Source organism: Spirosoma sp. (genome assembly GCF_048594605.1).
Taxonomy (GTDB): Bacteria; Bacteroidota; Bacteroidia; order Cytophagales; family Spirosomataceae; genus Spirosoma.
In genome coordinates this window covers 1-53,453 of sequence record NZ_JBMDWV010000297.1, presented here as the reverse complement: position 1 = coordinate 53,453, position 53,453 = coordinate 1, and the positions used below count along the sequence as shown (strand labels likewise).

The window sequence follows — 53,453 nt, the reverse complement described above, 5'->3', positions numbered from 1 at the left end:
AAACTCGTACGATTTAGAAAAAGACATTTCCAAGCAGCTTCTCTTAAATTACTTGGTTTTAAGCCCTTTTGATAACGCCATTCCTCTAACGAGATATCAACTGACTCAATCTGTTGAATGAGCCACTCTAAATCGTCTCTTGATCTACGTCCCCTGCCAAAAACTATTTTCCAAAAGCTGGATACGAGTGGGTCTATATCATTAATAGCTATCCGTTGAACTTTCTTCGCTTCTAACAAGGCAATTGAAACACCAGCTCCACCACAGAATGGTTCAGCAAAAACCTCAACAGGAGCTTCCAAAAGAGATAATGCAGATAGAATAAATTTAGTAAAACGAGTCTTACCCCCTGGGTATCGTAGTGGCGATGTGGAAGTCATTAAGAAACAGAAATCTTAGGGTGTAAACTTACTGCCTGAAGAACGTAATCTTTTTATGTTAATCTTTATTTCACTACCAAATTACTTGCAAACCTCTGTCGGCGTAATGAGGGAAGAACGTATCGGGAGAAACGACGGGAAGATTCATAACCAATCCATGAGCAATAATCATTCTATCGAATGGGTCTTTGTGCAATTCCTGCTTAATACCCGTTGTAGGTTTTCCATTAATAATTCGCTGCCAAGGTTTGCTTATAATCTGGTAGTCGAATGTAGTGAGGTAACTGATTGCTGACCATTGTGAATCAAGCAACGTAATACCTAACGTCTGTAATGCTCTTTGGTAGAAGCTGTCAAAATCAGTATCCAGAACAATAAGCCCTTCCCGAATGTGATTAGCTAATTCCCATAGATTTGCCACACAAACATACACTGTATCTGCCTGTTCAATTCGTGTCCGGGCGGTCGGTGATAAAGCTTTTTGGTTACGGGTCAGATAGTCCAGAACAATGGTGTCGATAATAATCTCGTCCATCAGAAACTGAAATTACCCTCACCCGTATAAATATCCTTATCCCAGATTTTTTCGGGGCCTTTACCAAAGAATGGCTTCAGCGTTGAATTATCCAGGTTGCGTTTCTTTTTACGTTTGGCGACTTTGTCGGATTCGCGTACGTTAACGGGTTTGTCTGGCTTCATAACTTCTACAAAATAATCCTTGTCAAATCTACAAAATATACGTTAACAAAGCTTCTTGTTACTTCACAATCCAGGCTTCCTGACTAACACTTCACCCACCCACTCCTCCCCAAACCGTTCCTGCTCAATATGCCAGCCGTTGCGGTTAAGCAATTGAAACAAGCTACGTTCCTCATCCGTTAGATGTGGCAATTCCGTTAAGGGTGTTGTTTCGCCTTGGCTGAGGAGAGGCTTATGGGCCTTGAACGTAGCGCGGTCCATGAGCAGGGATTAGGTTTGGAGGAAGTGTCTGCGGCACTGGTCGAGTATCTGGAAACCGTGAGCTTCCAGATCACCCCAATAGTAGAGTTGTTTGTCGTGGAGCCAGTCAGTGCCGCCTAGCAACGTAACGGCAAAGCCCCCACCCCAGATGGCCAGACTGTCGGGGCGGTTGGGGAAGGTCAGGAACGACGTCAGGTTTTCGATGATGAACACGCGGCCGCCGTCCTGACGTAACGCACGAAACTCGCTTAACCAGACGCTGATGTGCGATAACGCCAAGTATATACGTAACGACTCATCCAGAAACCGAATCCTGACTAATGGCTCTCAGACATTCGAACAAAAGTTTAGAAAGCGGATTCGTCGTCATTTAAATGGCCCGATACCAAAAGATCGAACAGGGTATGCAATCACTTATAGTATATGCTAACAAAAAAGAGACGCGTTTGGCGCGTCTCTTTGGGAAGTAAAAACAGTGGCCTGCCTTTACTTGGGCATGGCAAAGATCGAGGGGTCGATTTTGGGGTTGAACGTAATGTTCGTCAGGTTAATGGTCAGTGGAGCAGGCATACCCGGGTTTTCAAGTTCTAACGAAGACGGAATGGTTAGCCCGTCAACCGTTTTATAATTACCGTATTTGACTTTTACCTCAGATGATTGCCCCTGCACATTGACCATCGCTTTCATGCCGAGCAATTGATACGTAGCCGCATCGACGAAGTAATTCGCAACCCCTTCCGGACGGGTTACTTTCAGATTAAATACGTCTTTGTCATACTGCTTTTCCTTACCCACCAGCTCGACCGGGTATTTTTTATCTTTTGCGATAGCCAGATCAGCTCCGATGACCGATGCATTACCCTTCATCATTTTTAGTTGATCGTCTGGAATCGCCTGAGGAGCCGTACCGCCCGTCATAGGATTAACAGCCCAGCCTTTATCCCCGTCAAAAGCCTGGGTGACCTGCTGCCCCATAATAGACATATCACTACGATACGACTGCCCGACAACAACGGCGGTCTTGCCTGTCAGCTCCTGCCCCATAATACTCATATTCTGATCGTACTGGAGCGATTTAACGGCAGCAATCTTATCAGCTCCGCCTATGGCCGCTAGGTTCTTATTGATAATTTCATCGGCTGTCTGGGCAAAGGATAAAGCCGGAATTGCCACCAGGGCAACGAGGGTAATCAGTTGTTTTTTCATGAAAGTTTGTCAGAAACTATATCAAATATACTGAATCCACTACATAAACGATAGGGTAATAGTCTGCACAATTCAGATAATATGGACAGGTTTCTTCATGGTCGGCAACTTTCGGGGCTAATCGGCTTGCAGGGCTGACAGTCGTTATCTACCTTCATACACTGAAACCTATAATTAAAATTTTAAGATGCTTGCAACAACCCGAATTAAACTCTCTGCTATGATGTTCCTCCAGTTTTTTGTTTGGGGGTCCTGGTATGGACAGATGAGTAAATACCTCTTGACTCAACTTCATTCTACTGGCGATCAGGTAGGTAACGCGTATGCGGCTTTTTCGCTGGCTATGATCATTGCCCCGTTTTTCGTGGGTATGATTGCCGACCGATATTTTGCAGCCCAGAAGGTATTGGGTGTTCTGAATCTGCTGGGAGCTGTGGTGCTGTATTTCATTACGCAAAACACCGACCCCAATAACTTTTTCTACCTGATTCTGGCGTATTGCATTACGTTCGCGCCAACGCTGGCCCTGACCTCGTCCATTGCCATGCAGCAGATGACCACGCCCGAAAAAGAGTTTCCGGGTATTCGGGTGCTGGGTACGGTTGCCTGGATCATTGTGACAAACATTGTGGGGTATTACGGCTTTGGCGATAAAGTAACGATTTTCCAATTATCGATGTACTCGGCGCTTGTTCTAGGCGTTTTCTCGTTCTTCCTTCCCGACACACCTCCTAAAGCGACTACGTCTACTACGTTCTCGCAGATTCTGGGACTGGATGCGTTCAAATTATTTAAAGATCGCTCGTTTGCTATTTTCTTTTTGTCGTCGGTGCTGATCTGTATTCCGCTGTCGTTTTACTACGCTATGGCCAACCCATCTCTGACAGATGGTGGTATGCAGAATGTAGAGAACAAAATGTCGCTGGGGCAAGCGTCGGAAGTGATTTTTATGCTACTGATTCCATTGGCGTACACGCGTCTCGGCGTTAAGAAAATGCTGATTGTTGGCCTGGTCGCCTGGATTATTCGCTTCCTCTGCTTTGGTTATGGCGATGGTGGTTCGGGTGAATGGATGCTTTATCTGGCTATCGTTCTGCACGGGGTTTGCTATGATTTCTTCTTCGTAACGGGCCAGATTTATACCGACAACAAGGCGGGCGAAAAAATCAAATCATCGGCTCAGGGACTTATCTCGCTCGCTACGTACGGTATTGGTATGGGCATCGGCTCTAAACTATCGGGCATGGTACTGGATATGTACACCCGGCCCGATGGCAGCAAAGACTGGCTGGCCGTCTGGCTGGTTCCGGCGGGCATCGCAGCGGCTGTTTTAATCGTCTTTGTCCTGTTATTTACCGACAAAAAACGGACGCTCGCGCAGGAAGATGAGTTGGTAAAGATTAATGGATGATTGACAATGAATAATGTAAAATGGATAATGGACCGTTCTCAATTGTTCATTATCCATTACAAATATTAGTTATGGAAACGAAACGACGGATAGTGATTTATAAGGATCTAAACGAACCTTACCGACAATTTTTGCGGGATGGGATGAACATGACTCCCGATGAGTTGTTCGTCAGTTTTATGAATATGCGGGCGAAAAATCGGCTTATGTTCGGGCTTAAAAAGAAAACCGACAAACGATTGACTATACATAAACCCTCATGGATATAGCGAATCAGGATTATCTTGATTTTACAAAATGTGCCGCCGATAATCAGTTGGTCTACATGATTATCGGCGGTTTTGCCATGTATTTGAATGGGATTCGACGGAATACAGAAGATTTTGATGTTTGGTTACAGCCCACACAGGAAAATGGCGAACGGTTTATTCAGACGCTACTGTGTATGGGCTTCACGTCAGATGAGTTGACCGAACTGAGCCAACATAATTTTACGCAACCAATCGTGTTTGGTTTGCTGGGTGTTATCGACGTAATGACCAGAGTTCATTCCAAACTGGATTTTGACGCGTGTTATCAACGTTCGCGAAGTTATCAGGATGAGCGAGGAGTTAGCGTCCATTTTTTACATCTCAATGACTTACGCCAGACAAAAGTGTGGGCAAGGCGCGATCAGGATTTACGGGATATTATCCAGATTGACGATTTTATTAAGGAAATGGAGGAACGCGACCGTAACCAGAAAAAAGATTAATGCAACTTATTTCTTACAACATCAACGGCATCCGGGCCGCTATCCGTAACGGCCTGCTTGACTGGCTTTCTCAGAACAGCTTCGATGTTCTTTGTTTTCAGGAAGTTAAGGCTACCACCGACGTAGTGGATTTGTCGGTTTTCGAACAATTAGGTTATTGCTATCACTGGCACGCAGCCGAAAAAAAAGGCTACTCGGGCGTAGCAACGTTCTCCAAAATTGCTCCAACGAACGTAGTACTCGGCTGCGGCTTGCCGGTTTATGATTGCGAAGGCCGCATACTACGTACCGACTTTGACGACCTAACGCTGTTAAATTGCTATTTTCCTTCAGGAACAACAGGCGAAGTACGCCAAGGAGTTAAGATGGAGTTTCTGCGTGATTTTTATCAGTACGTCGAAACGCTACGTCAAACGCGGCCGAAGCTGATTGTGGTGGGCGATTACAACATTGCGCACAACGCCATCGACATTCACGATCCGATACGTAACAAAAATACAACGGGTTTTCTGCCCGAAGAACGTGCCTGGATGGATCAGTGGTTTGGTTCAGGAATGACCGATGCGTTTCGTTATAAACATCCTGACGACGTAGCGTATAGCTGGTGGAGTTATCGGGCTGGTGCACGTACCAATAACAAAGGCTGGCGTATAGATTATGCATCTCTAACCGACAATCTCCGCGACCGGATTATCGACGCTAAAATGCTTCCCGACGCCGTTCACGCCGACCATTGTCCGGTGTGGTTGTCACTGAGCGACTGATTGAATTGTTGAATGATTGAATTTTTATCACGCTCTCATTCAACAATTCAATCATTCAACAATTCAATCATTGGACATGTATTTTCTCATCTACAAACCTTACCTTATGCTTTCGCAGTTCAGTCAGGAAGGCGACAAACCAACCCTGGCCGACCTGGATTATGCTTTTCCGAAAGACGTTTATCCCGTTGGCCGACTCGATGCGGACAGCGAAGGCCTGCTTCTGTTAACGAATGATAAGCAACTAAACCATCGGTTACTCAATCCGAAGTTTCGGCATAACCGAACGTATTATGTGCAGGTGGACGGCGCATTAACGGACGATGCCTGTCGTCAGTTATCGGCTGGCGTCACGATTTCGGTCGATGGAAAATCGTATGCTACGTTGCCCGCCGACGCCCGCATTATTGCTGAACCCGTGTTGCCTGAACGCAATCCGCCGATACGGTACCGAGCCAGTATTCCAACATCCTGGCTGTCCATTTCGCTGCACGAAGGAAAAAATCGGCAGGTCCGCAAAATGACGGCTTCAGTTGGCTTTCCAACGCTACGTCTGGTCCGGTGGGCTATTGAATCGCTTACAGCCGAGAACATGCAGCCCGGCCAGGTTCGGGCGTTGAGTCGGGACGAAGTGCTACGTGGTTTGCGCTTATAAAATGCCTTCGTCGGCGAAACTGTAGTACGCTTTGTCGGTGAAAATCAGGTGATCGAGCACCGGAATATCCAGAGTTCGGCCAGCGTCTTTCAGCTTACGCGTCAAGTCTTTATCAGCCTGCGAAGGCATCAGGTTACCCGACGGATGGTTATGAAACAGAATTATGGACGAAGCCAGGTGTTCAATGGCTTGTTTAAAAATGATTTTGGGATCGGCAACGGTTCCGGCGATACCGCCTGTACTAATTTGCACAGGGCGCAGAATTTCGTTCGCGCGATTCATCAGCAAAATCCAGAATTCTTCGTGTGGTTTGTCGATCAAGTGCGGAATCATTTCATTGTACGCATCGCGGGAGCACGTAACGCGGGCGCGTTGCGGGCGGTCCTGCTCTTTCCGTCGGCGCCCCAGTTCGAGCGCAGCCACAATACTGATGGCTTTCGCTTCGCCAATGCCCCGAAATTTCGACAAATCCTTGATACTTAATTTAGCCAGATCATTCAGGTTATTTCCGACACTTTTGAGGATGATTTTCGCTACGTCGACCGCCGTCAGATCAACCGTGCCGGAGTTGATCAAAATGGCGATGAGTTCGGCCTCCGATAAAGCCGCTTTGCCTTTAAGCATCAATTTTTCGCGCGGACGGTCTTCTTCAGCCCAGCTCTGAATAGTACCAGAGGTTTGATACGTCATAAGTATATCACAAATCGATTTTCATCGACAAAGTGCATAAAAAAACCTTACCCGCAAAAAGGTAAGGTTCCGTAAAGACATATCAGCAAGCTAAAATCCTACTTTGACTAAGCAGCAGCAGGTTTCAGGTTATTTACCATACGAGCCAGTTTCGACTTGTTATTGGCGGCTTTGTTCTTATGAATGATGTTACGCTTAGCGAGTTTGTCCAGTGCCGACGATACCGACTTGAACAGTTCAACTGCCATTGCATGATCAGTTGTCGTGCGGAGTTTTTTCACCATGTTCCGGGTCGTAACGTGCTGATAACGGTTTTGCAACCGCTTTTTAGCGCTCGAACGGATTGCTTTTTTTGATGACTTATGGTTTGCCATTGGTATATAAATGAGATCTTGTCGCGATATGAGGGCGCAAAAATAAGAAATTCGGTTGGAACAACCAATAGTTCGAGCCGAATTTCTTCCTGATCATCCAGGTCTATTGCCGAATATCGGCGTTGACAATCAAGGTTTTTTCCCAGATTCCTTTGTGCTGAGCTACAAATTCTTTGTAAGCCGGGGTGTTCTCAAATACTTTGATATCGTCCTCACTCTGAAACGTCAGGTAATGCATGACGTCATAATCAGAAACAGCCTGATTTGGCCGAATTGTCTTGCCAGACGTGTAACCCACGATCTGTGGAATTTCGTGCTTTAGGGCGGCAAAATCGCTCATATGCTGTTCAACAGCTTTGTTTTCGACCCCATTTTTGAATTTAACACACACAATTTGCTGTTTCTGGGCTTTTCGCGCAGGTGAATAAGCACCATAGATTATTAAGGCAAACGCACACATCAGAACAATGATTAGTGTATATCCTTTTGATTTAGCATTCATGGTTTTTGAGGTTTTCTCTTTTTTCGAAATTTTATTCTGAACAACAAGGAAGTTTAGCCAAATAGTTAAATATTTTTCACTAAAAGTACCATGTTTTGTCAAATGTACAACTGTTTTATTTGGCTAATAGTTTTGAGTCATATTTTTTCCGGGAGTTTATTGAGCGGCAGCGGTAACTTATCGGAAAAGGCAGTTGGAAAGGCACCCATATGGGGGTTTTATGCACATCAACAGATCAATCGTTTGGCGGTATTTACGTTGCCGGTTGATATGATGCCTTTTTTTAAAAAGCACATCAATTATTTAACCGATAACGCGGTCAATCCTGACAAGCGTCGGTACGCGGTTGTGGGCGAAGCGCCCCGCCATTTCATAGATTTGGATGCCTATTCCGATACGTCGTCAACAATCTTACCCCGTTACTACAAAGACGCGGCTGATCGCTACGGCGCTGATACGCTGGCTTTGCATGGCATTGTTCCCTGGCAGATTCAACTAACAAAATACCAGTTGACCGAAGCGTTTAAGGAACGTAACGTACGACGTATCCTGCGCGTAGCTGCTGATTTGGGGCATTATATTGCCGACGCCAACGTTCCCTTGCACACAACCCGTAACTACAGCGGCCAACTAACCAATCAGCAGGGTATTCATGGCTTCTGGGAATCGCGACTACCCGAATTGTTTAGCACGGAGTATGATTTTCTGACGGGTCAGGCGGAGTATGTGTATTCGCCCCAGAAAGTGGCTTGGCGCGCTGTATTTAAGGCAAATGCCGCCCTGGATTCTGTGCTTCGTTTTGAGCGGCAATTGACCGAAATAGTCGGTGAGACTCGCAAATTTGGCTTTGAGGAACGTAACGGTGTGACGACTAAAGTCTATTCAGCCGATTTCTCCCGAAAATACCATGACCAGCTACGGGGTCAGGTAGAGCGTCAGATGCGGGCGTCGGTAAAAATGGTTGGTGATTTCTGGTATACCTGCTGGGTTGATGCCGGACAACCCGATTTGCGGGCGCTAGCTGCGCACAAAATGACAGATGATGAGCTAAAAGAAGAAGCTGAGGAAAAGAAAAGTTGGCTAAAGAGGCTGTTTCAGGCAAGAAGTGAGGAATAAAATACTAGAATAACGAGATTATTCAAAATATTCTCAAAAAGTAGCCATAATCTGCCCCTTAACGTATCAGCCTAAATGTCGATATTTGAGCATCTTCAATCTGATCCTCATGCAACATTTTCCTTTGTTAAAAACAGTGGGGCTGGCGCTGGCCTTATTTTCGGGAGTAACTTCCGTATTGGGGCAGTCAACCACGACTCCTACTCTCTCCGGGTTTGTTCCGGCGCGTCAGGCAGCACAAATCAAGCTTGAAGCTGATTTTAAAGCCAAACAATCGTCGGCTGCCTTCAAGCAGCATCTTGAAAAACTGAGTAGCGTTCCGCACATCACGGGTTCGAAAGAAAATGAGCAGGTACGTGACTACATCGCTGAAACCATGCGAAAAGCCGGTTGGCAGGTAGACATTTATCCGCACGACGTATTACTGCCCAAAGGTCCCGGCGACATTGCCGTTGAACTGGTTGAGCCCATACGTCAGCCACTGAATATCCGCGAGTTTTTATTTAAAGAGGATAAGTACAGCGGTGATCCACGCCTGACGCCCGGATACAACGCCTGGTCGGGCTCGGGCGACGTAACGGCCGAAGTCGTGTATGCCAATTATGGTCGGAAGGAAGATTTTGAGCAATTGAAAGCGATGGGCATTTCGGTGAACGGTAAGATTGTGCTGGCGCGCTACGGTGGTAATTTCCGGGGTTATAAAGCGCAGTTTGCGCAGGCTGCCGGAGCGATTGGCGTTATCATTTTTACCGACCCTGCCGACTCGGGCTACATGCGCGGCCTTACATTTCCGGAAGGACCGTATTATAGCGAAAGCGTGATTCAGCGCGGTTCGCTGATTACCACGCCTTATACCGGCGATCCCCTCACCCCCGGCGAAGCAGCCTTGCCGATGGACGCGAAAAATACCCCGAAACGTCTCGATATCAAGGACGTAGTGTTGCACAAGATTCCCGTTACGCCCCTTCCTTATGGTTCGGCCACCGAAATTCTGAAACGCATGACGGGCACCCAAGCCGTTCCGGCCGGTTGGCAGGGTGGTTTACCCTATACGTATCGTCTGGAAGGTGGCAAAGACCTGAAAGTGCGCTTAATGGTGAAGCAGGAAAAAGCAATTCAGCGTATTTATCAGGTGGTTGGTACGTTAACCGGAGCCGAATTTCCGGACGAATGGATTATTGCCGGTTGTCATTACGATGCGTGGTCGTACGGCGCTACAGACCCTAATTCGGGAACAGCCATGTTGCTGAGCATGACAGAGTCGCTGGGCAAATTAGCGAAAGCAGGGCAACGGCCCCGCCGTACGATTAAAGTGTGCCATTGGGATGCCGAAGAACCGGGCGTGATTGGCTCGGCTGAATGGAGCGAACAATTTCGCGACGAGTTGACCCAGAAAGCCGTTGCTTATATGAACTACGATGCCGCCGTTTCAGGACGGAAATTTGGCGCCAGTGCATCGCCATCGATGAAAAAACTAATTATCGAAGCCACACAGTCGGTTCAATATCCTGATTCCAACAAAACCGTTTATCAGCATTGGCTAGGGCATAAAGCGGCCGGTAATCCTACTCGCGTGACGGGCTCATCGGCTCCGGCGGTGATGGCGGGCGAACCAACCATTGGCAATCTGGGTGGTGGCTCCGATCATATAGCGCCCTATATGCACATTGGTATTCCGTCACTGAGCGCGGGTATGGAAGGCCCAACGCTGTATCACTCGCAATACGACGATCTGTATTTCTACGACAAATTCGCAGACCCTACCTACAAAATGGGCCCAACAATGGAACAGGTGGTAGGCACAATGACACTCCGGCTCGCGAATGCCGATCTGGTTCCGTACGACGTAGCGCGTTACCCAACGGATCTGGAAGTTCACCTGAAAGCCGCTGAAAAAGCCATTCAGGCATATGCACCAACGTATTCCATCTCGCCACTGCTGAACGTAGTGACTGACCTGAAAAAGAATGCCGATGCCTGCGAATTAGCTCGTCAAAATTATCTAAAATCGGGACGTACTGATAAACTGGTGGAGTTGAATAAAGAATTACGCTTGCTTGAACGGGCTTTTATCGACCCCAAAGGCAATGCGTTCGGTGGCTGGTACAAATCGCTATACGCTTCGTCGGACCCCAATAGCGGGTACGCTTCCTGGATGTTGCCGGGCTTATTATACGAAGCCTCGCTGAAATCGACGGCTAATCTTCCCGACATCGAAGCTCGGTATAAAAAAGCGATTCAAACGCTTAGCGACAAACTCCTCGCTCTTTCGCAGGGCATGGGTAGTCCATCGGCGGTTGGCAGCAGTAAGTAATCTGTTCTTTTCTCTTGGTACGTAGCAGAGCCACGATTTAAAATCGTGGCTCTGCTTTTTTCGTCTATTTTTGGCTGTCTTTTTAGTTAATACATGGCTTTTATTCAAACCGATACGTTTACGTTGCGGGGTTACGAGTGCGACGCTTTCGGGCGGTTGAGTGTTCCGGCGCTAATGAATTTCATGCAGGAATCCGCCAATCGGAACGCCATTGATTATGGTATCGGTATCGCTGATCTGGAGCAACAGGGGTTCGGCTGGATGCTTATGCGCTTTCAACTACGAATGCATCAGTATCCTCGCTATGGCCAGACGATCCGGGTTATTACGTATCCAACCGCTGTTGAAAAGTTCTTTATTTATCGTGATTTTCGGGTAGAAGATGAAACGGGGCAACTTCTGGCCGATGCGACCAGCGTATGGCTTGTTTTCAGCATCGAAAAAAGAGCGATGGTCCCCCTGCCCGACTTCATTAAACGTTTGAATCCACCAACTGGATTCGATCCTTTACCAAAGCTACCGACCAAGCCTGATTTCCAGACAAAACCGTTTACACCAGCTACTGGCAAAGATGTGGAAGTGGGCTGGCTGAGCATTGATCAAAACCAGCACGTCAACAACGTAGCGTATGTGCACTGGCTGATCGAAGCACTGGACAAAGAAACGCTTCAGACTGGCGAATTAAGCGAAATTGATTTAGTTGACCGTACCGAAAGTCATTGGGGCGACCAAATGCAGGTGCAGGCGGTATCTGAGTCGCCTACTACGTTTATTCACCGGATTGTTCAGCAGGAGTCAGGAAAGGACGTACTGCTGGCACGTAGCCGGTGGACGTTCAACTAAGGTAAAGTGTCGAACCTGAATCAATTAAATCGTTATGCAAACTTCATCACCAACTCAAACCCTAGACGCCGTACTGAGTGGCCTGATGCGTCGATACAGTGAACGCGTTCCTGATGTACAGAACGTAATCAATTCAATGATTGCGGAAGGCATCATTACGTCGCCGGATGAAATAGAGAACGACCATATTGCCTTCCGGACAATGGGCGTACCGAATCTGGGGATTGCGTCGTTTGAAAAGATTTTTCTGCATTACGGTTACCAAAAAAGGGACGAATACAACTTCACGGAGAAGAAATTAACTGCGTACTGGTATAGCCCTCCCGGCGTGAATTCGCCAGAGCCACATTATCCCCGCATTTTTGCCAGTGAGCTACGTGTCCATGAACTGTCAGAAGAAGCACAACGTATCATTCACCGCTACACGGACACCGTAACGAGCGACCCGGTTGATGCGCTGGATCTGGACGACGCCGAAGCTATTGACCAATTTTTGCATCAGCCCCTTTGGCAAACCCCTACATTAGCCGATTATCAGACGTTACTGAAAGAAAGCGAGTATGCTGCTTGGGTAATTTACAATCGCTATTACCTGAACCACTTCACCATCAGTGTCCATAATCTGAAACCGGGTTACAACAGCATCGACGAATACGTAGCGTTTCTGGAACGTCGGGGGCTCCGGCTTAACTCAGCAGGTGGTACAATCAAAGTAAGCCCGGATGGCGGTTTGCGGCAAGCTTCCACTGTGGCACAGATGATCGATGCGGAGTTTGCAGACGATGCTACGTTCCGTATTGCCGGTTCTTACGTAGAATTTGCTGAGCGACGAATACTGCCTCAATTTAAAGATGTACCCGCCGACCAGATTACCCGCCAGCATCGGCGCGAAGGCTTCGAGACGGGAAATGCCGATAAGATTTTTGAGAGTACGTTTACCACGCAAACGGGTAGATAAGGCATTGTTTTAAGTTTTGTCACGTACTCGATAACGCGTATCTGAACCCTGAAAACCTAATCACTTATGAAAACAAAATCTACGTTTCTCCTGCTGGGGCTACTCGTATCGGGGCTGGCTGCGTTCGCTCAGAAAGCCGCACCAGTTGGGTTAGGGCTATATAGTTTTCGTAATCAGTTCTCGAAAGATGTTCCGGGTACTATGGCAAAAGTAAAGCAGATGGGATTCCGGGAAGTTGAGGTGGCCGGTACGTATGGATTAAGTCCGGCCGAGTTCAGGAAAGTGCTGAACCAGAACGGCCTTAAAGCGATCAGCATGGGCGCCAGCTACGAAGATCTGGACAATAACGTACCGAAGGTTCTGGCCGAAGCCAAAGCGTTAGGCGCTAAATACGTAGCGTGTTTCTGGCTTCCTCACGCAGGCGATGCATTCACCATCTACGACGCCGACCGCTCCATCGACGTACTGAACACAGCAGGTAAATTACTGGCCGACAACGGGGTTACGCTCTGCTACCACACACATGGCTATGAGTTTCAGATTTATAAAGATGGTACGTTCTTCGACTATTTGGCGGAAAATCTGAATCCTAAGTATGTTAATTTCGAGATGGATGTTTTCTGGGTAAAGGCCCCCGGTTACGATCCGGTTGCTATTCTGCAGAAATACCCGAAACGGTTTCTGCTCATGCACCTCAAAGATCGTAAACCTGGCACACCCGACTCGAATACCGGTCATGGCGATGTCGAATCGAACGTAACGCTGGGCCAGGGTGATGTAGGCATAACCGCGATCATGAAGCAGGCAAAAAAATCGGGCGTAAAGTATTATTTCATCGAAGACGAATCCTCTCGTTCGCTAGAACAAGTACCCGCCAGCATAGCCTTTCTGGAGCGTTTATAACAAACTTCGCTAGATAAATTTTAATAAAACAGCCCGCTTTTGTGAAAAGCGGGCTGTTTTGTCTCAGGCAGTTTAGTTTTACTTTTTACCCTTGAACACGAATCGCCCGGCCGCCAGCGTACCACTGGCAGGGATGCTTACATCAAGAAGAACATTTGTTCCGTCAATCGTACCTACTTTAGAGGAATTGTCCAGCATATCGTATCCACTACCGCTTTTTTGTAACGTCACCTGACCAAGTGTCTGATTATCATCAGCCTGCCCTGCCTGCTTAAGCGATACAGCCAGCGTAATGGTGTTGGCATCATCCCGGGAAGCTGTCATTGTTCCTGATAGTAACGTTGTTCCCCCACTAACAACAGGTAGCTCGTACTCTTCATAGCCCGTGCCATCACCCGTGTCCTGCCCAAACAGAGTAAGTGCATACGTACCGGCTACAGCAGTAGCAGCATCCGGGGCGGGGTCGTCATTTTTTTTACAGGCAGTAAAGACTACAGTGACGAAAAGAATTAGAATAAGATTTTTCATAAATAATCCGCTTGAGTTGGTAATTGAACAAATTAGAGCAAAAACAATCAGATAACCTACGTAAGCTACTCTTTCCTATCGTCTGTATTTATAAAGCGAATAACTATCAATTTTGCTCGCTACTTTCTCAATATCAGCCGGTTTGTGAAAAGCGCTGATTACAATACGCGTATTAGCCCGGTCGGCAGCTGTTGGATAAGCAAACGAGTACAAGAGGATGTTTTCTTCCAATAAATACGGGTACAACTCATCGTGTTCTGTGAAGAAGACCGGGTATTTTCTAGCCTGTTGAAATAAACCCGTTGGCCGCAACAATTTTTCGGCAAGACCTATATTTTGTGTAAGTCGTTCGTGGCCCTCAGCATAGAGCATACCAGCGCGTAAATAAGCATCCAGATAGGCAGGCGGCATAGGTGAGCAGGCTCCAAAGAAAGCCGTTTGACGGATCGTCGCCAACGTAGTATTTTCCCCGAAAATAACTCCGCCCGGCAGCCCCATCGCCTTAGCCAGCGAGGCCGTAACCAGCAGCATTACGTTCGGTCTGTGCGCAATTTGAGGCCAGATACCGCGTCCGCTGTTCAGCACGCCGATTCCGTGCGAATCGTCTACGATAAGCGTAATGGGCAGATCGGCTGGTAAATCGTTTACCCACCCAAAATCGTAATAGTCCGATCGTACGGCATCAAGCGAGTTCACCAGAATAGCCACCGGTCCCGACGTTGTTTTGGCTGCGAAGACGCTACGTATCTGATCTGTGAGCTGCGTTGTCCAATCGGCAAACGACACCGCTGGCAACGTAACATTCGGCTGGTGCCATAAAGCCGGATGCGCATTTGGCCCATATAGGAACGTAGCGTTTTGACCACATAACCAGTTGACAATAACTTGACCGGCCATCATCCCCGACGAAAGCGTCAGCGCTGCCTGCGCCCCGACCGAAGCCGCCAGTTTTGACTCAGCTTCTTCGTAGATACCGAGCCGTAGATTTCCATTTCTTGAACTGCCAAAGACGGTACCGTACCGGCTAATGGCTTCTATCACCAACTGTTGAAAAGCGGGATTCTGCTGCAAACCGAGGTAAGCGGTTCCACTGAAGAAAAGGTACTCCTGTCCGTTATAACGTATCGTTCGATTCGGAAGGTGGTCAATTTCAAAAACGTCACTCATTCGTTCACTCATTTCCCAGCCTCAATCTCACACCCGTTCCATTCTCTTTCGCATAAACAACCTTACCGTCTCCGAACGTAACGCCCGTAGCCGGATCATTGGCAATCAGCATGGCTCCATCCAAATCCGCGTAATCAAGCAATGGCAGCAGCTGGGCAATCGCCGAAATTCCGACGCTGGACTCTGTCATACAGCCGACCATTACGCGTAGCCCCAACTCACGAGCCCTGAAAATCATGCGTCGGGCGGGCGTAATGCCTCCGCACTTCGTTAGTTTGATATTGACACCGTGAAAATAACCCGCACAGCGATCAACGTCCGACTCAAGAATGCAACTTTCGTCGGCAATGATGGGCAAGGCCGATTGTTCATACACACGTTTAGCCCCTTCCCAATCGTCGGCAGGCAAAGGTTGTTCAATAAATTCAACGCCTAAACTGGCCAGGATTTTTGATTTCTGTATCGCATCTGCTACGTTCCAGCCGCAATTGGCATCGACCCGGAACGTAGCATCTGTATGCCGACGTAGCGCCTGAACCAGCGCAATATCTTCCTCCGGTCGACCCAGTTTAATTTTATAAAGCGGCCACGGACGTTCCTGCATTTTCTGGACCATCCGTTCGGGCGAATCCAGTCCGATGGTGTAATCCGTCAGCGGACTATTGGATGGATCGAGATTCCAAAGTTTATAGAGTGGTTGGCCCTGTCGCTTCGCCCACAGATCCCAGGCCGCCTGATCGAGCGCACAAAGCGCAAAAGAATTCTGTGCCAGATACGGTTGCATATCGGCCCAGAACTGTTCAGGATCGGCCAGGCTATGATTTTCGATTCGTTCACGAATGGCTTCCAGCGCGCTAGCCATCCCGTCAATCGTAATTCCGTAATAACGGGTAGCTGTAGCTTCGCCAAAACCCCGGTAATTGCCATCCTGCAGTTCAACAATCAGCGTTGGCTGCACATCGCGACTATCGTGAGCAATGGTGAACGTATGTGTTAAGCGAAGATCAACCCGGTGAAGAATTAACTGCATGCGACAAAGTTAGAGGGAAATGAATAACGAATGCGGGTTTAGTTCCGCCGGGTTGTTGCCCGGCGGTCTGTTTTCACGGGACAGGCAATTAATCTTGCGACAACCAAAATATATAAGTAGTTGAAAATCAAAATATTATATTAATATTTTCCGTCTATCAAATCCAAGTAGTACGGCTCCCTCGTAAGTCTGCATGTTGTCGACAAACACAGTAAGCATTCAGTACACAGTTTCACGAAATCAAAAAGACAACATCATGAAGACGTTCAAATTTGCATTCGCTATCATCACGTTACTGGCTGTAAGCCAGGTTTCATTTGCCCAGGAAAAAACCGTTACGGTCGGTGGTGCGCCCATGTACCCCTCAAAGAATATCATTGAGAATGCAGTCAACTCGAAAGATCATACTACGTTGGTTGCAGCAGTAAAAGCAGCGGGGTTGGTTGAAACGCTGTCTGGTCCGGGCCCATTTACCGTATTTGCTCCTACCAATAAGGCGTTCGATAAACTACCCAAAGGCACAGTTGAAACATTAGTAAAACCTGAAAATAAGGAAACGCTCACGGGCATTCTGACTTACCACGTAGTACCGGGTCGTATGAGTGCCGCCGATTTGATGAAAGCCATTTCGGACGGTGGTGGAAAAGCTACATTGAAAACCGCAGCCGGTGGTACGCTGACCGCCATGCAGAAAGGCAGTAAAATTGAACTGACCGACGCGAAAGGCGGCATGGCTACGGTTACGATCCCTGATGTGAATCAATCGAACGGCGTGATTCACGTAATTGATACAGTACTAATGCCGTAACTTCCGATTCTATCCAAAATGAGAAATCCCTGTGATGGTCACAGGGATTTTATTTTGTATCGAAACGTCCTTGAACTTTATTCTGCCAGCGCTTTCCGGTACGTACTGGGTGTCTGTCCGGTTACGGTGCGGAACGTTTTGTTGAAATGAGACAGGTTGTTAAAGCCAACAGCAAAACCTACGTCGGCAACGGTCCGGGCGGATTGTAGCATGCTACGTGCCTGATTAACCCGGTATTCGTTCACAAAGTCAGTGTAGGTTTGCCGGGTCATGCGCTTGAAATATCGGCAGAAGGCAGGAACCGTCATACTGGCCAGATCAGCAACGGCACGGATGTCTACCGGATCGGCGTAATGCTGTTCAACGTATTGACAGATTCGATTGATACGTTGCTGTTCTTTCGGGTTCAGGTCGAAACGGACACCGTCGGTATGAAGCGGATGGGCGTCAGGAGCTTCCGCCAGTAGCTGTAATATACGTAGCAGGGTCAGAAACCGTTCAAAAGGAACTTGCCGGGTCATTTGCCGCAACAGTTGCCCCACTTTTTGCTGACTGTCACCGCTAAAAACCAGCCCTGTATGCGAGCGTTCGAACAAACGCCGGACCGCTTTTAACTCCGGTTTCTGAAGAAAGTCACTTCCCATGAAATCTTCGCGCATCTGCACCACAATTTCTTCGTGCTCTCCCTGTTTACCGTAGCTATAATTCAGATGCGGCAAGTTGGGGCCAATAAACACCAGCTCGCCCGCTTCGTAACGCGATACGTTAGAACCGATACGTCGCTGCCCCTCGCCCGAAGGAATGTACACGATTTCATACTCCGGATGATAATGCCAGTATACGCCACAGGAGTCAACCTCGGTATGATGGATTACCCGAAAGGAGCTGCCCACCCCGGGCTCTATCTTTTCAAATTGAAGCTTCATATGAGCGGCAAAAAGGATGAAGGAAGAAACATTCCGGGTAGCTGAAAATTATACTTGATTTACCTCGCTATCTTCCCTTTTTGGGCTATTCTTCCTTTTGTTTTGTGAAACCGCAAATCGTTTTTAAACGTTTATATTCCAACAAGATACTCTTATCAGGCGACATGAAAAAACTTAGTTTATACGTAGTGTTAAGTCTGCTCTTTCTGGCAGGCTGTGCACAAGGCCAATCGAAAGATTACACTCCCGCTAAGTTACCAGCTCTTAAACCGGGCGAAGCCGTTGCTACGTTTGCCGGCGGATGTTTTTGGGCGATGGAGGAAGGCATGAACCAGCTCAAAGGCGTTCGGGAAGTCATTTCGGGCTATGCAGGTGGTACGGTCAAGAATCCCACCTACGAACAGGTCTGCACCGACCAAACGGGCCATGCTGAAACGGTACAGGTTTATTACGACCCGAAAGTGATTAGCTATTCGCAATTACTCGATGCTTTCTTTGCAGGCCATGACCCTACGACCCTCAACCGGCAGGGACCCGATGTTGGACGTGATTACCGATCCATGATTTTTTACCGGACACCCGAAGAAAAAGCTCAGATTCAGGCTGCCATTAAACGGACGAACGAATCAAAGCATTACCCGAATCCGGTTGTAACAGAGGTAGAACCTTTTAAAGTTTTCTACCCAGCCGAAAACTACCATCAGAATTACTTCGCGCTGCATCCTGATCAGCCTTACATCCAACGGGTATCGCTGCCAAAGGTTGAAAAACTACGCAAAGCGATGGCTGGTCATCTCAAAAATAATACAGCGTTAACAATGATTGACTAGACTTCAAACCCAGTGAGTTAATACAGCATTGCTAACGGATAATATATTGTTGAAAATAGCCGGTACGTACCGGCTATTTTTGTACCATGAATACAACCATTTCTCTTAACAGAATTAATCGTAACGTGTTTGTCCAGAACCTGCTGACGTTTTTCCTCAACCGGCAGGCACTCGCCGTTGGTTTGGTGTTTGCATCAGATAGTCTGCTTTTTGGCAGTTGGGTCGCCCACATTCCACACATTAAGGAGCGATTACAGCTTTCCGACGCCGATTTGGGAATGACTTTGTTCGCTATGCCCATTGGTCTGCTCATTATGAACCCATTGACCGGCTGGATTATCGCGAAACTTGGCGAAACGCGAGCCTGTTTCTGGTCGGCAGTCGGTTTGACGCTGGCAATCTGTATTCCAATTAACGCACCCAATACAGCCGTTATGGCTGTTGGACTGTTTCTGGTTGGCTTATGCAGCGCGCTGATTAATGTGGCTATGAACACAGCAGCAACCAACGTAGAGCGGTCACAGAATATCGCCATCATGTCGTCCTGTCATGGCATGTGGAGTTTGGGTGGATTGCTGGGTTCTGGGATTGCGGGGGCTGTTATTGCGCTCCACATATCCCCTTCGGTGCACATGGCGATCATGGCCGGTCTGGTTCTGCTTATTACGTTCCTGCTTCAGCCTGTTCTTAATACGATTCCGTCGAGCAGCCGGACCGAATCGGGTGAAAAGGCGGGCTCATCGTTTGTATTACCCAACCTGGATCTGCTGATCATGATTTTCATTGGCCTGGCGGTGGCAATGGGTGAGGGCGCTGCACTCGATTGGAGTGCTGTCTACTTACACGAGACGCTTGGTGCCAGCAGCCAGATTGCCGCCTTAGGCTTTGGTGCTTTTTCGTTGACCATGACCAGCCTGCGGTTTGTAGGGGATGCGATACTTCCTAAAATTGGCGCTAAACGCTGGCTTCAGCTTGGTGGATTAGTTGGCGCATCAGGATTGTTACTTGCCATTTTCGTACCCTATCCGTCAGTAGCTTTAGTTGGTTTTGCGCTATTGGGTGCAGGTTGCTCACTAGGTGCGCCAATCCTTTATAGCGCTTCGATGCGCGTTGAGGGTATTCCACCAGCAGCCGGACTGGCAACGTTTGCTACGTTCAGTTTCATCGGTTTTCTGGCCGGTCCACCTGTTATTGGTTTTGTAGCCGAATCGTACGGTCTTTCTTACGGTTTAGGACTTGTTGCCGCTATGCTGTTTCTTTCGGCAGCCCTGTCGCGGCTTGTAAAGTTTTTCTAAAGTCTGTTTTAACGACTGAATAAATGAGCCGACTATCTGCATGATGTCGGCTCATTTGCTTTTTCTTCGGTCAATTTTAGTTACGGCAGACGTACCAGCCTTTGGCCATATTCTGATAGGGTCTCAGCTTGAAAGTAGTGCATGACTAAAAATAACCTAACTCATAAAAGGCGAATGTGTAACCCGAAATTGACTATCGCCGATGAACACGCAAGAACAAATTGAAACGTATATAACTAACCAGCCTGAACCAAAACGTAGCGATATGCAAGCGTTGCTCCACATGATTCGGCAAGTAATGCCCATCTATAAATTATGGTTGCTGGATGGTAAAACACTGAAAATAAAACGGCTTCTAACCCGAGTATTGGATAGGAAATTCGTACCATAAAATATGCTGATGGGAAATCCAGGGAGTTTGATCAGATTGGTATAAGTGCGAATACAAGCGGAATTTCACGCTACATCCTTGGTCTTGACGATAAGAACTACCTGGCCCAGATCTATGGAAAAAACTCGACAAGGCAAGTGCAAGTGGCTATTGCATTAAGTTAAAAACGGTAAACGATATAAACACTGACACCCTCGAATCGGCAATCCGATATGGGGGTGAGGCCGCAAGTAAACATTGAATTTCAAGCAGAAGCACTAGCAAAAGTTGCGCAAAACCTCTGTTGGTGCTTTTTGTAAACTCCTTTGGTTCACGGCCTATGGCGTCTACAGTTTGGAAAGACTTCAAGCTTATCTATTCCTGACTGACCGCAATGGCCAGCAAATACCACGCAGCATGAGGTAGCCATTGTTCGGCCCATCGCCAGTCGCTGTCTTTCCCGGTCATTTTATATGACAGATTAAAATCAATATCGTCTTCGTTGTCCAGGCCCGACGTAATGCCGTTTACAATACCGCCCGGAGCATTGGTATACTCGAATGTACCGAAAAATCCGTAAGTCGGATTGTTATGGCCGCTTCCCTGCAACATACACGCATCATATGGATTCAGACCCAATATCCAGTTGAGCTGATCAAGGGCAAAACGCTCCAGTTTCTCCTGAAACGTTCTGTCGTCGCTGAACATCGGAGCGCACAAACGGGCTGCGGCTGCCATCGACGCGACACGTGCGTTTTCACCCTGCCACCAAGGAGAGGCCTCGCTGCCGTGCGGAAAAAAGAACGTAGTGCGTCGATTACCGAGCGTATCCTGAACCAACTGTCGACTATAGCCAAACGGGTTTTTGACTTCCCGCGTTACGTCCAGCTCAAACGTCATCGACCGCTTTATAGCCTCCTTGATAGCTTTCTGCCTCTCAGCCGACGCCAGCGGGTAATAGTACATCAAACTGGTGACAGGCAAGCCCGCATCGGACGGGTGGAAGAACGGACGATCCTGATCATCGGCGCGCCAGAAGTCACGATACGTTTTCCAGGACGTGAGCCGGTTCAGCAAATTTTGCGCTCGTTTGTCAGCGGCTTTTCGATACGTATCGTTTTGGGTGGCTTTGTACAACTCTGTAGCTGCCGTTAGCGCACAGTAATCATCCACGATGTTTTCCTGACCATCATTAGTCATCGCTATGTTTTCTTTCTCCAGAAAAGCAAAGGCATTTTCAGCTGCTTTGCGATAATCCGCCGGGCTGAAATCGCCCGTTTGGTCGGGCGCATACGTAGCAGCCATCGCCAATGCCGCAATAGCCATACCCCCACCCGACCGATAGCTTACCTGATAACTGCGCCAGTTTGTTTCATCGGCGGCACTGGCCAGCGTCTGATCTTTCGACTGTTTAATACGATACGCTTTATCTTCGGCCTGAATCACCCTGTCTTTCGGCAATTTGCCCGGCCCCGGCGCTTTCACGGACCGGTAAAATGAACCGTTTTTGGCCTGAACCCGTACCAGATAATCAGCGCCGAACATGGCTTCGTCGAGCAGGCGACGATTAAACTGGCGAAAATCTGAGCCTTTGCGCTTAGTAAGTTGGGCGTAACTTTTTAGCAAACTGTAAGCCGTCAGTGTAATCTGTTGTGGATTGAAATACGACGAGAACGTCAGGTGAGAAAGGTGCTTACCGTAGTCGCCAGTAGCATCATACCAGCCGCCATGAACGTCGAGCGTATCGGATAGTCGGCCCGCCAGCACCGATTTTCGATCTGCTTTATCCAGCAAACCCGAGCTTCGCTGCCCTTTGACATAATAGATCACGTCGGAGAGTGTGTATTGCTCCAGTACGTTCCTGCCAATCACGAACGGATACGATGATACGTTTTTGCCCCCTGTTGAAATTTGAATCTGATACGTCCCCTCGGTGGTATAGCTGCTAAAATCGGCCGTCCAGAAAAGCCAGTTTTTCCATTTACTGACCGGCCCACTAAAAACCGGCTTTCCTGAATAGACAGCTTTGCCCGTTATGCTATTGATAAGTTGAAACGATGGAATAGCCATCTGCCGATCGGCCATAACGATGGCTTGCTTGGCTTTGGTTTGTTCATAGCCCACCTGGTTTGTAAGTACCTTAATAGTCTGGGCTTTAAGAACGAATGGAAGCTGACAAATCAAGAGGAAGATGAATAACTTACGTAATTTCTTAAGCATGTAAATCATGACTAGATCAGGAATACAGTTCATTAGTTTCCGGCGCCCCAAAAGATGGCGTTTCGGAAGATTTTTACAAAGGAATCGTTCTTGAATAAGTCAGGATGATGGCCCATGAAAATGTAAACGTTACGTGCTTTCATGTGCTCGTTGGACCAGATAACCGGATGATCGCCCCCCATTTTAATGTTCGAGTCGGGCGAATACGTCGATTCGTCGACCGTGGCTAGTACTGTTACGTTCGGACGTGGACTTTTATCGTACGTGTACCATTCTTCTTTTTCTACCTCAAACGTAGCGGGTACGTCTTTCAGACAGGGGTGATTTTTTGCTTCGACCCGAACGGTAGCTTTGGCGAACGTAGCAATGTAGTTTTTGTAGCGAATCCCACCCATAAATTCTGAAAACCAGGGCCACATAGGATAGCCGTCGAACTCACCCAGCAACGTAGCATGATGAAATCCGATCCAACCGCCCCCTTTGCCTTCAGTAATGTATTTTCGGAATGCTTCCTTTGCCGTATCTGTCCACATATAGGGAGGATAATTCAGCTGAATAAATAGTTGATAGCTAGCCAGAAACGTATCCGTAATTGGCTCCGTGTTTTCGATGTAATCAATTGTAAAATTATTTTCTGTTGCCAGTTGAGCCAGCCATTTTTTGGCCTCTTTCACAAATGGAGCGTGAACGCCCCCACCCTTTTCGGCAATGGCCACTACCCGAAATCGCGGCTTTTGCGATTGTGCAATGGTCGAAAACGCCAGCCCTAAGAGCCAAAGCAGTACGAGAAAACGGCCGCTGATTCGCCAGAAAAACCGATGGTTCATGTAGAATTTTCAGGATAAGAAAGTAAGAAGCCAGGAAAGTTACTGAATCCCTGGCTTTCTAGCGAATTAAATGAATAGGCCCCTGCTCCTGACCAGGTTTCACCTGTTTCCCCTGCTTTAGCCTATACTGAATGCTCCAGGCATACACGCCCCCCGGACAAAGTTCGCCATGATAATATCCATCCCACTGAAATGGCAGTTTATCGGTATGGAAAACAATTTCTCCCCAGCGATTGAAAATGGAGAGCGACGTAATGGTGATATCTCCGCAACCGTAGGCCAGAAAGACGTCGTTCTGCCCATCGCCATTGGGTGTAAAACTGTTGGGTGCATACAGAATACAATCGCAGGCGCCGTAATCGACTGTTACGGAATCCGTCACCGTAGCGCAATCATTGCGGACGCTGGCCCGGAACACACCCGACGTATTGACGATACGTTCAGCATCAGTAAATTGATCCTGCCAGAAAAATTCACCCTCGGTAATAATCGGTTTAATCGTAAATGTCTGGGCTCCACAAAGTACCTGATCGGGTCCTAGTTCTAAAGTTGGTGGACGTATGTAGCGCACCTGAATCGTATCGGCAGCAACGCACGTGGCCTGTGCGACCCGAATACTGTATTGCCCCGCCTGCCTGACAGTGTAGGTGTTTTGTTCGGACCCATCCTGCCATCGATACGTAGCTGCGGCTGACTCTGGAACAGCCAGCGTGAAGGTTTGTCCGTTGCAGAGCGTCGTATCGGCTCCCAGATCGAAATCAAGCGCATAATCAACCGAAATAGAGTCTGTAAGGGTTTTACAGGAGGTGATCACCGTAACCGAATACTTGCCGGGCCGGGTCACCTGCAACGTAGCATTGGCGCTGCCATCCTGCCATTTATAATAAATAGCATCGGGCGTAGTTCCATCCAGCAGCAACGTACTTTTACGACCACACAACGTAGTGTCATTACCTAGATAGAGTGTAACGCGTTTTACCGAAACATCATCGATGTACACGTAATATAAACCCAAAAACGGCGGGTATTTATAAAAGCTACCAATCGTTACGTACTCTTCGCCCCCTTTCGCATTAATGACGCCCGACATCCGTTCCCAGCGTAATCCCTGCACACGCGGCAAGTTGTCAAGCACCTGGGGCGGGGTTTTCAATAGTTCCGTACTGGTAGGCGTCGTAACGGGCTGCGCCGAAAAATGGGCTCCCATTGTTTCTGTCAGGTATCGGCCAGGCGTATTGGTAGCAACATACATTTCAAAAGCATAGCATTCTCCGGCTTCAAGTGGTTTAGTTAGACGGATGCCCAAATATTCGGCCCATCCCTGATCGAAATAGAGCCGCGCTAACCCCTGCCCGGAATGAGGAGGCAGAACCATCTGCCCTGTGTTAAAACATTGATGATAGAAATCGGGAGTGGCCCGCGTTGGGTTGTACCAGGGAGCGGCTTCACTGAGGAGATTATCCTGATACGGACAAGTTCGGTACGTTTCGAAACTGCTATTTGGAATAAGATTCTGCCCCATTGCCATTCCATGCAGGAACGTAACGAGCCCAATCCATAACCAAATCATCTCTCTCCGCATAATCTGTTTCCCTACACCTGGCCTGGAAAGCAGAGCTACCAAATAAAGGGTATCTAAGGTACATATTTTTCCCTCAATACGATGAAAGGCATTATAAGGTTGCGCCCCTAAAAATCAGCTCAGTACGTTGATCAGTGGTCGTTTTCTAATGAGTTGACGCTTATATTTTCTGACCCTCTTCGCTGGTTTGGATCAGTTTGTTCAGGCGATTCAATCGTGTTTCAGGTTGCTTGCCCGTCATTACCCAGTTCATGGCTCGCTTTTGATACGATGGGGCCTGTTTCCGAAAAAATGTCCAGGCTTTTTCATAATTTTTGAATGCCTTCTCAAACTCTTCGGACAAGCCAACTTCGGTCTGCTCGTAAGCGTAAATTCTTGATTTGCTTTCCAGTCTTTTTTCAAACGCAGCCAGCCCCGCAGGCTGCATGAGTCCTTGCTGGGTCAGTTGTTCGATTTTCCGGATATTGACCGCGCTCCAATTGCTTTTTGGTTTTCGGGGTGTAAAGCGATTGCAGTAACTGTCGGCATCGATAGACCGACGAACGCCATCGATCCAGCCAAAACAGAGCGCTTGGTCCACCGATTGCGACCAGGTCATACTAAGCTTTCCAGACCCAACTTTATAGTAGCCAACAACTAACTCGGTTGCTTTATCATGGTTTTCTTCCAGCCATTTCCGAAAATCAGCCTGCGTAGCAAAAAAGATGGGGGCCATATAGGAGAATGAATGTTATGATTTACTAATAAGCGCGAAGGCTTCTTCAGCAAGCAATCTAGTTAATTCACCTGCGGGGAGTTCCCGGCCCAGATGAACTGCCTGACCGGCCCAGAGCGATATAAAATCACCCGAGCCCATTGCCTCCGATTTGGCACGTAGTGGCATCAGGGCACCGCCCGCCAGTGGAAATGCCGGTGCTACGTCGGACATGGGGCCAATCTCGCGGATAATTCGATTAACAATGCTACGTGCCGGACGGCCAGTAAAGACGTTGGTAAGTGCCGTGCTATTATCTTTCGCGTTACGTAGCGCTTCCCGATGAACGGGTGAAACGTTAGCCTCCGGGCAAAACAGATACGCCGTTCCAATCTGCACCGCCGAAGCACCCAGTGCAAAAGCGGCCACAATGCCACGCGCATCGGTTATGCCTCCAGCCGCAATAACTGGTACGTTCACGGCGTCAACGATTTGTGGAACGAGAGCCATAGTGCCAACCTGCGTGGAAATATCCGTACTCAAAAACATTCCCCGGTGTCCACCCGCTTCAACGCCCTGAGCAATAATAGCGTCGCAGCCGTTCTGTTCAAGCCAGCGGGCTTCATCAACCGTTGTAGCCGACGATAGGATTTTAGCGCCGGCAGCTTTAACCCTTGTCAGCAGCTCTTTGTCGGGCAGTCCGAAATGAAAGCTAACAACTTCGGGTTTCATCTCAGCAACCAGCTCACACAAGGTGCTATCAAATGGCGTTCGGTTGGAGATTGGAACAGGAGCCTGCGGGTCAACTCCCAATTCAACATAATAGGGCTCCAGACGTTTGCGCCATTTTGTTTCCTGCGCTACGTCAGGTTGTGGCGGTTTATGACAGAAGAAATTGAGATTAACTGGTTGGGTGCTACGTTGCCGAATGATGGTCAATTCGCTACGTATCTGTTCAGCATTCAGCATCGCGCAGGGAAGCGAACCAAGTCCACCGGCTTCGGCAACGGCTATGGCCAATTTCGCCGATCCCGGACCAGCCATCGGCGCTAACAGAATGGGCAATTCAATCCCTAACAATTTTTGAATGCGATTTTCAGGCCAGTTACCCATAAGTTTATCGACCAGGATCGTAGCGAGCGGCATCAATAATGGACCACAGGTGTATGACCCAGCCCATCAGGATAAACCACAGTGCGCCCGCCAGTATAAATTGTAAAATAGCCATCAGCAGTCGCCCCTGCAACAACTGACCCAAACCCGGAATGAAGAAGCTACAAAGGGCAGCCAGTACGTTGCCACCCGACCCTTGACCTGCCATCGTTACGTATGTTTTTTTAATAAAATTGACTTACGCACATTGATTTACAAAATCACTTTTTGATGTCTGTCGAGTTTGATTGATTAACGGTCAAAATACGCGATAGCCGTTCAACTCCGGTTAATTTCCTGCATTATCAGTGAGGTTTAATTCGGCAAACCTTTGATTTTTACCAAGCGAAAACGCCAAACAAGAAAGCCAGACAAGCCTTTCTCCTGCCAATAACTATCAACACGATACAATCCGTCATAACGGTAACCAGCTACCGGTGAGAAAGCTGATTTCTGGCTCTGACCACGTATTACGCGTACTGGCAATTCCCGTTGACAATTAACGGTTAACGCTACGTTCTGATGGGTGAGTTGCTGGTCGGCTACCTGAAGGCCCGTTGCCTGGCTACGTCCGCCGTGGCCGGTATAGATAATAATATCGCCATAATCTTCATCATCTTCGTAGCCGCCAGATAAAATAATGGAATCGGCGCCTTCCGTTTGCGAACCGCTAATACCTGCTCGTAAAGGTCTGTGCACATCGTATTTAGATAAATAGTACCGATTTTCGAATTCGCTCCCTTCCTGAATACCATCTATTTCTCCAAAAATACGTTTTAGCATTGCGAATTGATATTAGTACTCCTTATCTGACTGTCTATTCTCGTATTCAGGATGCCAGCGTTTTTCAAGTGTCCAGTTAAACTGGAAGCCTTCTTATACTATTCTTTAATACAGAATTCAGCATTGCTCAAAGAAGTCCATCCTTTTTTTTATTTATATTTTCCAATTTATTTTTTCTATGATTTGCCATGTAACACAATACATAATCTATATCCCAATCTCTTAAATGATCGAATCTAGTTTTCCAGAAGAATATTCTAAAACGTACTAAATTGTGAATTTCACTAGCTATTTCAACTAATTTTTCTATTTCATTAAGTGAAACATTCTGTACACTAGGATTAATATCTATATGAGCATAAATCTGATCTCTTAATCTTACTATTCTTTCAGATAATTCATCTTGAGATAATAATAACTTACGTACATCATTCACTAAATTTATAACATCGGCTTTTGATCTTACCTCCTCAGTTGTTTTGTTTTTGTTATTTTCAAGTAAAATTTTTAGGCTAGTACCATATTCAGACGATTCCAATTTATTACATAACTTATAGAAACTTCTTTCTTCCCCTTTTCTTTTGCTGAATAGCTTTGATAATTGAATAACTAGTATAAATTTCAATTGATAGATATGATGAACAAAAAAACCATGTTGTTTTACTTCATCTTCATATTCATATTTATCAGCAATTAGCCTATTAATATTCTTTATAGAAATATTTAGATCAACTATTATATTACTTTGATCCTCTAAAAAAAGCTTTAGATGCTCAGTCTCCAGCATAAAATTTAATAATTAAAAAGTGTCGGGTTTGAGAACCCGACACCACGAAAAATAGCCAATAGGAATAAAGGTTATAACCCCAGAACTTTCTTATTGAAGTTTTCATCAGCGCCTGTGCCAGCGAAGTCGTCAAAGGCGCGTTCGGTGACGCGGATGATGTGACTTTCGATGAAGGGAGCACCTTCGGCGGCACCCTGTTCGGGGTGTTTCAGGGCGCACTCCCACTCCAGAACAGCCCAGCGATCGTAGTCGTACTGCGCCAGTTTAGAGAAGATGCCTGAGAAGTCAACCTGCCCATCGCCCAGGGAACGGAATCGTCCGGCCCGCTCGACCCATCCCTGATAACCGCCATATACACCTTGTTTTCCCGTTGGGTTAAACTCAGCATCTTTCACGTGATAAGCATAGATACGGTCGTGATAGAAGTCAATGAATTGCAGGTAATCAAGCTGCTGCAACACAAAGTGGCTCGGATCGTAATTGATACCTGCGCGCGGGTGATTCCCTACTTTCTCCAGAAACATCTCGAACGTAACGCCATCGTGCAGATCTTCGCCGGGGTGCAGTTCATAAGCCAGATCGACTCCCGCTTCATCGTAGGCGTTCAGGATAGGGGTCCAGCGATTTGCCAGTTCAGTAAAACCTGTTTCAACTAATCCTGCCGGGCGTTGTGGCCACGGATAAATAAACGGCCATAGCAAAGCGCCTGAAAACGTTGGGCTGGCTTTCAGTCCGAGATTCTTGCTGGCTTTGGCGGTCAGCAGCAACTGATCGGTAGCCCATGCCTGCTGTTCTTTGGGTTTACCTGCCAGTTCGGCTGGACCAAAGCCATCGAACATAGCTCCATAGGCGGGATGGACAGCTACCAATTGGCCTTGCAGGTGGGTAGCCAACTCTGTAATCTCAACGCCAATGTCTTTAAGCTTACCTTTAAACTCATCGCAATACGTCTGACTTTCAGCAGCTTGCTTCAGGTCAATCATACGCGGGTCCCAAGTTGGAATCTGGACACCTTTGTAGCCCAGATCAGCCATATATTTTGCAATAGATTCAAGGGAATTAAACGGTTCAGCGTCGCCCAGAAACTGCGCCAGAAAGATTCCAGGCCCTTTCAATGTTTTCATGTATGGTCAATTTTGAATGATTGATGAGTAAATGAAGCCAAACAACTATGTGCTGAGAATTAAATCTCTACCCACGCTTGTTTGCGGTTCGACTCCAGTATTTTCTCGCAGATAAGCAACTCACGATAGCCATCGGCGAAGGTTGGGAAAGTTGGGTTTTCGGGTTGCTTTCCTGCAGCAATCGCGTCGTAAACTTCCTTAAAGAGTTGCTTTGACGTATCAGGGAAGCCTTCATTGTGTCCGCCGGGGAACGACATTACGGAACGCGCTTCCGGGTGCGCCAGCGACGGATCGCGCAGGAACGATTCATTTGAGCCATCGCGATTACCGATCCACATCTGGTTAGGCGCTTCGGAGTTCCAGGCAAACGTTTTCTTCGATCCGGCGATTTCGAGCTTCATCTGGTTTTTTCGTCCCGCCGACACCTGCGATACCGTAATAACACCTTTGTTGCCGTTATCGAAACGTAGCAATACGTTGGCGTGGTCTTCGGTGTTGATGGGTACGTCGGCGTAATCCTCGGGCTTCAGCATTTTACCCGAATATGTTTCAACGGCTTTGAGTGGCTTCTTCCGGAATTTATGAATGGTATTGAAATCCGCCATCACCGCTACGGTTTTAAGGCCCGTGATGTATTCCAGGCTATCCATCAGGTGCGAACCAATATCGGCAATGGCACGGGAATCGCCGGACTTATCGGGTTCGAGACGCCAGTTATAGTCGGTTTCGTAAAATAACCAGTCCTGTAAATAGGAACCGATTACGGAATAAATATCGCCCAGATTATCCTGTTCACGCATGACTTTCATCTGCCGCACCAGCGGATAATAGCGTAGATTAAAGTGAACAGCGTTGACCAGTCCGGTTTTCTTTGCCAGTTCGACCAGTTCTTCGGCTTCGTGCAGGTCTTTCGCCAGCGGTTTTTCGCACACTACGTGCTTACCAGCCTCCAAAGCCGCTTTCGATTGAGCATAGTGCAGGAAGTTAGGGGTACAGATATGCACCACTTTGATGTCGTCCATCTTCAACAGTTCATCGAACGTGCAAGCCCGTTCGATACCCAGTTGATCGGCTTTCTGACGGGCCAGTTCAGGCGTCACCTCGCAGAGTGCAACAACGTTTGTATTAGGCAAGCGACGTAGCGCTTCGATATGCGCAGGCCCGATGAATCCGGTTCCAACGACACCAACATTGATTTTTTGCATGAAAGAGAATTGTTGAATGATTGAATTGTTGAATTGTTGAATTAGAAGCTCCGCTGGCTATCTTTTGAGTTTTTACGAGCTGTCGAAAAAATAGCTAATAACTCAGAAGCTTCATTCATCAAATTTCCTAGTTTCTCTGAACGTACTATTTCAGCTTCAATAAGCAATTCCATCCAGAATACTGACTCGTCGGCTTCCTCAACGACGATGCTAAGTTTAGAAAAATATTCTGCCTGACTTCTGGCACGGCAAACCGCTCTATAATTTGCGCCTACTGATGTTGCCGAACGTAGTAGCTGTTTACCAATAATTTTTGCTTCATCTGTTTTGGGCAAAGCACGAAACAACCTTATGGTACGTAGGGAGAAATCTTTTGTTCGCTTTTGCATCTGCTGAACAAACTCAATTTTACTGTTCATATAGTATGAATGATTAAGTTGTCAAATAATTGAATTCACAATAAATACACCAGACTAAAAAATAAATATACTTCTGATAATTACTCAATCATTCAACAACTCAGTCATTCAATCATTTAGCTAATAAACTTCGTCCACTTCTCCTTCGACTCGTTCGACGCAAGGACCGTATCAATGAACGCCAGGCCTCGAACGCCATCCTCGGCTTTTGGAAAATCATAAATCGGATCAGGATCGCGGCCTTCCATGTGCGCTTTTACGGCGTAAGCAAAGTTGCGGTACAGGTTGGCGAACGCTTCAAAGAAGCCCTCAGGGTGACCAGCGGGCAATCGCCAGTGCGCTTTGGCAGAGGCCGACAAATCACCGACATTCGGGCGGATAATCCGCTGACCTTCCTGCGTTTTGTATTTTAACGTATTGGGCTCCATCTGATGCCATTCCAGCCCGCCCAGTTCGCCATAAACATAAATTTTCAGCGAGTTTTCTTCGCCATTGGCAATCTGGCTGGCGTGCAGAACCCCCTTCGCTCCACCCTCGAAACGAAGCAGTACGTTGCCATCATCGTCGAGCAATCGACCGGGCACAAACGCGCTTAAATCGGCGCAGAGTTCGCTGATTTTTAAGCCCGTTACGTATTCAGCCAGGTTTTCAGCGTGCGTACCAATATCGCCCATACAACCAGCAGCGCCGGATTTTGACGGATCGGTCCGCCAGATCGCCTGCTTGTAATTGTTATCTTCTTCCTTTTTGGAAAGCCACCCCTGCGGATATTCAACAACGACTTTCCGGATTTTTCCGAGTTTGCCGTTCCGTACCATATCGCGAGCCTCTTTCACCATCGGATAACCCGTGTAGTTGTGCGTTAGTCCGAAAACAAGTCCCGATGCCTCCACAATCTTTGCCAGTTCTTTAGCTTCTTCCAGATTCAGGGTCATCGGCTTGTCGCACATCACATGGAACCCGTTTTCCAGGGCCATTTTAGCGGGCGGAAAGTGCATATGGTTTGGAGTTACGATGGAAACAAAATCCATTCGCTCACCTTCCGGCAAAGTTTTTTCCCGCTCAATCATTTCCTCGAAAGAGGTATAAATCCGGTCTTCAGGCAGATAAAGCGCATGCCCCGTCGCTTTCGATTTTTCGGGCGACGAACTAAAGACACCGCAGACTAGTTCGATTTCGTTATCAAAACCAGCTGCCCGGCGATGAACGGCGCCAATAAACGCGTCGAGGCCACCGCCCACCATACCCATTCGCAATTTTCTGTGCATAGGTTGTTAAGTTGAGTGTAAACAGGGTAGAAAAGAGGGTTATGGTAGTTGGTTTACTGTATTTCCAGCCACCATAGACTCTTTATTTTACGGCTGGAAATTAGCGGTTTTCTCTTATTTTTCGGAAATTTTGCACAAAAACACCTTCAAATAGGGAGTTTATCCTACTTGGTGCCTTATAGTACTCGAACAATTTAATACACTAAATCCCCTCTGGCAGAAAATGAATCAAACCGTTAATCCTTCGCGGCTATTCCTGGCTAGCTGCTTTGCTCTTATCACTACCGCCTTTTCGTTTAGTATACGGGCTGGTATTTTGCCTCAGTTGGGCACCGAACTTGGACTATCGGCAGAGCAGCTAGGCTTCATCAATTCCATGTGGTTCTTCGGCTTTCCGATCGCCATGATTGTGGGTGGTCTGGTTTATTACTCCGTAGGGCCTAAGATTATCATGAATGTTGCGCTTCTGTGTCATACCCTGGGCATTCTACTGACGATCTATGCGGGTAGCTACTCGACGCTGCTGATTTCTACCTTACTGATCGGGATTGGTAATGGCTGTACAGAAGCGGCCTGTAATCCGATGATTGCGGATATGTATTCGGGCGCCCAGATGAATAAGATGCTGAATCGCTTCCATATGTGGTTCCCTGGCGGTATCGTGGTCGGTAGCCTGATCTCTAAATTCATGACCGACGCCGGTCTGTCCTGGCAGACGCAGGTCTGGGTTATTATGATCCCGACCATACTGTACGCCATCCTGTTTTTTGGTCAAACATTCCCAACCTCAAAAGAGGTAAGTGCTACGTCGCTGAGCAGTAATTTTCAGGCAATGCTTACCCCGCTCTTCCTGTTTATATTTGTCTGCATGGCTTTCACCGCCATTTCTGAGTTCGGCCCACAGCAATGGGTTGGTCTTATCATGGCCAAGAGCGGAGCTACACCGATGTACATTCTGGCCCTTACAACGGGTCTGATGGCGATTGGCCGGTATTTTGGTGGCCCCATCATTCATAGACTCAACCAAACCGGCGTACTGCTGGGGGGCGCTGTCTTTGCAACCATTGGCATCTATCTGTTCAGCACCCAAACGGGATCGATGGCCTACGTAGCAGCCGTTTTCTTCGCTATCGGTGTCTGTTATTTCTGGCCAACCATGATTGGTTTTGTCGCCGAAAATATTCCGGCCAGTGGAGCGCTAGGAATGTCGATTATCGGTGGAGTCGGTATGTTCTCAACCTCAATCTGGCAGCCGATTATTGGCGGATGGATTGATGAAGCCAAAGTCGAAAAAGCGGCTACAGGCTTATCCGGCGATGCGCTTGAGTTAGCTGCGGGTCAGGCAACACTGTCCAGAATGACTCTATTCCCGATCTTTCTAATTGTTGCCTTTATCGTTCTATGGTTCTGGATGCGGAATCGTAAACCGGGCCATGTCGACGAAAGCGTTATTCTCGAACAGCCACAGTTGTAATTTCTAAGTAATTTCACCTATAAAAAGGCTCTAAAACAGATTGTTTTAGAGCCTTTTTTCGTATGCCATACGCTAGAATAGGAATTAAATATCAATTAATTACAATTTATAATTTAAACTAATTGGTATATTGATTATCCGGAAGATATACCTATTTAATAGCTTCATCTCGTGGCATTACTCGATACGTATACGCAACCCTTAACGGCTGCCCAGATAGGCCACCTGCTACGGCGCGCTACTTTCGGGCCAACGCCGGATCAACTTAAGGCGCTGACCGGAAAAACAGCTACTCAGGTTGTTACGCAGTTGCTGGCAGATCAGCCGATACCCCCTCTCCCACTCGATCTGAAAACTGGTAAAACGTTTACCGATCAGCCCTTCGACATGACGAATCAGGGAACGTATCAGGGGTATGTAAAGATGTGGTGGGCCAACCTGATGCTCAATCAGCCCGTATCCTTACTCGAAAAAATGACGCTGTTCTGGTCCAATCATTTCGTAACGAACGACTCGACAGTAAACGATTATCGGTACATGTACCGGTACAATACGTTGCTGAGGCAGCATGCGCTGGGTAATTTCAAAGCCTTCGTTATGGCCGTTACGCAGGACCCGGCTATGCTACGGTTTCTGAACGGAAATCAGAACGTAGTGGGTACGGCCAATGAGAATTATGCTCGCGAACTTCAGGAACTCTTCACCATCGGACGTAGCGGTGGCTACACCGAAGATGATGTTCGGGCAGCGGCTAAAGTGCTGACAAGCTGGGCTGATACGGGCTATCGCGACACTGCAAATGCAACCATCGGCAGTACGTTCCGCGCCAACCGACACGACACGTCGGACAAGAAATTTTCCGCTACGTATCAGAACACAACCATCAAAGGACGCTCGGGGGCGAACGCCGGAATTGATGAACTGAACGATTTGATCGACATGATCTTACGTAATGACGAAACTCCCCGGTATATCTGCCGACGGCTCTACGTCTGGTTTGTCAATTCCGATATTTCGGCAACCGTCGAAAACAACTTCATCCGACCGCTGGCCGACGTTTTTCGAAAAAATAATTACGATATAAAACCTGTGATGACCGCCTTACTCCAGAGTCAGCATTTTTTTGATGAAGGATTGCGGGGGGCCGTTATTAAATCGCCGACCGATCTGGTTGTCGGAACATTCCGTTTCTGGGGCTTACAAGCGCCCGATCCGTCGCAGAATATCACAGCTTATTATCAGATCGGCAATTACATCAATGCCCGCATTAAAGAGGAGCAGCAGGACATTCTTAATCCGCCTACGGTTTTTGGCTGGACCGCCTACTACCAGACAGGTTTTTATCAGCAATGGATCAATTCTACTACGTTAGGTCTGCGCGGTTATTTCAGCGATGCGCTGACAACGAATGCGCTGAAATTAAACGGGAAACCCGTCATTGATGTACTGACGTATGCCAAAACACTGTCAACGCCATCCGACCCGGCGAAACTGGTGAGCGAGATGACGGCGCAATTGCTGGCTATTACACTCTCGAAAGATCAACAGGATTTTCTGACCGATACGGTTTTACTGAATGCGCTCCCTCGCTATGAATGGACGGTTGAGTGGAACCAATACCTTCAAAGCCCTAATGATGCAGCCAAAAAACAGGCTGTTCAACTGAAACTCACTACGTTTCTGCAATACCTTTTCCGCACCGCTTTGTATCAGATTGTTTAATTACGAATGAACGAATACGTCTCACGTCATCGGTTCGCCTAATCGCTCATTAAACTATGAAGCGTCGTAACTTTTTGCGCTATGCAGCCTCGTCGCTGGTTTTGCCAGTTCTGATTGATGGGTTTGGAGCCCGGGCGTTTGCCCGTCCTTCGTCGTTTATTCACTCGCTGGTTAGTATGGCCGAAGAAAGTGATCGGGTGCTGGTCATTATCCAGTTACAGGGTGGCAATGACGGGCTGAACACGGTGATTCCGCTTGACCAGATGAACGTTTACGGCTCAGCCAGTTTTCGGGGAAATATCGCCATCCCGGAAGTGAAAGCACTTAAGCTAAAAAATTATGCGGCAACGGGTCTGCACCCTTCCATGGCAGGTATGCAACAGCTTTTCAATGAGGGTAAACTGAGTATTATTCAGGGTGTATCGTATCCTACTCCCAACTTTTCACATTTCCGGGCCAGCGATATCTGGATGACAGCGGTCGACGCCAATCAAACGGCTACGTCGGGCTGGGCAGGCCGTTACCTCGACAGGCAATTTCCTGGCTTTCCCGAAAAATACCCGACAGCATCAATGCCCGATCCCCCCGCCATTCAGATTGGCTACGTAACGGCCACTACGTTGCTTGGCCCTACCGATTCGATGGCAATCGTGCTGCAGGACCCCGATACGTTTGCGCGATTGGTTGGCGACAAACCGAACGATCCGACAACGAACGTACCAGGTTATGCCGGACAGCAAATTGAATACATCCGTCAGCAGCAGGCCAGTTCGGTAAGTTATGCCAGTCAGATTAAAACGGCGGCTGGGAAGGGCAAAAATCTCGCTACGTATCCGGTCAACAACGCGCTGGCCGCTCAGCTCAAAATCATTGCCCGACTCATCAGTGGCGGGATGAAAACAAAAGTTTACTACGTAACGCTGGGCGGCTTCGACAATCATGCGGCTCAGGTTGTGGCTACCGATACCACAACGGGAACACATGCCAATTTGCTGAAAACGCTATCCGATGCCGTTCTGGCTTTCCAGTCTGATCTGGGACAGTTGAAAATGGAAGAGCGGGTGGTAGGCATGACCTTCTCAGAATTCGGGCGACGAGCCATTTCGAACGGGAGCTTTGGTACAGATCACGGTACGTCGGCGCCGATGTTTGTGTTTGGCACGGCTGTCAAATCGCCGATGGTCGGCAAAAACCCGAACCTGAGCGATCTGGATAATAATAACCTGAAAATGCAGACCGATTTCCGGCAGGTCTACTCCGCCATTCTGACCGATTGGTTTGGTACCGACGCCAACACGGAAACAGCCGCCCTTTTCCGGGATTATCAGACTGCGCCTGTTTTCCGGCAAACGGTTACGGGCAATGAAACCGTTTTTGTCGATGCTCGTCTTTATCCAAATCCAGCTTCGGCAGTCGTAACCCTGGAATCTGCCGGGCTTTCGCAGGGCGTTACGTCTCTACAGATTGGCGACATGCAAGGGCGTTTTCGTTCACTTAATCCACTACGTTCGTCTGCTACGTCGATTCAATTTAACGCTAGTGATCTTCCCACCGGCCAATACGTAGTACGCGTTGAAACAGGCAATGGCACGTTCACCCAAAGAATGGTAGTGGCGCGGTAGAATTTAACTACGCCGTTTGATATAGTCTCGTACTTCATCGATTGCCTTATCGGCTTTGAAAAGCACAATCAGAAATTTGATTGCAATAACTATTCCAAGCAGGAACAGCAGAACATTAATAATGCTCCACAGATAAAGCATTGAGTCTGGTTTAAGCATGATTCTATGGTTTTGAGCAAGATAGACGATTAATCTATACTTTTCCCAAACATGCTGACTAAACTCAAACCGTTCCCTCAGTGCCTGTAGCGCGGGCTTGGCACTTCGCACATAAGTTGCTAACTTTTCAATACGTATCAAGCAGATTACCTCATGCCACGTACTTATATCTACTCGTTTTTGCCGATTCTACTGTTTATTCTGTTGATCGGAAAGCTGACCAGTCCTGAACCGAATCATTCGTCGGAATCCTTGTCGATACAGTCAGTTTCAACGATACCTATGTGCGGAATGACCAACGTAGGCGGCATACCTAATACGTTGCTGAAACAGTCGGTGGCGCTGCGGTCGGGTGTGGGGCAGTTTCCGACCCCAACTTCTACCAAAAACGAAAAAGCGCAGACCTATTTCGAACAAGGCATGGGCTATCTGCACGCATACTCACTGGTCGAAGCAGCCCGCTCCTTTCACGAAGCGCTACGTAACGACTCTACGATGGTGATGGCGCACGTTGGCCTGAGCCGGGTCTACACCCAGCTGGACGATGACGAAGCAGCCCGTAAAGCCGCCGATGCGGCCAAAGCATTATTAGCCTATGCATCGGAGCGGGAAAAAACGCATGTTAGCCTGCGATTCGCTCAACTGAAAGCCGTCGATTCGCTCAAAAATCAGAGCCTACTGAACGACTATCGACTAAAACTGAACGGCGCCGTAAAACGCTTTCCGCAGGATGCCGAACTCTGGCTTATGGCCGGCAATGCTTACGAACGATATGCCAACGGACGAGGTCAGGGCACTTCTACGGCAAGTATTGCTATTTATGAAAAGGTGTTGCAGCTGTTTCCCGATCATCCGTCGGCGCACCATTTCCTGATTCATGCGTATGAAGGCATGGCCGATTACGTAAAAGCTCGTGAGCATGGTGCAGCCTACGCCCGGCTGTCTCCCAATCTCGCCCACGCCTTGCACATGTACGCGCACGATCTGATGAAGACAGGAGATGTAGACGGAGCCATTGCCCAGATGTCGCAAACAGACGCGATTGAACGTAACATCTATCAAACCGATCGCTATGACGCCATGTACGACTGGCATCACGCGCACAACATTGCCTTGCTGTCGCTTTGCTATCAGTATCAGGGCCGAATGGAAGAGGCAGAGCGCTTAGCCAAAGAGCGGTTTGCGCTCGGACGCTCCATTTATCCAATCCGGGTGTTCAATAACAAAATGGGTTATCCAGGCCTCCTGATTGCTCAGAACCGCTACGCCCAGGCTCTCCCCATCGCCGAAAGTCTGACCAAAGCCGAAACGGCAGGTGAGCGAACAATTGGACATTATCTTACCGGTTTGATTCAGGTAAAACAAGGTCAGATTGACAAAGCTCGCGCTTCATTGAAAGCGGCTAATACAGAACTGCTTGTGGCGAAAAAAACCGACAAAACGGATTGGTTAGTAAGCTGGCTGGAACCACACCCCAGATTTCTGGCGGCTCTTATTTCGCTCTATGATCATAACGACCGCGAAAAGGGACTGGCCGACGTCCGTAAGTTCCAGGTCAGCGCCCGCGAGCAGTCTGGCCCCGACCCCTGGGCAGAAGCTTTGTTTCAGTTGGAAATGATTGCGCAGGCAGCCTACCAACTGAAGCTGACGGAGTTTGCCGAGGAATCCGCTAAAATTCTGGCCGAACACGATCCCAATTATCCGGGTACGCACTACGCGCTTGCCCGTGTTGCGGCAATGAAAGGTGATGCTACCACTGCTGAGCAGGAGCAGAAACTGGCCCGAAAAGGCTGGTCGAAAGCAGATGCGGGATTCCTGGCGCAGAATTTTACAAAGCGGTAGTGCACAAGCTAGCTTGTTGACACGATCCAATACGTAAAGAATTTACAGAAAAGCGGATTAACTATTTTTTTAGCTTCTTTAAGTCATCCAGCGTACCAGTAATTACGGCCGCAAACTTGCTATCATCAATGGCGGCATTGCCCTTTTTATCAATAAGCTTGCAACTGAAATTGACTCGATAGGGTGTATCTTTTTTATCGAACAGCATCTTAGGCAATACACTTAAGGTCTTACCCGGCCGGGCCGTTACGGGAAAAATAACCGGTGTAGTCGCCTGAGCTTTAATTGAAATTGGGTCGGATTGATGACCGTCGGCAATCTGCTTGCCATCGATCGCAACGGTGTAGCGGGCATCCGCTATGTTAAACGAAAATTTGTTTTTATTCACGACGTTCACTTTGGTCGCTACGTCCGTTCGCTTGAGTCCGAGCGGACCAAAATCAATATCCTCAATTTTGATTTGAGGAATATAGAATGTAGGCAATCGCCGATCTATGGTAACAGCGAATGTTTTTTCTCCCAGAATCGGTACGTCGAGTGCAAATGTAGACTGCACTTTATAGGTTGTGCTATCAATGCCCTTACGTTCCAGTGTTTTGAGTACCTGAGTCAACGTTTTAGCCATTACTTTCACCGGCAACGCCAGCAACGTACTGTCACCTGCTTTTAGCTCGATCGTTTTTTTGTATGTATCTTTAATAACAGGCGTGTTCGCAATGAATACTGTGTAATCCATCTGGTGTGCTTTGAAACCCACGGGCAATGGGTTATCAATGAGCAGTTCCATGGTCATATTTATGGCATCGTCGCTAATATCGTTGATATTCATACGGCTTAACTCCAGACGAGGTTTGAGCGTATCATCGTGCGGACCGCCCGTAGCGGTACGTTTGTCAGTCGTGTTTCTATACCAGATATATGCTCCGGCAAAGCCGATCAGCAACAGTACTAACGCAATAAGCCAGCCCTTTTTCATAACGTAACGTTTACCTGAACGTAGCGCAATAACCTTTATATGAATCAGGCTGTTTTAAGCGACTTATAAATTGTTTCTTTATGGCCCAGCCAATTGGTAGACAACCAGTAAACCTTTTCGCTTTTCACAGGTCTTAGAAACAAACCGTACTTATCCCGACTACAATGCGAACGTTCTTAGTTTGCTCGCTCCTGCTGGCTGTTGCCGCCTGTCGCCGTCCCTCAACGCAGTTTGCCGCCATGCTTACGCCCATAAACCAACCTGCCGACTATATACGTTACTTGAAATCAGGTGATGAACTGGTAGCCGTTGGCAATGATCCGGAGTGGAGCTTAATGGTCAATTCGTCGAAGGGACAAATACGTTTCAAATCGACGGCCGGCGATAGCCTGGCAACGGCAATTCCGGAGCGGCAGACTGATGCTGATGGCGTGATTCGTTACAACGTACCACTAGAGACCGGCAGTCTCAACGTAGTATTCAGGCCCGATAGCTGCCTGAATACAAAATCAGGGCAGCGTTACGATTACCGGGTTCAGGTTGACGTGCGAGGCAAGAACTACATAGGCTGCGGAGTTTCACTACAAAAGATGGCTTTGCTACAGGACATCTGGGTGCTTACCAATTTCCAGGGAAAAACCATAACCGCCAGTGGACCACGTAACGAATTGCCGCGCCTGGAAATTTCGCTGACCGAAGGCCGTGTGACGGGTACTACAGGCTGCAACCGACTGAGTGGCAGCGTTAGAGCCGACACCCGCCAGATTCAATTCGGACCGATGGTTATGACCAAAATGGCCTGTGCTGACCCGGTCGCTACGTTCGAAACAAACTTCCTGAACGCGCTGGTTCAGCCGTTCAGTTATGAGGTTGCTAACGGCAAATTGACCTTACTACGTAACCGCCAGCCAATGATGGTATTCAAAAAAGTAGATTAGTGTCATTCTGACCTTTATTTAAAGCGAACGCTCTGGCATGGCGTTCGCTTTTTGTTTATTTTTGTTTCGCATCTCGACAAAAGTCAATATTATCATCGAATAAGTTAACCGATTTTCTATCGCTTACAAGCTTTCTCAACCTGTTTTAATCCCAGACTTCTATGAAAAACTTACGGCTTCCCTCCCGTGCCATGTTATTGGCGGGGGTGCTGGCCACCACCGTACCAGGTTTGGCTCAGACAATGGCCAAACGTACCGTTGCTACTAAACCTGCCACGGTTGCTTCCGAAAGTCCTCTTGCGCTGAATCGGGTTCTGGTCTTTTCAAAAACCAAAGGCTTCCGTCACGCATCGATTCCGGTAGGCAAGCAGGCCATTATGAAACTCGGGAAGGAGAACGGGTTTGCCGTGGATACAACCGAAGACGCCAGCAAATTCACCGAAGCCAATCTAAAGCAGTACGGCGCGATTATCTGGCTCAGTACTACCGGCAATGTTCTCGACGATGCTCAGCAGGCAGCCTTCGAGCGATACATTCAGGCCGGGGGTGGTTTTGTCGGTATTCACGCAGCGGCCGACACCGAATATGACTGGCCGTGGTATAACCAGCTGGTGGGCGCGTATTTCCTGAACCATCCCAAGCAGCAGAATGCCGAAATTGAAATCGTAGACAAAACTCACCCGTCTACCAAGATGCTGCCCGATCGCTGGAAGCGGTTCGACGAGTGGTACAGCTACAAGAGCATTCAGCCCGAGCTAAAAGTGCTGGGTAAGCTCGACGAAAAAACGTACGAAGGTGGAAAAAACGGTGATAACCATCCGTTCATCTGGCACCGTGATTTCCAGGGCGGCAAATCGTTTTATACAGGCGGAGGACATACCGACGAATCGTACAGCGATCCACTCTTTTTGCAGCACATTCTGGGTGGTATCAAATCGGTAATGGCAACCAGCCTGAAATTTGGCCAGGCCACAACGAAGCCCTTTCCGGAAGAAACCCGCTTTGAGCAACAGGTATTGATTCAGGGGATGGACGAACCAACCGAACTGGCTGTACTGGACGATGGAAAAGTGCTATTCGCCCAGCGCAAAGGTGAGCTAAAGGTCTACGACCCTAAAAAAAAAACGGCCAAGCTGGTAGCCAACTTTCCGGTGTTCAGCAAGTTCGAGTACGGCCTGATGGGGCTGAACATTGACCCGAACTTCAAGCAGAACAAGTGGATTTACGTTTATTATTCTCCCCTATCCGGCGCGACAGTTGCTGACACGGCTCAACATCTGTCGCGCTTTGTTTATGACGACGTAAAGGATACCGTACTTCTCAATACCGAAAAGGTGCTGTTAACCATTCCGGTTAAACGCGACGGTTGTTGCCACACGGGCGGTTCTATTGCCTGGGATCGGAAAGGGAACCTTTACCTGTCAACCGGTGATGATACAAATCCCTTCAACTCCGACGGTTACGCGCCTATTGACGAACGGCCAGGACGTAAGGGCTGGGATGCTCGCCTGACCTCAAGCAATACAAACGATTTACGCGGTAAGATTCTGCGTATTCACCCGGAGTCCGACGGTACGTACACCGTTCCTGAGGGTAATCTGTTCCCGAAAGGTAACCCGAAAGCCCGGCCGGAAATATACGTAATGGGTAATCGTAATCCGTATCGTATTTCCGTAGACCAGCGTACCGGCTATCTGTACTGGGGCGAAGTAGGTCCGGACGCTGGCAACAACAGCGAGAAATACGGGCCACGCGGTCATGATGAGGTTAACCAGGCTCGTCAGGCTGGCTATTTTGGCTGGCCGCTGTTCGTTGCCGACAACCGCCCCTACCACCAGCGTACCTTCGCCGACAGCACCACAGGACCACTATTCGATCCGCAGAAGCCTATCAACGATTCGCCGAATAATACAGGCCTCAGGGAGTTGCCGCCCGCTCAGAAAGCGTACATTTATTACCCTTACGCTGATTCGCCGGAGTTTGGCGAAATTGTTGGTAAAGGCGGACGTAACGCTATGGGAGGCCCCGTGTATTACTACGATGATTATCCGGAAACGTCGGTAAAATTCCCCCGTCATTACGATGGTAAGTTCTTTGCGTACGACTGGATACGCGACTGGATTCATCCGGTTACGATGAAAGAAAATGGCGATTTCGTGAAGATGGAAACTTTCATGCCGAACACGAAATTCTCGCACGTTATCGACATGCAGTTTGCAAAAGACGGCTCACTCTATACTATTGAGTATGGGCAGAAATGGTTTGGCGCCAACGCTGACGCTCGTTTATCCCGTATTACGTACAATGCCGGTAACCGTAAGCCTGTGGCTATGGCCAGTGCCAATAAAATGGTTGGTGCAGCTCCGCTCATGGTGAAATTTGACGGAAAAAAATCAATCGATTACGACGGTGATGCGCTGAAATACGAGTGGTCGTTTGGCAAAAATATGCCAAAACAAACGACTGCTACGCCAACCGTTACGTTCAGCAAGCCCGGTGTTTATCCGACAACGCTGAAGGTGACCGATGCAGCGGGTAACGTATCGACCAAAACAATCGAAATCAAGGTCGGTAATGATGAGCCTAAAGTTGAGGTAGCCGTTGCAGGAAATAAAACGTTCTATTTCCCGGACAAGCCCGTTAAATACGCTGTAAAAGTTACGGATAAAGAAGACGGTACGTTGCAAAAAGGGATCAATTCCGACGACGTAACGATGACAATTGATTACCTGGAAGGGTTCGACAAAACGATGCTTGCCCAGGGCCATCAGGCCAATACAGGCTTCTCGACCGGCAAACGATTGATCGACCTCAGCGACTGCAAAGCGTGTCATACGATTGATCAGAAGTCGATTGGTCCGGCTTACCTCGACGTAGCGCGGAAATATAAAGGTGCTCAGGTCGAAAGCAAACTGGTGCGCAAGATCATTACCGGTGGTGGCGGTGTCTGGGGTGAACAGGCGATGAGCGCCCATCCGCAGTTGAAAGAAAGCGAAGTAACCGATATGGTACGTTACATTCTCTCACTGGCCGATGAAAAACCCGCCAATCGCAAGCCAATTGCAGGTGACTACGTACCTGTTCAGCAGAAAAAAGATGGTTCGTATATTCTAACAGCCAGCTATACAGACAGAGGGAACGGGGTTATTGGCCCACTGACAGGCTCTACTTCGCTGGCGCTACGTTCACCATCGGTAAAAGCAGTCTCAGCGGATGTCAAACAGGACATTTATCAGGCTGATATTCCAAAAATGGGTCCAACTGCTATTGGCCTGAAATCGGGTAGTTATCTAGCCTTTAATGACATTGATCTGACGGGCATTGGGGGCATTACCTCAACAGCTTTTGCCTCCAACGATCAGGTTGCAGGTGGCAAGCTGGAAGCCCGTCTTGATTCGCCTACTGGAACCTTGCTCGGTGAAGCTGAAGTAAAAAAGGGGAACACGGCTCCTGTCAATATTCCCTTCCGCCAGCCGGTTTCGGGTATGCATAAATTGTACCTTGTTTTTGTCAATCCGAGTGCAGGCCCTAAACCGCTGTTTGCCGTCGATAAAGTACAGTTCAGCAGTCAGGGAATGTAATAAACCTTATTTTTTGAAGCTCGAAGCCTCGGTCAGCACTGATCGGGGCTTCTGACTTTTAGCCAGTTGAGGTATTGCTCCACCTGAACGAATTACAAAAGCAGGCTTACACGTACTCTGTTATACGACATTATATATACCGTTCATATCGTCTACTGTACAATCAGAATTAACGGCGAGTACAACTTGGTGATAATGAGTAGAAGCATAAAAAAACGAATGGGCTCGGTCATTCAGAGTCGCTACCTAGTTTTCGCTTAGGGTTCGGCAGCAGAGCGGGGTTTAGTATATCTAAAAACTTCAGTCTGCAGCTAATATTATTTCCTGCTTTTTTAATCGACCGAGGTCCAATATGTCTATTGAACCTCGGTCGATTCGACTGGAGCCAGCCGGGCGCTGAAACGCCGAATGATGGGCTCCGTCAGAACTGCGGCTCCGTCCTCCTGCTTGTCTTCCGTAAGCACTGAGTGCGTAATACCCGCCATTAACAATCGTATCAGGCCAATTTCTACCCCGCTGGCGCTTTCCACCTGCTTAAGAAATTCATCCTGATGGGCAGCCATGTTCCGGCCCAGCTCCGTTAGTTTATTATCCATTTGCCAACGTATCAGTACGGGCAGAGCCGGATTCGTGTGCAATGTCTGGTAATACTGAACGGCATACGTTTCGATAACGACCGGGGAGCTGGAAACAGCCGTGACCTGAGCATGAATATCCTCCAGACTGTGCTGATAGAGCGCTTCAATCAGGCCGTTCCACCCATTAAAGTACCGGTAAAGAAGCACTTTATTAATGCCTGCCTGTTTTGCAATGGCATTAACACCCGCCTTACTGACTCCACCTCGGGCAATGGCATCGCCTGCCGCCTGTAGAATCTTGACTATCGTTTTCTCTTTATTTCTCCGCTTAACTACTTTCTTGAGAATCATTTCAGGTCCTGAACATAAGTCTGCAATATAGTAGTAATTGGAGTTTAACGATTAGTACCGAATGCCGATCCACCCGTATGGGTTTCGGTGAGCTGCAATGCTTTCGTCAATGCGTTGCTTAACAAGAGCGTCATAAGCAGCGTCGTTGATTTTCTTGCCTTTCGATTTCGGCAATTTCAGATCATCGGGCGTTACCGGCCTGAACGTTACGTTCGTAGCTTCAATTATTACGTCGCCATCGTTAAGATCCAGTTCTAGAATCAACCCAGGCAGGCTATTCACCCGCTCAGGGCCAGCCGATACGGGGATATCCTGCGCAAACCAGGCCGTAATTTTCTGCTTCTTGATAGGGTCTTCCGTCTCGGCTTTCATGCATACGTAACCCGCTATTTCTTTAATCTGATTACCAATTTTCCAGACAGGCGCGTGCAGTGAGTCTTCAACAACGTAGGTTTTGCCAAGCATCTCGATGATGTCGGTCTTTTTATCCTTCTCAAAGTTACGGTACACGTAAAACTCTGATTTGCGGTAGGAATAGCCGCCTTCTTCGGGTTCGTCGCTGAAGTAGGTATACAAACTTTCGGTTGGGCTGAACGCCAGCTTCATCTTGATACCTTTGTTGTTTTCTTCCCAGTTTTTCCAGGTTTGCGACTCGCGGTCTTTTTGTTCCTTGCTCAGAAAAGGTAATCTATTGACAATTTTCAGCCAGTATTCCTTCCGAACATACGTAACAACGCCTTCGGTTTTCTGAGCCATTGCTCCTGTGCTCATCAGCAGGCACAACAGAATAAGTAGTTTCTTCATAATTAGAATTAGGAAATAGTTAGCTCAGAAATATCCTTCCCGGCGCATCTTGGCCTGAACGCCCCGCATGTTGTACGTAAAACCCAGCGTAAAATACCGGGCCAGCGTCTGAATCGTTTCCGACTGCGTGTAATTAACCCCTCGGTTAAGCGAAACTGCTACGTTCCGATTGAGCATATCCACCGCCGTCAGCCGAATTTCGGCTCGTTTGGCTTTACCCAGAATGTGATACACCGACGCGTTCCAGATCGGAATCCGGAGATCGAAGTTAAGCTGTTCGTTTTTATTGACCCGGTAGTTCAGCGTTGTGTTAATGTAAAAATCGTGCGGCATTTTCAGCGTTAGTTCGCCCCCGAAAATATTGTTCGTAAAGGACTGGTTCCGGTTTGGACTGATCGAAAATTCCGTCCGTGTTAAGCCCACGTTAGCGTTTCCATAAAAGGTTAGCCACTCGGTAGGTGTCAGGCTTAACCGGGCGCCTACGTTATACCCCTGCACCCGCGTGTCGTTGATTATGCCGTTGATTCGCGTGGGGTTCCGGCCAAAATTCAGGTTCGTATTCAGGTCGAGCGTCGCTTTTGTCTTTTTCAACGGAAATCCAAAACCAATATACGTTCCCAGATTATGACCACCCGACATATTCTCGGGTTTGATTACCGTAACCAGCGTTTGCGGATTGGTATTCTGGCTGTACACAATCTGGTTTACATATTTTGTCCCGTACATGCCAATGTAAGCATTGATAAAATTGCCCGGATTGAAGTAATTGAAGCCGAGATTCAGGTTATGCCCCAGTTGCGGCAACAAGTCGGGATTGCCTTCATTGATGAAATACGGATTGCTGTTATTGATGATAGGCTGTAAATCACGCGATGTCGGTATCTGGACGCTTACGTTATAGTTAGCGTTAAGATACCGGTTGTTTTTCATACTGTAGTTCAAGCCAACGTTTGGAATAACGGTAGTAAAGACCCGGTTTATCTGACGGAACGTAGTGGTTGTCTGATCGGGTGCAAACTGCCCGTCGAGGGTGAACCGCTGACCCGCCAGCCCTGCCGATACGTTCAGACCTTTATACGAATAGCGAATGCTACTTCCGATCCGGTTATAGACGTAGTTATTCTTATAATACAGGCTCAGCGAATCAACGCGGGTATAGTTGTCAGTACGATTAAACACGTCACGATCCACCTCATCGTAGCGAAGACTGAAGTTGTAGAATGTTTCCCAGAAAAACCGTTTGGCAAAGGGCTCTACGTACTGCAAACTGGCTTTGTACTCACTGCGAATAATATCATTACGCTGATCCTGGTGAATATCAGGCAGTTGCTCAATCGGAGTGATCGGGCCGGTATACGTATTGCGGGAGTCCAGATTCAACGTAGCGTCGTTCGTATTCACTTCATACGTAGCACTGGCCGCGAAACTACGCCCTTTCTTGCTCCGCATTTTATGCCGGTAAATCACCGAATTGGACGTAGCAAACTGGCGCTGGGTGCTATTATTCACGCTTTCATTGTTCGTAGAAGCGCCGTTGCTGCGGGTCAGTTGCTGGTTTCGGAAAAGATAAGCATTACCGGTACCGTAGCGGCTATTATTAATGAACAGCAATGAATTAAGCGAATCTATTTCTTTCTCATACCGCAGGCTAACCCGATGATTTCCGTTGAAATTTATCTGACTGCTGTTTTCAAGGGTCGTGTAGATATCCTGCGGTAACGTATTGTCGCGCTTGCGTTGGGCATCCAGCTCAATTCGGGTCTGATTATAATAGTAGCTTCCACTCCATTTCTTCTGTTTCGTATCGTAATTGTAGTTGATGCCACCAGCCGCATTGTTCGAAAAACCGACCCCCTGCCGCCCAGTCACCGGAATACCCAGGCCTTCGTCGCCACTATCCGAAAAATAGAAAAAGTTTCCACTGAAGCCAAAGTCAGCATTCTGATTGGCGTTGTAGGCATTACTACCCCTAAAATCCTGATAATCATCACGCGACAGGCCCTGCTGGTTTGTGTTGTTTCCCAGGCCCACCAGCGAAAACTGATGCTTGGCGTTGAATTTGTTATAACTGGCTTTAATTTCGGCCCGGGGCGATACGTTGTTGGAAGCCGGGCCAGCCGCTGCCGCTACCTTACCGAAACCACCTTTTTTGAATTCTTCTTTCAGCTCCAGATTAACGGTTTTCTCTTTCTTGCCGTCATCAATACCCGTCATCTTAGCCTGTTCCGTCTTGTCATTAAAGACCTGTACTTTTGTAATGGCCTCTGCCTGAAGGTTTTTAGTAGCCTGCTTCGGATCGTTTCCAAAGAAGTTCTTACCATCGACAGTCACCCGCTTTACGTCCTGTCCCTGCGCCTTAATGTTACCATCCTGATCGACCTGAACACCGGGCAGCTTACGTAGTAAATCTTCAACAGTCGAACCGGGCGGCACCTTAAATGAACTGGCATTATACTCAATCGTATCGCCTTTGATCGTTAGTGGTGCTTTCGCCGTTTTCACAACAACTTCGAACAACTCCTTCGTAATCGGCTTCATTTTCAACGCGCCAAGGTCCATAACCGGTTCGCCCGATGGCTTAATAACCTGATTATACGGAATAAAGCCGACGAACGAAATTTTCAGAATGTAAGTACCGGTTTTAATATTCTTTAACGAAAAGGCGCCCGATGCATTGGTTCGGGTGAAGTTGACCAGCGACGAATCTTTTGGATTCAACAGCATCACGGTCGATTCGGCAAGTGGGACTGCCGACGTATCGACGGCACGCCCTTGCAGCGTAAAACGAGCTGGAGGTGGGGTTTGGGCATACAGCACCGCCGTCAGCAGACACAATACGGCCAGCAGGAAAAGCTTTTTCATGGAATGTTAGGAGTAAAGGAATAGGTAGTACTGGCAAAGCTAATCGGATAGAAGTAGCCTTGTTGATGCGTTAACGATTTTTAACTAAATTTATAGTAGACAATTTCGTAAACGGTCAACACCCTCACAATGAGTCACAACTACGGCCAAACGTTGCAAGCCTTATAAGCTAAGAGAAGAAAAAGAGGGAAATTCCATAAACGAAGCCGCCAGTTATTAGCCGTCAGCCATATTCGCGCGTCAGCCGCTACGGATTATTCTCCAATATCTCCCGAATGGCCCGTGCTTTCAGCAGACATTCCTCCCACTCCTCAGCGGGGTTGGAATCGTACGTAATGGCGCTACCAACCGAAAAAGATGCGTACCGACTTTGTGCATTGTAGAGCAGCGTTCGAATGACAACACTAAAATCAAAATTTCCATCGGGCGTTACGTAGCCAACCGCGCCCGAATACAAACCTCGCCGACTGACTTCCAATTCATCAATCAGCTCCATCGCCCGTATTTTTGGCGCCCCTGTCATGCTCCCCATCGGGAATGCACGCTCAACAGCCTGCGCCCAGCTCATATCCTCACGTAATGTTGCCGAGACAGTCGAAATCATTTGATAAACCTGCTGGAAGCCATAGATTCCAAATAGCTCATCTACCTTGATTGAACCGGTTATAGCACTTCGAGCCAGATCGTTACGTACCAGATCAACGATCATCAGATTTTCAGCACGCTCTTTTTCGGAGTTCAGCAATTGATTACGCAGATGCGCATCTTCCTCCTCATTGCTTCCTCTCCGGATGGTACCTTTTATGGGTTGCGATACAACAGTACGTCCTTCTTTTTTCAGGAACCGCTCTGGCGACGCACCTACAACGTACCGCTCCCCCAGTTTGAGGAAATTAGAAAACGGCATTGGCGACCGCTGACTAAGCGCCTGATACGTTGCTAACGGATTCAGTAGCAGGTTTTCAGCAAAAAATTCAATGCAGTAATTCAGCTCATACACATCGCCCTCCCGAATATGCTGCTGAATCCGTCGAACATTGGCCTGATATTCGTCAGACGTAACGCGGCACTGTACCATAGCAGGGAATGAATGAGTCACATCAGATTGGACGTCTGCTGTTAATTGCCGCATCAAATCATCTGTGTCGCCATAGCCCTTGACTTCTATAGCATCCGATTCAAAGTCAATAATCCATTCAGGCTCAACAAAATAGATATCCAGAAAACCTAATCGGTTTGGGTTTCGGCTACTCAATACCTCGAGCTGATTTTTTAAATCATATCCGAAATAGCCTACCAGAAACGACGGATGCTCGCTATGCGCTGCGTATAAATCCTGAAACGATTTATTTCCTGAAAACGGAATGACCCGTTTCGCTCCAACAAAAAGCCGGTTACGAAACGGGTCATTAGGGTAAGCGATACCGTTGTTATTCAGCGCAGCGACAAAGCCATTCTCGCCTGTCTGTTGATTGACGGCCCAGTTTAGCGCACGCCACCAAAACACTGAGACATCGTCAATGGCAATACGTACTACGTTCATACCTAGCGACGTACCAGACGCACGTCAACAGCAATGTCTTTACCTTCGGCGTTTTGCCCAAGAGTAAATTCTACTTCGTCATCAACCTGGAGTTCGTTGAAATCCGTGTCAATCAGACTCGTATAATGGAAAAACAAATTATTGGGCGGGTAATTGATAAACCCATATCCTGTTTTTAGATTACGAATCGTGCTGATTTTACGCCCTTCCGGATCGTCATCTTCTCCCGCGCCAATAATATTATAGTTAGGCTCGTCGATGAGCGGATAGTCGTCGTAGGAGTGCCCGTTAGCGAATCCGGTAGCATAATTATTTCCATTGGCAGCCGCGGCAAAGGCCGGACGGGGCTGCTGTTTGACAAACAGATTCTGAATTACCAGATCATTCCGACGGCTTCGATCATCAATGATTCCATGCATGGCCACCGGATACGAGACCTCTTCCAGCAAATCTTGCGACGTACGGGTTATTTGCTTTTCGCCCTGCTCATTCAGAAATTCAAAATCCCAGCTCAGCACCATAATGCGTGAACCCAGCGTGTTCAGTTTCCGAATAAGGGGAACGTAATCTCCATCCGACGTAATAAGGACTACTACGTCGAATTTTTTATACTGAGCCAGTTCAAAGGCTTCCAGCGCTAACCAGACATCAATACCTTTTTCCTGACGATAGCCTTGATACGTTTTTACGGGTAAGTAGTGCGTTACAACACCTTCCGACATCAATATATCGTCGAACAGACGATCATAAAATAATTGATTTCCGCGCTGATTAGCTTCGTGAGCATTCAGACGACCTCGAAAATAGTGGGCATCAACAATCTGGCACAACCGCTCATTAACCCCTTCCTCCTCAGCAACCTGCCTTTTTATAAAGGCGTGCAGACCCGAAATACTGATTCGGCTACGGCGTTCGTGTGAATAATTGTAATAGTTACTTACATGTAAAAAATAATTGCCGTCATAGAAAACCCCAATGCGGGTTAGCCTAGATGATGTCGCTGGCATGTTTTACTAAACAGTTTATAAATTGTATGTATAGGATAATTAGGATGCGTTCTTATTAGAGGAGGTTGTGTATGGATGCGTATCTACTGTAAAGCCGGTGATTAAGCCGTTTGTTTTATTGTATTACTAAAATATAAACTAAGTAATTGACTAGTTTTTATAAAAAAAGAGGAATGTAGACCTAAATTGTAGAAGCTGCTAGGCAGGTAATATATACTACTTACTGGTTAACAAACTACAACAACGTATACGGAAAATTACAAAAAAACCACTATAAAGAACTACTCTGCAAACATAACACTTTTTCATAAGCAATGTTCCCACAATGTATCTTTGTTGGCTCATTTATGCCATTATGCGAAAAATTTTGTTCATTGACCGCGACGGTACACTGATTATCGAGCCACAGCCCGATCAACAGGTCGATTCCTTAGCTAAACTTGATTACATCCCCGGGGCTATTTCTGCCATGCGGAAAATTGCCGAAGAAACGGATTACGACCTGGTGATGGTTACTAACCAGGATGGCCTCGGCACCAGCTCGTTTCCAGAAGAAACGTTCTGGCCTGCCCACAATAAGATGCTGGCAACGTTTGCAGGCGAAAATATCCATTTCTCTGCAGTTCACATTGACCGGCACTTTCCTCATGACAATTCTATAACCCGGAAGCCTGGCACTGGAATGCTGACGGACTACTTTAGCGACACCTATGATCTGGCTAATAGCTACGTTATTGGCGACCGACTCACTGACGTGCAGCTTGCCATTAACCTGGGCGCTAAAGCTATTCTGTTTTTACCCCCTAATGGTCTTTCTACCGTCCAGTATGCCGATGTGGATGGCCTTACCGAAGCGATGCAGCAGGCTATTGCTTTTAAAAGCGACAGCTGGCAGCAGATTTATGAATTTTTACGGCTTCCTCCCCGTACCGCTACGGTCGAACGTAACACCAGGGAAACTCAGATTCGGGTCGATCTAAACCTCGACGGACAAGGTCGGTCCAGCATGAAAACCGGACTCGGTTTTTTTGATCATATGCTCGATCAACTGGCTAAACATTCGGGAGCAGATCTGACCATCCAGGTCAACGGCGATTTGCATATTGACGAACATCATACCATTGAAGACACAGCGTTAGCCCTCGGCGA

51 protein-coding genes and 1 pseudogene are annotated in these 53,453 nt (G+C 47.7%); 21 read left to right on the top strand and 31 right to left on the bottom strand.

The genetic code is table 11. The features are described from left to right. From ACOJS8_RS18110 to ACOJS8_RS18090, 5 genes and pseudogenes are all read right to left on the bottom strand, one after another. Positions 1-302: DNA adenine methylase (locus tag ACOJS8_RS18110; RefSeq protein WP_420149954.1), on the bottom strand; the 302-nt coding region annotated here is incomplete at its 3' end. Positions 303-453: 151 nt separating this feature from the next. Further along, positions 454-915, bottom strand: coding sequence for a type II toxin-antitoxin system VapC family toxin (locus tag ACOJS8_RS18105; protein WP_420149953.1), 462 nt, complete (start codon positions 913-915; stop codon positions 454-456). Beyond that, complete coding sequence (locus ACOJS8_RS18100) at positions 915-1,079, bottom strand: hypothetical protein (RefSeq protein WP_420149952.1); 165 nt, start codon at positions 1,077-1,079, stop codon at positions 915-917. The genes ACOJS8_RS18105 and ACOJS8_RS18100 overlap by 1 nt, the downstream gene beginning before the upstream one ends. Positions 1,080-1,142: 63 nt before the next feature. Beyond that, positions 1,143-1,652 (bottom strand): annotated as a pseudogene (locus ACOJS8_RS18095) (Wadjet anti-phage system protein JetD domain-containing protein). Positions 1,653-1,826: 174 nt separating this feature from the next. Beyond that, entirely contained in the window at positions 1,827-2,546 is a 720-nt protein-coding gene (locus ACOJS8_RS18090; RefSeq protein WP_420149951.1) for a LolA family protein, read from the bottom strand. Positions 2,547-2,733: 187 nt separating this feature from the next. Between ACOJS8_RS18090 and ACOJS8_RS18085 the strand changes: the two genes are divergently transcribed. From ACOJS8_RS18085 to ACOJS8_RS18065, 5 genes are all read left to right on the top strand, one after another. Continuing rightward, positions 2,734-3,957 (top strand): nucleoside permease, encoded by a 1,224-nt coding sequence (locus tag ACOJS8_RS18085; protein ID WP_420149950.1) that lies wholly within the window; start codon positions 2,734-2,736, stop codon positions 3,955-3,957. 71 nt (positions 3,958-4,028) lie between these two features. After that, positions 4,029-4,226, top strand: coding sequence for a hypothetical protein (locus ACOJS8_RS18080; RefSeq protein ID WP_420149949.1), 198 nt, complete (start codon positions 4,029-4,031; stop codon positions 4,224-4,226). Next, positions 4,217-4,711 carry a hypothetical protein gene (locus ACOJS8_RS18075; protein ID WP_420149948.1) on the top strand — a complete coding sequence of 165 codons (495 nt, stop codon included), beginning with the start codon at positions 4,217-4,219 and terminating at the stop codon, positions 4,709-4,711. Before ACOJS8_RS18080 ends, ACOJS8_RS18075 begins: the two co-directional genes overlap by 10 nt. After that, positions 4,711-5,475, top strand: coding sequence for an exodeoxyribonuclease III (locus tag ACOJS8_RS18070; protein WP_420149947.1), 765 nt, complete (start codon positions 4,711-4,713; stop codon positions 5,473-5,475). Before ACOJS8_RS18075 ends, ACOJS8_RS18070 begins: the two co-directional genes overlap by 1 nt. 76 nt (positions 5,476-5,551) lie before the next feature. Further along, positions 5,552-6,130: a pseudouridine synthase gene (locus tag ACOJS8_RS18065; protein WP_420149946.1), complete on the top strand. Its 579-nt coding sequence runs from the start codon at positions 5,552-5,554 to the stop codon at positions 6,128-6,130. On the opposite strand, the gene radC is transcribed toward ACOJS8_RS18065, so the two are convergent. The 3 genes from radC to ACOJS8_RS18050 form a co-directional block, all read right to left on the bottom strand. Next, entirely contained in the window at positions 6,125-6,820 is a 696-nt protein-coding gene (radC, locus tag ACOJS8_RS18060; protein WP_420149945.1) for a RadC family protein, read from the bottom strand. The two genes, ACOJS8_RS18065 and radC, sit on opposite strands and share 6 nt — an antisense overlap. A 107-nt stretch (positions 6,821-6,927) precedes the next feature. After that, positions 6,928-7,194 (bottom strand): 30S ribosomal protein S20, encoded by a 267-nt coding sequence (gene rpsT / locus ACOJS8_RS18055; protein WP_420149944.1) that lies wholly within the window; start codon positions 7,192-7,194, stop codon positions 6,928-6,930. 103 nt (positions 7,195-7,297) lie between these two features. Continuing rightward, complete coding sequence (locus ACOJS8_RS18050) at positions 7,298-7,696, bottom strand: Dabb family protein (RefSeq protein ID WP_420149943.1); 399 nt, start codon at positions 7,694-7,696, stop codon at positions 7,298-7,300. Positions 7,697-7,786: 90 nt separating this feature from the next. On the opposite strand from ACOJS8_RS18050, the gene ACOJS8_RS18045 reads away from it, so the two are divergent. From ACOJS8_RS18045 to ACOJS8_RS18025, 5 genes are all read left to right on the top strand, one after another. Beyond that, complete coding sequence (locus ACOJS8_RS18045) at positions 7,787-8,812, top strand: zinc dependent phospholipase C family protein (protein ID WP_420149942.1); 1,026 nt, start codon at positions 7,787-7,789, stop codon at positions 8,810-8,812. Between the two features lie 109 nt (positions 8,813-8,921). Continuing rightward, complete coding sequence (locus ACOJS8_RS18040; protein WP_420149941.1) at positions 8,922-11,126, top strand: M28 family peptidase; 2,205 nt, start codon at positions 8,922-8,924, stop codon at positions 11,124-11,126. Between the two features lie 93 nt (positions 11,127-11,219). Next, a complete protein-coding gene (locus ACOJS8_RS18035) occupies positions 11,220-11,969 on the top strand; it encodes an acyl-[acyl-carrier-protein] thioesterase (RefSeq protein ID WP_420149940.1) in 750 nt (249 codons plus the stop codon). Between the two features lie 34 nt (positions 11,970-12,003). Further along, on the top strand, positions 12,004-12,927 hold the full coding sequence (locus tag ACOJS8_RS18030) for a DUF1338 domain-containing protein (protein ID WP_420149939.1): 924 nt from the start codon (positions 12,004-12,006) through the stop codon (positions 12,925-12,927). A 66-nt stretch (positions 12,928-12,993) separates the two neighbouring features. Further along, a complete protein-coding gene (locus tag ACOJS8_RS18025) occupies positions 12,994-13,830 on the top strand; it encodes a sugar phosphate isomerase/epimerase family protein (protein WP_420149938.1) in 837 nt (278 codons plus the stop codon). A gap of 78 nt (positions 13,831-13,908) precedes the next feature. Here the strand turns inward: ACOJS8_RS18025 and ACOJS8_RS18020 are convergent, their stop codons facing one another. The 3 genes from ACOJS8_RS18020 to ACOJS8_RS18010 form a co-directional block, all read right to left on the bottom strand. Further along, positions 13,909-14,358 (bottom strand): hypothetical protein, encoded by a 450-nt coding sequence (locus tag ACOJS8_RS18020; RefSeq protein ID WP_420149937.1) that lies wholly within the window; start codon positions 14,356-14,358, stop codon positions 13,909-13,911. Positions 14,359-14,433: 75 nt separating this feature from the next. Continuing rightward, entirely contained in the window at positions 14,434-15,525 is a 1,092-nt protein-coding gene (locus tag ACOJS8_RS18015) for an aminotransferase class I/II-fold pyridoxal phosphate-dependent enzyme (protein WP_420149936.1), read from the bottom strand. A 4-nt stretch (positions 15,526-15,529) separates the two neighbouring features. Continuing rightward, positions 15,530-16,555, bottom strand: coding sequence for a dipeptide epimerase (locus ACOJS8_RS18010; protein WP_420149935.1), 1,026 nt, complete (start codon positions 16,553-16,555; stop codon positions 15,530-15,532). 256 nt (positions 16,556-16,811) lie between these two features. On the opposite strand from ACOJS8_RS18010, the gene ACOJS8_RS18005 reads away from it, so the two are divergent. Then, the gene (locus ACOJS8_RS18005) at positions 16,812-17,363 is read left to right on the top strand and encodes a fasciclin domain-containing protein (protein WP_420149934.1); all 552 of its coding nucleotides are present in this window, start codon (positions 16,812-16,814) and stop codon (positions 17,361-17,363) included. A gap of 77 nt (positions 17,364-17,440) precedes the next feature. On the opposite strand, the gene ACOJS8_RS18000 is transcribed toward ACOJS8_RS18005, so the two are convergent. Continuing rightward, the gene (locus ACOJS8_RS18000; RefSeq protein WP_420149933.1) at positions 17,441-18,289 is read right to left on the bottom strand and encodes an AraC family transcriptional regulator; all 849 of its coding nucleotides are present in this window, start codon (positions 18,287-18,289) and stop codon (positions 17,441-17,443) included. Positions 18,290-18,453: 164 nt separating this feature from the next. Between ACOJS8_RS18000 and msrA the strand changes: the two genes are divergently transcribed. From msrA to ACOJS8_RS17985, 3 genes are all read left to right on the top strand, one after another. Beyond that, a complete protein-coding gene (gene msrA, locus ACOJS8_RS17995) occupies positions 18,454-19,119 on the top strand; it encodes a peptide-methionine (S)-S-oxide reductase MsrA (protein ID WP_420149932.1) in 666 nt (221 codons plus the stop codon). An 86-nt stretch (positions 19,120-19,205) separates the two neighbouring features. Continuing rightward, the gene (locus ACOJS8_RS17990) at positions 19,206-20,414 is read left to right on the top strand and encodes an MFS transporter (protein ID WP_420149931.1); all 1,209 of its coding nucleotides are present in this window, start codon (positions 19,206-19,208) and stop codon (positions 20,412-20,414) included. A gap of 202 nt (positions 20,415-20,616) precedes the next feature. Beyond that, positions 20,617-20,805, top strand: a complete 189-nt coding sequence (locus ACOJS8_RS17985; protein ID WP_420149930.1) for a hypothetical protein — start codon at positions 20,617-20,619, stop codon at positions 20,803-20,805. Positions 20,806-21,159: 354 nt separating this feature from the next. Here ACOJS8_RS17985 and ACOJS8_RS17980 read toward each other — a convergent pair whose 3' ends face one another. The 12 genes from ACOJS8_RS17980 to ACOJS8_RS17925 all read right to left on the bottom strand — a co-directional run bounded on the left by ACOJS8_RS17980 (position 21,160) and on the right by ACOJS8_RS17925 (position 32,827). Next, entirely contained in the window at positions 21,160-23,013 is a 1,854-nt protein-coding gene (locus ACOJS8_RS17980) for a glycoside hydrolase family 9 protein (protein ID WP_420149929.1), read from the bottom strand. 23 nt (positions 23,014-23,036) lie between these two features. Continuing rightward, a complete protein-coding gene (locus ACOJS8_RS17975; protein WP_420149928.1) occupies positions 23,037-23,831 on the bottom strand; it encodes a ThuA domain-containing protein in 795 nt (264 codons plus the stop codon). A 58-nt stretch (positions 23,832-23,889) separates the two neighbouring features. Then, positions 23,890-25,401 (bottom strand): gliding motility-associated C-terminal domain-containing protein, encoded by a 1,512-nt coding sequence (locus ACOJS8_RS17970; protein WP_420149927.1) that lies wholly within the window; start codon positions 25,399-25,401, stop codon positions 23,890-23,892. 172 nt (positions 25,402-25,573) lie between these two features. Further along, positions 25,574-26,128, bottom strand: a complete 555-nt coding sequence (locus tag ACOJS8_RS17965) for a YdeI/OmpD-associated family protein (RefSeq protein WP_420149926.1) — start codon at positions 26,126-26,128, stop codon at positions 25,574-25,576. Positions 26,129-26,143: 15 nt separating this feature from the next. Then, positions 26,144-27,253, bottom strand: coding sequence for an NAD(P)H-dependent flavin oxidoreductase (locus ACOJS8_RS17960; protein WP_420149925.1), 1,110 nt, complete (start codon positions 27,251-27,253; stop codon positions 26,144-26,146). Continuing rightward, complete coding sequence (locus ACOJS8_RS17955) at positions 27,225-27,428, bottom strand: hypothetical protein (protein ID WP_420149924.1); 204 nt, start codon at positions 27,426-27,428, stop codon at positions 27,225-27,227. Before ACOJS8_RS17955 ends, ACOJS8_RS17960 begins: the two co-directional genes overlap by 29 nt. Before the next feature lie 146 nt (positions 27,429-27,574). Further along, a complete protein-coding gene (locus tag ACOJS8_RS17950; RefSeq protein ID WP_420149923.1) occupies positions 27,575-28,042 on the bottom strand; it encodes a YDG/SRA domain-containing protein in 468 nt (155 codons plus the stop codon). A gap of 127 nt (positions 28,043-28,169) precedes the next feature. Beyond that, positions 28,170-28,829, bottom strand: a complete 660-nt coding sequence (locus ACOJS8_RS17945) for a hypothetical protein (protein ID WP_420149922.1) — start codon at positions 28,827-28,829, stop codon at positions 28,170-28,172. Positions 28,830-28,900: 71 nt separating this feature from the next. Continuing rightward, positions 28,901-29,953 (bottom strand): sugar phosphate isomerase/epimerase family protein, encoded by a 1,053-nt coding sequence (locus ACOJS8_RS17940; RefSeq protein WP_420149921.1) that lies wholly within the window; start codon positions 29,951-29,953, stop codon positions 28,901-28,903. A gap of 59 nt (positions 29,954-30,012) precedes the next feature. Beyond that, positions 30,013-31,158, bottom strand: a complete 1,146-nt coding sequence (locus ACOJS8_RS17935; protein WP_420149920.1) for a Gfo/Idh/MocA family protein — start codon at positions 31,156-31,158, stop codon at positions 30,013-30,015. Positions 31,159-31,199: 41 nt separating this feature from the next. Next, a complete protein-coding gene (locus tag ACOJS8_RS17930) occupies positions 31,200-31,577 on the bottom strand; it encodes a four helix bundle protein (protein WP_420149919.1) in 378 nt (125 codons plus the stop codon). A gap of 116 nt (positions 31,578-31,693) precedes the next feature. Then, complete coding sequence (locus tag ACOJS8_RS17925; RefSeq protein WP_420149955.1) at positions 31,694-32,827, bottom strand: Gfo/Idh/MocA family protein; 1,134 nt, start codon at positions 32,825-32,827, stop codon at positions 31,694-31,696. A gap of 241 nt (positions 32,828-33,068) precedes the next feature. Here ACOJS8_RS17925 and ACOJS8_RS17920 point away from each other — a divergent pair, with 241 nt between their 5' ends. The 3 genes from ACOJS8_RS17920 to ACOJS8_RS17910 all read left to right on the top strand — a co-directional run bounded on the left by ACOJS8_RS17920 (position 33,069) and on the right by ACOJS8_RS17910 (position 37,663). Next, a complete protein-coding gene (locus ACOJS8_RS17920) occupies positions 33,069-34,319 on the top strand; it encodes an MFS transporter (protein WP_420149918.1) in 1,251 nt (416 codons plus the stop codon). A 171-nt stretch (positions 34,320-34,490) separates the two neighbouring features. Further along, entirely contained in the window at positions 34,491-36,041 is a 1,551-nt protein-coding gene (locus ACOJS8_RS17915; protein WP_420149917.1) for a DUF1800 domain-containing protein, read from the top strand. A gap of 56 nt (positions 36,042-36,097) precedes the next feature. After that, a complete protein-coding gene (locus tag ACOJS8_RS17910) occupies positions 36,098-37,663 on the top strand; it encodes a DUF1501 domain-containing protein (RefSeq protein WP_420149916.1) in 1,566 nt (521 codons plus the stop codon). Between the two features lie 3 nt (positions 37,664-37,666). On the opposite strand, the gene ACOJS8_RS17905 is transcribed toward ACOJS8_RS17910, so the two are convergent. Beyond that, complete coding sequence (locus tag ACOJS8_RS17905) at positions 37,667-37,822, bottom strand: hypothetical protein (RefSeq protein WP_420149915.1); 156 nt, start codon at positions 37,820-37,822, stop codon at positions 37,667-37,669. Between the two features lie 153 nt (positions 37,823-37,975). Here ACOJS8_RS17905 and ACOJS8_RS17900 point away from each other — a divergent pair, with 153 nt between their 5' ends. After that, positions 37,976-39,664, top strand: coding sequence for a tetratricopeptide repeat protein (locus ACOJS8_RS17900; protein ID WP_420149914.1), 1,689 nt, complete (start codon positions 37,976-37,978; stop codon positions 39,662-39,664). Between the two features lie 61 nt (positions 39,665-39,725). Here ACOJS8_RS17900 and ACOJS8_RS17895 read toward each other — a convergent pair whose 3' ends face one another. Continuing rightward, on the bottom strand, positions 39,726-40,640 hold the full coding sequence (locus ACOJS8_RS17895; protein ID WP_420149913.1) for an LEA type 2 family protein: 915 nt from the start codon (positions 40,638-40,640) through the stop codon (positions 39,726-39,728). Positions 40,641-40,804: 164 nt separating this feature from the next. On the opposite strand from ACOJS8_RS17895, the gene ACOJS8_RS17890 reads away from it, so the two are divergent. Next, positions 40,805-41,578, top strand: coding sequence for an META domain-containing protein (locus ACOJS8_RS17890; protein WP_420149912.1), 774 nt, complete (start codon positions 40,805-40,807; stop codon positions 41,576-41,578). Positions 41,579-41,739: 161 nt separating this feature from the next. Beyond that, the gene (locus ACOJS8_RS17885) at positions 41,740-45,159 is read left to right on the top strand and encodes a ThuA domain-containing protein (RefSeq protein WP_420149911.1); all 3,420 of its coding nucleotides are present in this window, start codon (positions 41,740-41,742) and stop codon (positions 45,157-45,159) included. A 356-nt stretch (positions 45,160-45,515) separates the two neighbouring features. On the opposite strand, the gene ACOJS8_RS17880 is transcribed toward ACOJS8_RS17885, so the two are convergent. The 5 genes from ACOJS8_RS17880 to ACOJS8_RS17860 form a co-directional block, all read right to left on the bottom strand. Further along, positions 45,516-46,088 (bottom strand): TetR/AcrR family transcriptional regulator, encoded by a 573-nt coding sequence (locus ACOJS8_RS17880; RefSeq protein ID WP_420149910.1) that lies wholly within the window; start codon positions 46,086-46,088, stop codon positions 45,516-45,518. Between the two features lie 51 nt (positions 46,089-46,139). Continuing rightward, positions 46,140-46,892, bottom strand: a complete 753-nt coding sequence (locus tag ACOJS8_RS17875; protein ID WP_420149909.1) for a GLPGLI family protein — start codon at positions 46,890-46,892, stop codon at positions 46,140-46,142. Between the two features lie 24 nt (positions 46,893-46,916). Further along, positions 46,917-49,754: a TonB-dependent receptor domain-containing protein gene (locus ACOJS8_RS17870; RefSeq protein WP_420149908.1), complete on the bottom strand. Its 2,838-nt coding sequence runs from the start codon at positions 49,752-49,754 to the stop codon at positions 46,917-46,919. 247 nt (positions 49,755-50,001) lie between these two features. Then, positions 50,002-51,297, bottom strand: a complete 1,296-nt coding sequence (gene pabB, locus ACOJS8_RS17865) for an aminodeoxychorismate synthase component I (protein WP_420149907.1) — start codon at positions 51,295-51,297, stop codon at positions 50,002-50,004. A 2-nt stretch (positions 51,298-51,299) separates the two neighbouring features. Next, positions 51,300-52,304, bottom strand: a complete 1,005-nt coding sequence (locus tag ACOJS8_RS17860; protein ID WP_420149906.1) for an NYN domain-containing protein — start codon at positions 52,302-52,304, stop codon at positions 51,300-51,302. 355 nt (positions 52,305-52,659) lie between these two features. Between ACOJS8_RS17860 and hisB the strand changes: the two genes are divergently transcribed. Further along, the coding region (gene hisB, locus ACOJS8_RS17855) for a histidinol-phosphatase (RefSeq protein WP_420149905.1) at positions 52,660-53,453 on the top strand (794 nt) is incomplete at its 3' end.

Bases quoted from the DNA above. Each gene is read 5' to 3' on its own strand.
- ACOJS8_RS18105 (WP_420149953.1), bottom strand. From the start codon at position 915: ATGGACGAGATTATTATCGACACCATTGTTCTGGACTATCTGACCCGT.
- ACOJS8_RS18100 (WP_420149952.1), bottom strand. From the start codon at position 1,079: ATGAAGCCAGACAAACCCGTTAACGTACGCGAATCCGACAAAGTCGCC.
- ACOJS8_RS18090 (WP_420149951.1), bottom strand. From the start codon at position 2,546: ATGAAAAAACAACTGATTACCCTCGTTGCCCTGGTGGCAATTCCGGCT.
- ACOJS8_RS18085 (WP_420149950.1), top strand. From the start codon at position 2,734: ATGCTTGCAACAACCCGAATTAAACTCTCTGCTATGATGTTCCTCCAG.
- ACOJS8_RS18080 (WP_420149949.1), top strand. From the start codon at position 4,029: ATGGAAACGAAACGACGGATAGTGATTTATAAGGATCTAAACGAACCT.
- ACOJS8_RS18075 (WP_420149948.1), top strand. From the start codon at position 4,217: ATGGATATAGCGAATCAGGATTATCTTGATTTTACAAAATGTGCCGCC.
- ACOJS8_RS18070 (WP_420149947.1), top strand. From the start codon at position 4,711: ATGCAACTTATTTCTTACAACATCAACGGCATCCGGGCCGCTATCCGT.
- ACOJS8_RS18065 (WP_420149946.1), top strand. From the start codon at position 5,552: ATGTATTTTCTCATCTACAAACCTTACCTTATGCTTTCGCAGTTCAGT.
- radC (WP_420149945.1), bottom strand. From the start codon at position 6,820: ATGACGTATCAAACCTCTGGTACTATTCAGAGCTGGGCTGAAGAAGAC.
- rpsT (WP_420149944.1), bottom strand. From the start codon at position 7,194: ATGGCAAACCATAAGTCATCAAAAAAAGCAATCCGTTCGAGCGCTAAA.
- ACOJS8_RS18050 (WP_420149943.1), bottom strand. From the start codon at position 7,696: ATGAATGCTAAATCAAAAGGATATACACTAATCATTGTTCTGATGTGT.
- ACOJS8_RS18045 (WP_420149942.1), top strand. From the start codon at position 7,787: ATGTTTTGTCAAATGTACAACTGTTTTATTTGGCTAATAGTTTTGAGT.
- ACOJS8_RS18040 (WP_420149941.1), top strand. From the start codon at position 8,922: ATGCAACATTTTCCTTTGTTAAAAACAGTGGGGCTGGCGCTGGCCTTA.
- ACOJS8_RS18035 (WP_420149940.1), top strand. From the start codon at position 11,220: ATGGCTTTTATTCAAACCGATACGTTTACGTTGCGGGGTTACGAGTGC.
- ACOJS8_RS18030 (WP_420149939.1), top strand. From the start codon at position 12,004: ATGCAAACTTCATCACCAACTCAAACCCTAGACGCCGTACTGAGTGGC.
- ACOJS8_RS18025 (WP_420149938.1), top strand. From the start codon at position 12,994: ATGAAAACAAAATCTACGTTTCTCCTGCTGGGGCTACTCGTATCGGGG.
- ACOJS8_RS18020 (WP_420149937.1), bottom strand. From the start codon at position 14,358: ATGAAAAATCTTATTCTAATTCTTTTCGTCACTGTAGTCTTTACTGCC.
- ACOJS8_RS18015 (WP_420149936.1), bottom strand. From the start codon at position 15,525: ATGAGTGACGTTTTTGAAATTGACCACCTTCCGAATCGAACGATACGT.
- ACOJS8_RS18010 (WP_420149935.1), bottom strand. From the start codon at position 16,555: ATGCAGTTAATTCTTCACCGGGTTGATCTTCGCTTAACACATACGTTC.
- ACOJS8_RS18005 (WP_420149934.1), top strand. From the start codon at position 16,812: ATGAAGACGTTCAAATTTGCATTCGCTATCATCACGTTACTGGCTGTA.
- ACOJS8_RS18000 (WP_420149933.1), bottom strand. From the start codon at position 18,289: ATGAAGCTTCAATTTGAAAAGATAGAGCCCGGGGTGGGCAGCTCCTTT.
- msrA (WP_420149932.1), top strand. From the start codon at position 18,454: ATGAAAAAACTTAGTTTATACGTAGTGTTAAGTCTGCTCTTTCTGGCA.
- ACOJS8_RS17990 (WP_420149931.1), top strand. From the start codon at position 19,206: ATGAATACAACCATTTCTCTTAACAGAATTAATCGTAACGTGTTTGTC.
- ACOJS8_RS17985 (WP_420149930.1), top strand. From the start codon at position 20,617: ATGAACACGCAAGAACAAATTGAAACGTATATAACTAACCAGCCTGAA.
- ACOJS8_RS17980 (WP_420149929.1), bottom strand. From the start codon at position 23,013: ATGATTTACATGCTTAAGAAATTACGTAAGTTATTCATCTTCCTCTTG.
- ACOJS8_RS17975 (WP_420149928.1), bottom strand. From the start codon at position 23,831: ATGAACCATCGGTTTTTCTGGCGAATCAGCGGCCGTTTTCTCGTACTG.
- ACOJS8_RS17970 (WP_420149927.1), bottom strand. From the start codon at position 25,401: ATGATTTGGTTATGGATTGGGCTCGTTACGTTCCTGCATGGAATGGCA.
- ACOJS8_RS17965 (WP_420149926.1), bottom strand. From the start codon at position 26,128: ATGGCCCCCATCTTTTTTGCTACGCAGGCTGATTTTCGGAAATGGCTG.
- ACOJS8_RS17960 (WP_420149925.1), bottom strand. From the start codon at position 27,253: ATGCCGCTCGCTACGATCCTGGTCGATAAACTTATGGGTAACTGGCCT.
- ACOJS8_RS17955 (WP_420149924.1), bottom strand. From the start codon at position 27,428: ATGGCAGGTCAAGGGTCGGGTGGCAACGTACTGGCTGCCCTTTGTAGC.
- ACOJS8_RS17950 (WP_420149923.1), bottom strand. From the start codon at position 28,042: ATGCTAAAACGTATTTTTGGAGAAATAGATGGTATTCAGGAAGGGAGC.
- ACOJS8_RS17945 (WP_420149922.1), bottom strand. From the start codon at position 28,829: ATGCTGGAGACTGAGCATCTAAAGCTTTTTTTAGAGGATCAAAGTAAT.
- ACOJS8_RS17940 (WP_420149921.1), bottom strand. From the start codon at position 29,953: ATGAAAACATTGAAAGGGCCTGGAATCTTTCTGGCGCAGTTTCTGGGC.
- ACOJS8_RS17935 (WP_420149920.1), bottom strand. From the start codon at position 31,158: ATGCAAAAAATCAATGTTGGTGTCGTTGGAACCGGATTCATCGGGCCT.
- ACOJS8_RS17930 (WP_420149919.1), bottom strand. From the start codon at position 31,577: ATGAACAGTAAAATTGAGTTTGTTCAGCAGATGCAAAAGCGAACAAAA.
- ACOJS8_RS17925 (WP_420149955.1), bottom strand. From the start codon at position 32,827: ATGGGTATGGTGGGCGGTGGCCTCGACGCGTTTATTGGCGCCGTTCAT.
- ACOJS8_RS17920 (WP_420149918.1), top strand. From the start codon at position 33,069: ATGAATCAAACCGTTAATCCTTCGCGGCTATTCCTGGCTAGCTGCTTT.
- ACOJS8_RS17910 (WP_420149916.1), top strand. From the start codon at position 36,098: ATGAAGCGTCGTAACTTTTTGCGCTATGCAGCCTCGTCGCTGGTTTTG.
- ACOJS8_RS17905 (WP_420149915.1), bottom strand. From the start codon at position 37,822: ATGCTTAAACCAGACTCAATGCTTTATCTGTGGAGCATTATTAATGTT.
- ACOJS8_RS17900 (WP_420149914.1), top strand. From the start codon at position 37,976: ATGCCACGTACTTATATCTACTCGTTTTTGCCGATTCTACTGTTTATT.
- ACOJS8_RS17895 (WP_420149913.1), bottom strand. From the start codon at position 40,640: ATGAAAAAGGGCTGGCTTATTGCGTTAGTACTGTTGCTGATCGGCTTT.
- ACOJS8_RS17890 (WP_420149912.1), top strand. From the start codon at position 40,805: ATGCGAACGTTCTTAGTTTGCTCGCTCCTGCTGGCTGTTGCCGCCTGT.
- ACOJS8_RS17885 (WP_420149911.1), top strand. From the start codon at position 41,740: ATGAAAAACTTACGGCTTCCCTCCCGTGCCATGTTATTGGCGGGGGTG.
- ACOJS8_RS17880 (WP_420149910.1), bottom strand. From the start codon at position 46,088: ATGATTCTCAAGAAAGTAGTTAAGCGGAGAAATAAAGAGAAAACGATA.
- ACOJS8_RS17875 (WP_420149909.1), bottom strand. From the start codon at position 46,892: ATGAAGAAACTACTTATTCTGTTGTGCCTGCTGATGAGCACAGGAGCA.
- ACOJS8_RS17870 (WP_420149908.1), bottom strand. From the start codon at position 49,754: ATGAAAAAGCTTTTCCTGCTGGCCGTATTGTGTCTGCTGACGGCGGTG.
- pabB (WP_420149907.1), bottom strand. From the start codon at position 51,297: ATGAACGTAGTACGTATTGCCATTGACGATGTCTCAGTGTTTTGGTGG.
- ACOJS8_RS17860 (WP_420149906.1), bottom strand. From the start codon at position 52,304: ATGCCAGCGACATCATCTAGGCTAACCCGCATTGGGGTTTTCTATGAC.